The sequence below is a fragment of the Pseudomonas sp. 05N431 genome (assembly GCF_056397005.1).
This window is the reverse complement of the sequence record NZ_JBFTMN010000002.1, coordinates 1-56,563: the sequence shown is the minus strand read 5'-3', so window position 1 is coordinate 56,563 and position 56,563 is coordinate 1. Positions and strand designations below refer to the sequence as shown.

The 56,563-nt window shown below is 58.2% G+C and carries 53 protein-coding genes and 3 pseudogenes (1 of these 56 cut by a window edge); 32 read left to right on the top strand and 24 right to left on the bottom strand.

Translation table 11 applies throughout. The features are described 5' to 3' along the window. From AC1DIG_RS03265 to AC1DIG_RS03240, 6 genes are all read left to right on the top strand, one after another. Positions 1–639 carry the 3' portion of a CbbQ/NirQ/NorQ/GpvN family protein gene (locus AC1DIG_RS03265; RefSeq protein WP_253912233.1) on the top strand. It extends 165 nt beyond the left edge of the window, so 639 of the gene's 804 nt are visible here — the last part of the coding sequence; its start codon lies beyond the left edge, outside the window; it ends in the stop codon at positions 637–639. Further along, entirely contained in the window at positions 623–1,210 is a 588-nt protein-coding gene (locus AC1DIG_RS03260; RefSeq protein ID WP_477766124.1) for a cytochrome c oxidase subunit 3, read from the top strand. Before AC1DIG_RS03265 ends, AC1DIG_RS03260 begins: the two co-directional genes overlap by 17 nt. Positions 1,211–1,221: 11 nt before the next feature. Beyond that, positions 1,222–1,485, top strand: a complete 264-nt coding sequence (locus AC1DIG_RS03255) for a cytochrome C oxidase subunit IV family protein (RefSeq protein WP_019690904.1) — start codon at positions 1,222–1,224, stop codon at positions 1,483–1,485. A 97-nt stretch (positions 1,486–1,582) separates the two neighbouring features. Next, complete coding sequence (locus AC1DIG_RS03250; RefSeq protein WP_216744494.1) at positions 1,583–2,023, top strand: c-type cytochrome; 441 nt, start codon at positions 1,583–1,585, stop codon at positions 2,021–2,023. A 3-nt stretch (positions 2,024–2,026) separates the two neighbouring features. After that, positions 2,027–3,454 (top strand): cbb3-type cytochrome c oxidase subunit I, encoded by a 1,428-nt coding sequence (locus tag AC1DIG_RS03245; protein WP_477766123.1) that lies wholly within the window; start codon positions 2,027–2,029, stop codon positions 3,452–3,454. 78 nt (positions 3,455–3,532) lie between these two features. Beyond that, positions 3,533–5,374 carry a nitric oxide reductase activation protein NorD gene (locus tag AC1DIG_RS03240; RefSeq protein ID WP_477766122.1) on the top strand — a complete coding sequence of 614 codons (1,842 nt, stop codon included), beginning with the start codon at positions 3,533–3,535 and terminating at the stop codon, positions 5,372–5,374. Between the two features lie 23 nt (positions 5,375–5,397). Here the strand turns inward: AC1DIG_RS03240 and AC1DIG_RS03235 are convergent, their stop codons facing one another. Further along, positions 5,398–5,598 (bottom strand): protein DnrP, encoded by a 201-nt coding sequence (locus AC1DIG_RS03235; RefSeq protein WP_477766121.1) that lies wholly within the window; start codon positions 5,596–5,598, stop codon positions 5,398–5,400. Next, entirely contained in the window at positions 5,595–6,278 is a 684-nt protein-coding gene (locus AC1DIG_RS03230; protein ID WP_477766120.1) for a Crp/Fnr family transcriptional regulator, read from the bottom strand. Before AC1DIG_RS03230 ends, AC1DIG_RS03235 begins: the two co-directional genes overlap by 4 nt. Positions 6,279–6,875: 597 nt before the next feature. Between AC1DIG_RS03230 and AC1DIG_RS03225 the strand changes: the two genes are divergently transcribed. Together AC1DIG_RS03225 and AC1DIG_RS03220 are read left to right on the top strand one after the other, a co-directional pair. Then, on the top strand, positions 6,876–8,066 hold the full coding sequence (locus tag AC1DIG_RS03225; RefSeq protein WP_477766119.1) for an NnrS family protein: 1,191 nt from the start codon (positions 6,876–6,878) through the stop codon (positions 8,064–8,066). Positions 8,067–8,094: 28 nt separating this feature from the next. Next, a complete protein-coding gene (locus tag AC1DIG_RS03220) occupies positions 8,095–8,532 on the top strand; it encodes a hypothetical protein (RefSeq protein WP_477766118.1) in 438 nt (145 codons plus the stop codon). A gap of 75 nt (positions 8,533–8,607) precedes the next feature. Here AC1DIG_RS03220 and ytfE read toward each other — a convergent pair whose 3' ends face one another. Then, complete coding sequence (gene ytfE / locus AC1DIG_RS03215; RefSeq protein WP_477766117.1) at positions 8,608–9,282, bottom strand: iron-sulfur cluster repair protein YtfE; 675 nt, start codon at positions 9,280–9,282, stop codon at positions 8,608–8,610. 154 nt (positions 9,283–9,436) lie between these two features. Here ytfE and norR point away from each other — a divergent pair, with 154 nt between their 5' ends. The 7 genes from norR (at position 9,437) to ubiT (ending at position 16,164) form a co-directional block, all read left to right on the top strand. Next, on the top strand, positions 9,437–10,966 hold the full coding sequence (gene norR / locus AC1DIG_RS03210; RefSeq protein WP_477766116.1) for a nitric oxide reductase transcriptional regulator NorR: 1,530 nt from the start codon (positions 9,437–9,439) through the stop codon (positions 10,964–10,966). An 88-nt stretch (positions 10,967–11,054) separates the two neighbouring features. Further along, complete coding sequence (pdxH, locus tag AC1DIG_RS03205; RefSeq protein WP_477766115.1) at positions 11,055–11,702, top strand: pyridoxamine 5'-phosphate oxidase; 648 nt, start codon at positions 11,055–11,057, stop codon at positions 11,700–11,702. Positions 11,703–11,802: 100 nt separating this feature from the next. Further along, a complete protein-coding gene (moaB, locus tag AC1DIG_RS03200) occupies positions 11,803–12,357 on the top strand; it encodes a molybdenum cofactor biosynthesis protein B (RefSeq protein WP_103315272.1) in 555 nt (184 codons plus the stop codon). Beyond that, the gene (locus AC1DIG_RS03195) at positions 12,354–13,589 is read left to right on the top strand and encodes a molybdopterin molybdotransferase MoeA (protein WP_477766114.1); all 1,236 of its coding nucleotides are present in this window, start codon (positions 12,354–12,356) and stop codon (positions 13,587–13,589) included. Before moaB ends, AC1DIG_RS03195 begins: the two co-directional genes overlap by 4 nt. Positions 13,590–13,803: 214 nt before the next feature. Further along, positions 13,804–14,799, top strand: coding sequence for a ubiquinone anaerobic biosynthesis protein UbiU (gene ubiU / locus AC1DIG_RS03190; protein WP_216744484.1), 996 nt, complete (start codon positions 13,804–13,806; stop codon positions 14,797–14,799). Between the two features lie 10 nt (positions 14,800–14,809). Next, positions 14,810–15,700, top strand: a complete 891-nt coding sequence (locus tag AC1DIG_RS03185) for a U32 family peptidase (protein WP_477766113.1) — start codon at positions 14,810–14,812, stop codon at positions 15,698–15,700. Next, positions 15,694–16,164, top strand: a complete 471-nt coding sequence (ubiT, locus tag AC1DIG_RS03180) for a ubiquinone anaerobic biosynthesis accessory factor UbiT (RefSeq protein ID WP_477766112.1) — start codon at positions 15,694–15,696, stop codon at positions 16,162–16,164. The genes AC1DIG_RS03185 and ubiT overlap by 7 nt, the downstream gene beginning before the upstream one ends. Before the next feature lie 259 nt (positions 16,165–16,423). On the opposite strand, the pseudogene AC1DIG_RS03175 reads toward ubiT, so the two are convergent. The 9 genes and pseudogenes from AC1DIG_RS03175 to AC1DIG_RS03135 all read right to left on the bottom strand — a co-directional run. Next, positions 16,424–16,594, bottom strand: a pseudogene (locus tag AC1DIG_RS03175) (hypothetical protein); the annotation flags it as partial. Positions 16,595–16,611: 17 nt separating this feature from the next. Beyond that, positions 16,612–17,787 (bottom strand): spermidine synthase, encoded by a 1,176-nt coding sequence (locus tag AC1DIG_RS03170; protein WP_477766111.1) that lies wholly within the window; start codon positions 17,785–17,787, stop codon positions 16,612–16,614. Positions 17,788–17,835: 48 nt separating this feature from the next. Further along, positions 17,836–19,140, bottom strand: coding sequence for an MFS transporter (locus AC1DIG_RS03165; RefSeq protein WP_477766110.1), 1,305 nt, complete (start codon positions 19,138–19,140; stop codon positions 17,836–17,838). 45 nt (positions 19,141–19,185) lie between these two features. Then, positions 19,186–20,313: a molybdopterin-synthase adenylyltransferase MoeB gene (gene moeB, locus AC1DIG_RS03160; protein WP_477766109.1), complete on the bottom strand. Its 1,128-nt coding sequence runs from the start codon at positions 20,311–20,313 to the stop codon at positions 19,186–19,188. Position 20,314: 1 nt separating this feature from the next. Further along, positions 20,315–20,587, bottom strand: a complete 273-nt coding sequence (locus tag AC1DIG_RS03155) for a MoaD/ThiS family protein (protein ID WP_477766108.1) — start codon at positions 20,585–20,587, stop codon at positions 20,315–20,317. Between the two features lie 3 nt (positions 20,588–20,590). Next, positions 20,591–21,361, bottom strand: a complete 771-nt coding sequence (locus tag AC1DIG_RS03150) for a hypothetical protein (protein WP_427528089.1) — start codon at positions 21,359–21,361, stop codon at positions 20,591–20,593. Continuing rightward, a complete protein-coding gene (locus AC1DIG_RS03145) occupies positions 21,336–22,037 on the bottom strand; it encodes a TfuA-like protein (RefSeq protein ID WP_477766107.1) in 702 nt (233 codons plus the stop codon). The genes AC1DIG_RS03150 and AC1DIG_RS03145 overlap by 26 nt, the downstream gene beginning before the upstream one ends. Continuing rightward, positions 22,018–23,235 carry a YcaO-like family protein gene (locus AC1DIG_RS03140; RefSeq protein WP_477766106.1) on the bottom strand — a complete coding sequence of 406 codons (1,218 nt, stop codon included), beginning with the start codon at positions 23,233–23,235 and terminating at the stop codon, positions 22,018–22,020. Before AC1DIG_RS03140 ends, AC1DIG_RS03145 begins: the two co-directional genes overlap by 20 nt. A gap of 89 nt (positions 23,236–23,324) precedes the next feature. Continuing rightward, positions 23,325–23,501, bottom strand: a complete 177-nt coding sequence (locus AC1DIG_RS03135) for a hypothetical protein (RefSeq protein ID WP_477766105.1) — start codon at positions 23,499–23,501, stop codon at positions 23,325–23,327. A gap of 412 nt (positions 23,502–23,913) precedes the next feature. Between AC1DIG_RS03135 and AC1DIG_RS03130 the strand changes: the two genes are divergently transcribed. Continuing rightward, complete coding sequence (locus tag AC1DIG_RS03130) at positions 23,914–24,129, top strand: hypothetical protein (protein ID WP_477766104.1); 216 nt, start codon at positions 23,914–23,916, stop codon at positions 24,127–24,129. Next, positions 24,081–24,305: pseudogene (locus tag AC1DIG_RS03125) on the top strand (IS4 family transposase); the annotation flags it as partial. The gene AC1DIG_RS03130 and the pseudogene AC1DIG_RS03125, both read left to right, overlap by 49 nt. Before the next feature lie 354 nt (positions 24,306–24,659). Here the strand turns inward: AC1DIG_RS03125 and AC1DIG_RS03120 are convergent. From AC1DIG_RS03120 to AC1DIG_RS03105, 4 genes are all read right to left on the bottom strand, one after another. Beyond that, positions 24,660–25,067, bottom strand: coding sequence for a putative zinc-binding protein (locus AC1DIG_RS03120; protein WP_477766103.1), 408 nt, complete (start codon positions 25,065–25,067; stop codon positions 24,660–24,662). 85 nt (positions 25,068–25,152) lie between these two features. Next, complete coding sequence (locus tag AC1DIG_RS03115; protein ID WP_477766102.1) at positions 25,153–25,830, bottom strand: Crp/Fnr family transcriptional regulator; 678 nt, start codon at positions 25,828–25,830, stop codon at positions 25,153–25,155. A gap of 86 nt (positions 25,831–25,916) precedes the next feature. After that, complete coding sequence (gene narL / locus AC1DIG_RS03110; protein ID WP_477766101.1) at positions 25,917–26,564, bottom strand: two-component system response regulator NarL; 648 nt, start codon at positions 26,562–26,564, stop codon at positions 25,917–25,919. Next, positions 26,561–28,363, bottom strand: coding sequence for a HAMP domain-containing protein (locus AC1DIG_RS03105; RefSeq protein WP_477766100.1), 1,803 nt, complete (start codon positions 28,361–28,363; stop codon positions 26,561–26,563). The genes narL and AC1DIG_RS03105 overlap by 4 nt, the downstream gene beginning before the upstream one ends. A 303-nt stretch (positions 28,364–28,666) precedes the next feature. Between AC1DIG_RS03105 and AC1DIG_RS03100 the strand changes: the two genes are divergently transcribed. The 11 genes from AC1DIG_RS03100 to AC1DIG_RS03050 all read left to right on the top strand — a co-directional run bounded on the left by AC1DIG_RS03100 (position 28,667) and on the right by AC1DIG_RS03050 (position 43,344). Continuing rightward, complete coding sequence (locus tag AC1DIG_RS03100) at positions 28,667–29,971, top strand: MFS transporter (protein ID WP_477766099.1); 1,305 nt, start codon at positions 28,667–28,669, stop codon at positions 29,969–29,971. Beyond that, the gene (locus AC1DIG_RS03095) at positions 29,949–31,346 is read left to right on the top strand and encodes a NarK family nitrate/nitrite MFS transporter (RefSeq protein WP_477766098.1); all 1,398 of its coding nucleotides are present in this window, start codon (positions 29,949–29,951) and stop codon (positions 31,344–31,346) included. Before AC1DIG_RS03100 ends, AC1DIG_RS03095 begins: the two co-directional genes overlap by 23 nt. Positions 31,347–31,414: 68 nt before the next feature. Further along, positions 31,415–35,188 (top strand): nitrate reductase subunit alpha, encoded by a 3,774-nt coding sequence (locus AC1DIG_RS03090; protein ID WP_477766097.1) that lies wholly within the window; start codon positions 31,415–31,417, stop codon positions 35,186–35,188. A 1-nt stretch (position 35,189) separates the two neighbouring features. Beyond that, a complete protein-coding gene (gene narH / locus AC1DIG_RS03085; protein WP_477766096.1) occupies positions 35,190–36,728 on the top strand; it encodes a nitrate reductase subunit beta in 1,539 nt (512 codons plus the stop codon). Between the two features lie 2 nt (positions 36,729–36,730). Beyond that, positions 36,731–37,486 (top strand): nitrate reductase molybdenum cofactor assembly chaperone, encoded by a 756-nt coding sequence (gene narJ / locus AC1DIG_RS03080; RefSeq protein WP_477766095.1) that lies wholly within the window; start codon positions 36,731–36,733, stop codon positions 37,484–37,486. Continuing rightward, positions 37,479–38,159, top strand: a complete 681-nt coding sequence (gene narI, locus AC1DIG_RS03075; RefSeq protein ID WP_216744473.1) for a respiratory nitrate reductase subunit gamma — start codon at positions 37,479–37,481, stop codon at positions 38,157–38,159. The genes narJ and narI overlap by 8 nt, the downstream gene beginning before the upstream one ends. A 10-nt stretch (positions 38,160–38,169) precedes the next feature. Next, positions 38,170–39,129: a peptidylprolyl isomerase gene (locus AC1DIG_RS03070; RefSeq protein ID WP_477766094.1), complete on the top strand. Its 960-nt coding sequence runs from the start codon at positions 38,170–38,172 to the stop codon at positions 39,127–39,129. 25 nt (positions 39,130–39,154) lie between these two features. After that, positions 39,155–40,147 carry a GTP 3',8-cyclase MoaA gene (gene moaA, locus AC1DIG_RS03065; protein ID WP_477766093.1) on the top strand — a complete coding sequence of 331 codons (993 nt, stop codon included), beginning with the start codon at positions 39,155–39,157 and terminating at the stop codon, positions 40,145–40,147. Positions 40,148–40,436: 289 nt separating this feature from the next. After that, positions 40,437–42,452 carry a ribonucleoside triphosphate reductase gene (locus tag AC1DIG_RS03060; RefSeq protein ID WP_477766092.1) on the top strand — a complete coding sequence of 672 codons (2,016 nt, stop codon included), beginning with the start codon at positions 40,437–40,439 and terminating at the stop codon, positions 42,450–42,452. 32 nt (positions 42,453–42,484) lie between these two features. Beyond that, entirely contained in the window at positions 42,485–42,652 is a 168-nt protein-coding gene (gene nrdD, locus AC1DIG_RS03055) for an anaerobic ribonucleoside-triphosphate reductase (protein WP_477766091.1), read from the top strand. Beyond that, a complete protein-coding gene (locus AC1DIG_RS03050; protein WP_477766090.1) occupies positions 42,649–43,344 on the top strand; it encodes an anaerobic ribonucleoside-triphosphate reductase activating protein in 696 nt (231 codons plus the stop codon). The genes nrdD and AC1DIG_RS03050 overlap by 4 nt, the downstream gene beginning before the upstream one ends. A 16-nt stretch (positions 43,345–43,360) precedes the next feature. Here AC1DIG_RS03050 and AC1DIG_RS03045 read toward each other — a convergent pair whose 3' ends face one another. The 4 genes from AC1DIG_RS03045 to AC1DIG_RS03030 are packed head-to-tail and all read right to left on the bottom strand — an operon-like array spanning position 43,361 to position 46,462. Then, positions 43,361–44,740: a 4Fe-4S binding protein gene (locus AC1DIG_RS03045; RefSeq protein ID WP_477766089.1), complete on the bottom strand. Its 1,380-nt coding sequence runs from the start codon at positions 44,738–44,740 to the stop codon at positions 43,361–43,363. After that, on the bottom strand, positions 44,728–45,582 hold the full coding sequence (locus AC1DIG_RS03040) for an FTR1 family iron permease (RefSeq protein WP_477766088.1): 855 nt from the start codon (positions 45,580–45,582) through the stop codon (positions 44,728–44,730). Before AC1DIG_RS03040 ends, AC1DIG_RS03045 begins: the two co-directional genes overlap by 13 nt. A 22-nt stretch (positions 45,583–45,604) precedes the next feature. Next, positions 45,605–45,937 (bottom strand): cupredoxin domain-containing protein, encoded by a 333-nt coding sequence (locus tag AC1DIG_RS03035; protein ID WP_477766087.1) that lies wholly within the window; start codon positions 45,935–45,937, stop codon positions 45,605–45,607. Then, complete coding sequence (locus tag AC1DIG_RS03030) at positions 45,938–46,462, bottom strand: iron transporter (protein WP_054596886.1); 525 nt, start codon at positions 46,460–46,462, stop codon at positions 45,938–45,940. Positions 46,463–46,724: 262 nt separating this feature from the next. Here AC1DIG_RS03030 and AC1DIG_RS03025 point away from each other — a divergent pair, with 262 nt between their 5' ends. Next, on the top strand, positions 46,725–46,937 hold the full coding sequence (locus AC1DIG_RS03025) for a DUF3079 domain-containing protein (RefSeq protein ID WP_477766086.1): 213 nt from the start codon (positions 46,725–46,727) through the stop codon (positions 46,935–46,937). Between the two features lie 31 nt (positions 46,938–46,968). Further along, positions 46,969–47,937: pseudogene (locus AC1DIG_RS03020) on the top strand (tyrosine-type recombinase/integrase); the annotation flags it as partial. A 633-nt stretch (positions 47,938–48,570) separates the two neighbouring features. On the opposite strand, the gene AC1DIG_RS03015 reads toward AC1DIG_RS03020, so the two are convergent. After that, positions 48,571–48,732, bottom strand: a complete 162-nt coding sequence (locus tag AC1DIG_RS03015) for a hypothetical protein (RefSeq protein WP_477766085.1) — start codon at positions 48,730–48,732, stop codon at positions 48,571–48,573. Between the two features lie 596 nt (positions 48,733–49,328). On the opposite strand from AC1DIG_RS03015, the gene AC1DIG_RS03010 reads away from it, so the two are divergent. Together AC1DIG_RS03010 and AC1DIG_RS03005 are read left to right on the top strand one after the other, a co-directional pair. Next, a complete protein-coding gene (locus tag AC1DIG_RS03010; RefSeq protein WP_477766084.1) occupies positions 49,329–49,562 on the top strand; it encodes a hypothetical protein in 234 nt (77 codons plus the stop codon). 70 nt (positions 49,563–49,632) lie between these two features. Beyond that, the gene (locus AC1DIG_RS03005) at positions 49,633–50,103 is read left to right on the top strand and encodes a hypothetical protein (protein WP_477766083.1); all 471 of its coding nucleotides are present in this window, start codon (positions 49,633–49,635) and stop codon (positions 50,101–50,103) included. A 188-nt stretch (positions 50,104–50,291) separates the two neighbouring features. Here AC1DIG_RS03005 and AC1DIG_RS03000 read toward each other — a convergent pair whose 3' ends face one another. The 3 genes from AC1DIG_RS03000 to AC1DIG_RS02990 form a co-directional block, all read right to left on the bottom strand. Then, positions 50,292–50,627 (bottom strand): hypothetical protein, encoded by a 336-nt coding sequence (locus AC1DIG_RS03000; RefSeq protein ID WP_477766082.1) that lies wholly within the window; start codon positions 50,625–50,627, stop codon positions 50,292–50,294. Beyond that, positions 50,624–56,074 (bottom strand): RHS repeat-associated core domain-containing protein, encoded by a 5,451-nt coding sequence (locus AC1DIG_RS02995; RefSeq protein ID WP_477766081.1) that lies wholly within the window; start codon positions 56,072–56,074, stop codon positions 50,624–50,626. The genes AC1DIG_RS03000 and AC1DIG_RS02995 overlap by 4 nt, the downstream gene beginning before the upstream one ends. 11 nt (positions 56,075–56,085) lie before the next feature. Further along, the coding region (locus tag AC1DIG_RS02990; protein ID WP_477766080.1) for a hypothetical protein at positions 56,086–56,563 on the bottom strand (478 nt) is incomplete at its 5' end.

Here is a 56,563-nt window from a genome sequence, read left to right as displayed (position 1 = left end):
TTGAAACTGCCGCTCTACACCGTGGCTTGCCACGACGACCTGAGTGCCGCCGACCTCATCGGCCGGCATCTGATCGGCGCCCAGGGTACGTGGTGGCAGGATGGACCGTTGACCCGTGCGGTGCGAGAAGGGGGTATCTGCTACCTCGACGAAGTGGTCGAGGCCCGTCAGGACACGGTGGTGGTACTGCATCCACTGGCCGATGATCGTCGGGAATTGTTTCTGGAACGCATCGGCGAAGTGTTGAAGGCGCCGCCCTCATTCATGCTGGTGGTGTCGTACAACCCCGGTTATCAGAACCTGCTCAAAGGCATGAAACCCAGCACCCGGCAACGCTTCGTGGCGATGCGTTTCGGCTATCCGCCGGTGGCTGACGAAGAGCGCATTGTCGCCAGGGAAGCGCAGGTGGACTGCGCCCTGGCGGCGCAAGTGGTCAGGCTGGGGCAGGCGCTGCGCCGGCTCGATCAGCATGATCTGGAAGAGGTCGCCTCGACGCGGCTGCTGATTTTCACGGCGCGAATGATCCGCTCCGGCATGAGTCCGCGTGAGGCGTGCATGGCCTGCCTGGCCGAGCCGTTGAGCGATGATCCGCTGACGGTTGCGGCGCTGATGGACGTGGTTGATGTCCACTTCGGCTGAGTCCAGGGGCGTTGCGCATGGTCACCTGCCGGGCGACTTGGCGATGTGGTTTTTCATTCTGGCCGAGCTGTCGGTGTTTGCGATTTTGATCCTGGCGTTTGCCGTGACCCAGGCGCTCAAGCCGCAGCTGTTCGGCGAAAGCCGCCTGTTGCTCAACACCTCTACCGGCCTGGCGATGACCCTGAGCCTGCTCACCGCCGGGCTGTTCGCCGCGCTGGCTCAGGAGCAAGTCAGGCGCTCTCGGTCCCGCCAAGGCGCCGTGCTTTTGCTGGCAGCGTTGCTTGCCGGTAGCGTCTACGTGGTGTTGAAACTTACCGAATACCAGCACTTGCTGGCCTCGGGGCTGGGCATGGAGCACAACACTTTTTTCACCCTTTACTGGATCCTCACCGGTTTTCATTTCCTCCATGTATTGCTCGGCATGGTCATTCTCGGATGTCTGGCCGAGCGGTGTCGTCGTGGCTTGTACAGCGAAGACAACCGCAGCGGGTTTGAATCCGGCGTGCTGTATTGGCACATGGTCGACCTGATCTGGGTCGTGCTGTTTCCGCTGGTCTACGTGCTGAATTGACGGGAGGTTTTATGTCCGCTTCCAGGTTACTGCTGGTCTGCTGGGCCGCGCTGGCCACGTTAAGCGTGTGCACGGTGGTGCTGGCACAGGTGGGCGTGACCTGGCAGCTGTCCATTGCCATCTTGGGGGTAGCGGTCGGCAAGGCCTGCCTGATCACCGATGGTTTCATGGAGCTGCGCCGCGCGCCCAGACTATGGCGCCGCTTGATGTTGAGCTGGGCGCTGGTATTGGCGGCACTTGTGGGGCTGAGTCTGTTGTCAGTCCTCTCTGGATAATACCCGACCAAAACCATCTGATTTTCTTGATCGCCATCAAGCCGGTTTCAACCCTGCGCTTCCTAGAATGGACGGGTCAAGCAAAGAGGAAGCGACCATGTCAGAGACCTTCACCAAAGGCATGGCCAGGAATATCTACTTCGGGGGAAGTGTCTTCTTCTTCCTGATATTCCTGGCCTTGACCTATCACTCGGAACAGACCTTTCCCGCCCGTAGCAATGAAGCGCAGCTAAGCGAATCAGTGGTGCGCGGCAAGTTGGTATGGGAGCAAAACAACTGCGTCGGCTGCCACACATTGCTGGGTGAGGGCGCCTACTTTGCGCCTGAACTGGGCAACGTGTTCCAGCGTCGTGGCGGGGAGGCGGGCTTCAAACCTTTTCTGCATGCTTGGATGAAAATGCAGCCGCTGGGCGTACCGGGTCGGCGAGCGATGCCGCAGTTCAACTTGAGTGACCAGGAGGTGGACGACATCGCCGAGTTCCTCAAGTGGAGCTCGAAAATCAACACCAATGGCTGGCCGCCAAACAAGGAGGGCTGAGAGATGAGCGTGACTAATCCACATCTGAAATTTGCCTCGCAAGCCGTGGCCAAACCGTACTTCGTGTTTGCCCTGATACTGTTTCTCGGTCAGGTGGTGTTCGGTTTGATCATGGGCCTGCAATACGTGGTGGGGGACTTTCTGTTCCCGGCCATTCCCTTCAACGTGTCGCGGATGGTGCACACCAACCTGCTGATCATATGGTTGCTGTTCGGCTTTATGGGCGCTGCTTACTACCTGATTCCGGAAGAGGCCGACCGTGAACTGCACAGTCCGAAGCTGGCACTCATCCTGTTCTGGGTATTCGCCGCCACCGGTGTATTGACGATCCTGGGTTATCTGCTGGTGCCTTATGCGGGCCTGGCCAAGTTGACCCACAATGAGCTGCTACCGACCATGGGCCGCGTTTATCTGGAGCAGCCGACCATCACCAAGATGGGGATTGTGCTGGTGTGCCTGGGCTTTCTCTACAACATCGGCATGACTCTGCTTAAAGGTCGCAAGACCACAGTGAGCGTGGTCATGATGACCGGGCTGATCCTGCTTGCAGTGTTCTTCCTGTTCTCCTTCTATAACCCCGGAAACCTGGTCCGCGACAAGTTCTACTGGTGGTGGGTGGTGCATCTTTGGGTGGAAGGTGTATGGGAGTTGATCATGGGCTCGATGCTGGCTTTCGTGCTGATCAAGATCACCGGGGTAGACCGGGAAGTGGTGGAGAAATGGCTCTATGTAATCATCGCCATGGCGCTGATTACCGGGATCATCGGCACCGGTCACCACTACTTCTGGATCGGTGGGCCAGAGGTCTGGTTATGGGTCGGTTCAATCTTCTCCGCACTGGAGCCGCTGCCCTTCCTGGCGATGGTGATATTCGCCTTCAGTATGGTGAAGAACCGGCGTCGGCAACACCCGAACCGCGCCGCGACGCTATGGGCCAAGGGCACCACGGTGACCGCCTTTTTCGGCGCTGGTGTCTGGGGTTTTCTGCATACCCTGGCACCGGTCAACTACTACACCCATGGCACGCAGTTGACGAACGCTCACGCCCACCTGTCGTTCTATGGGGCTTACGCGATGATCGTGATGACGTTGATCAGCTACGCCATGCCACGCTTGCGCGGGTTGGGTGAGGCCGGCGACGAGCGCTCGCAGACTCTGGAGATCTGGGGATTCTGGTTGATGACCCTGTCGATGGTGATGATCACGCTGCTGCTCACTGCTGCCGGTGTTGTACAGATCTACCTGCAACGCTGGCACGCCGACGGTATTGCCTTGCCGTTCATGGCCACGGTTGATCATTTGCAGGTGCTGTTCTGGGCGCGTCTGGGGGCCGGGGTCGGTTTCCTCGCCGGGCTGCTCTGCTATTTGTTCAGCTTCAAGCAGCGGGGTCGCGCCGCCTTGCGCGCCCCGGCGGCGGTGGTGCCTTCATGAGCCGGATCAACGGCTAGAAAAGGTCGGCCCGGCTGATACAGCGGGCCGTTTTTTTGGTGTCCAAGAAGGGCAAACAGCATGGCCTTTACCGTCGAACTGGAAGAGTGGGTAGGCAGTGCCTGGCACCGCTTCATCACCCGGCGCGCCAGCCCGGATTTCCCCGAAGCACGGGTTGAGCTGATCAACCAGCAACGCCCGCTGGCGCTGTTGTTCCGCGCCACGGGTGGTGCGAATGGCATCGGGCTTGAAGCGGCCAGCGACCGCGATCTGCTGCTGCGGCGCAACGTGCTGCAGCAAATCGCCGGCACCTGCAAGCAAGTGCCCTTGGCGTGGTGTGACGAGAATACCCTGCGGCTGCCGTCGAGCCTCGCGGTGTTCCCTGAAGTCGCACTGAATGAGGAACTCTATCGTTGGCTCGCGTTGCTGGCAGCGCAGGCCGGTCAGATGCGGCATTGGGGGCGGGACAACCAGCGCTGGACGCAATTGCTGTTGCGGCGCTATCCAGCGCTACGCGCGCGCTACCAGCGATTGGTCGAGGCCCACCTGCAATTGCGTCCGGATCCGGCATCGTTGAACAGCAATGAAGCCGCACTGGAACGGGCGTTACGCCAGGCGCTACGCGAGCCGGGTAGTGTCGAGCATTTTCCCCGCAGCGAACGGGCGGCGTGGCCACTGCCGCTTTGGTTGTACCCACCGCAACATCTCGCCAGCCCGCAGGCTGCCGATCTGGGCGATGAATCCGAAGAGTCTTTGACGACGTCTCCCGGCGAGCAGAAAGGCGGGCGCAAACGCGCCAAACGCATTGACGACAGCAGCCGTGACGGCGGGCTATTGGTGGTCCGCCTGGAGAACCTGTTCAGTTGGACCGAACACGTGGACCTGGATCGCTGGTCGGACGACAGCGAAGACCCGGACGCCGCCAGGGTCGCTGATGATCTGGACGAATTGACCCTGTCGCGCACCCGGCTGCGCAAGGGCGGCGGGCTGAAGCTGCACCTGGATTTACCACCGGCCGATGTCGACGATATTCCCTTGGGCGAGGGCATCAAGTTGCCAGAGTGGGACTATCGAAAACAGCAGATGCAGGGCGCCTTCGTCAATCTGCAAATGATGGTGCCCCGTGACTGTGAAGCGCAGCCGCTGCCGCCACGGTTGAAGGTTTCGGCGCAGCGCCTGCGACGCCAATTCGAGCATTTGCGCAATGACCGTCAGTGGTTACGCCAGCAACTTCAGGGCTCGGAACTGGACATGCAGGCCTGGCTGGATTTTCACGTTGAACGCGAGCATGGCCAGTGTGCCGAGCGCGGTCTGTTCATGGAGCAACGCCAGACGCGCCGCGACCTGGCGTGCCTGTTGCTGGCCGATGTGTCGATGTCCACCGATGCGCACCTGAACGATGAGCATCGTGTGATTGATGTCATCCGCGACACGCTGTTGCTGTTTGGCGAAACCCTGTCGGGGCTGGGGGATGATTTCGCCCTGTACGGGTTTTCCTCGCTGCGTCGTCAGCAAGTGCGCATGCAGGAACTCAAGTCCTTCACCCAGCGTTATGACGACAACACCCGCGGTCGTATTCAAGGGCTCAAGCCGGGGTATTACACGCGCATGGGGGCCGCGATTCGCCAGGCCACGCGCCTGCTGGGCAGCAGCAAACGGCGCAGTAAACTGTTGCTGTTGCTGACAGATGGCAAACCGAATGATCTGGATTTGTACGAGGGCCGCTACGGTGTTGAAGACACCCGCGAGGCGGTGCTGGAGGCACGGCGTCAAGGATTGACGCCGTTCTGTATCACCATTGATCGTGAGGCCGGGGATTACCTGCCGTACATGTTTGGCGCCAATGGCTACACCGTGATCCGTCAGCCTGAGCAATTACCGCTGCGCTTGCCGCAGTTGTATCGCCAACTGACTCAGCCTTGAGCCCGGGTCTGACTCAAGCAGCATCAACTGATGCCGCGCGGCAACCAGAAAAACATCGCTATGCAAAAGATTGTCAGGCCGATACAGAACCACCTGAACCGGCGCAGTCGACGTTCCTGAGCACGTTCGGCCATCGCCGGCAGGGGCATGCCGCATTGGAGGCAATCGGATTGTTTTGGCGGGTTAGGGTGTTGGCAATACAGGCAGACGGGCAAGGTGCTCACTCAAACTGCTCCAGGCGCAGACGATCAAGAATGGCGATCTGGCGGCCGTCCTGAGTGATGATGTTTTCATCGATCAGGCGCCGGATGATCCGCGAAAAGGTTTCCGGCTGGATCGACAGATGCCCGGCAATCAGTTGCTTGGCCATCGGCAGCTCGAAATGGCTGTTTACGGTTTGCTGGCGCACCAGTTGCGTCAACAGGTAACGCACGACCCGGTGGGTGGCGTTTTTCAGGGACAAGGTTTCGATTTCATTGACCCGTTGATGCAAGCGAACGCAGAGCTTGCCGAGCAACGCAAAGGTCAACCGGCTGTTGCTCTGGAGCAGGCGCATGTAGGTGCTGTTGAACAGCCGGTAGAGCTGGGTGGGGCAGACCGCCTCGGCCGAGGCTACATAATTGGGTGTGTCCATCAACATCATCGCCTCGGCGAAGGTTTGTCGATCACCGATGACTTCAAACACTTTCTCCTGCCCATCGGGTGTCAACCGGTAGATTTTCACCGCCCCGGCAATTATGAAATAGAACGAATCTGCCGGCTCACCCTGACGGAACAACGGCTCGCCTTTGTCGATGCTCAGCAAGTGGCTGGTACTCATCAACTCATCCAGCTGTTCTTCATTCAACGGCTCGAACAAGTGATGACTGCGCAGAATCTGGTGATGGACGCGATGAAGCACCATGGAAATTCATCCTGAAGATTGAGGAAGGAGCGGTTGTCCCGTCAGACGAGGCCCAGGGAGAGGCTGCTGGCCAAGGCCAGGACTGAGGTCAACACCACAAACCAGGCCAGTGGCTGGATGATTTTTTTCATGACGGCTCCGGGCAATCGAGAGGGATCCAGGATTTCTATGAGGTTGCCCATGCAGAGCAAGACGCGGGCCAGGCTCGGAGGCCCTTGTTTATTGGGGGTGTCAGGAGATTGGGTAAAAAAGACCATGAGGCTAATGGTTTAAATAACCCTTAAATGGTCATTTGTACCCTGAGCCGATCACCCTGTGGTGAGGAAGCTTGCTCCCGCTGGAGTGCGAAGCGCTCCCACACATCGGCCATCGCAAACCTTCAGATACAACGCGTCAGCCGGTCTACGGCTGCTGCGCACCCGAGCGGGAGCAAGCGCCCTCGCCACAAAGGGCACGCGCTCGGCATCGGGGCACGCCCCTTGCACACTTGATCTGCGACAAAGGCAATGGATCGGTAATACCCGATGATGGCCCCAGGATTTACCTCGGCACCTGCGGGTTGGTGCCAGGTCCGCAACAAGGCAGAGGAGTGGCTTTATGCAAGTGCTTGAGCGCCGTAAAGCGTTGGCGATCCCACCGCTGTTACGGCTGGCCTTTCGGCCATTTTTCCTCGCGGGCTGCCTGTTGGCGGTGCTGGTCATACCGCTTTGGCTGGCCGCCTTCAGTGGTGGGATTTCCGGCTGGCAGCCGGCAGGCGGTTGGCTGGGCTGGCATCGGCATGAGCTGTTGTTCGGGTTTGCGCTGGCGATTATCGCGGGCTTTCTGCTGACGGCCGTGCAGACCTGGACCGGTCGCCCCGGCCTCAGCGGCAAACCTTTGGCTGCGCTGGCGCTGCTGTGGTTATTGGCGCGAGTGGCCTGGCTGGCCAACGCACCGTGGCCGTTGCTCGCGGTGTTGGAGCTGGCGTTCCCGTTGGCGGTGGCGGTCCTCATGGGCTTCACCTTGTGGAAGGTGCGGCAGAAACGTAACTACCCGATTGTGCTGGTTTTGCTGTTGTTGGCCGTGGCCGATGGGTTGTCCCTGTATGGCTTGGTCGAGGGGCATGAAGGCTGGCAGCGCCAGGGCGTGCTGACCGGCATCTGGCTGGTGGCGGCGATGATGGGGTTGATCGGCGGGCGGGTGATTCCGTTCTTCACCCAGCGTGGCCTTGGTCGGGTGGAAGGTGTTGCCGCCTGGCCCTGGCTGGATCGACTGCTGTTGGTCGGTTCGCCGTTGGTGGCGTTGTTGTATGCCGCAGGACCCGCGCTCGTTCCCAATGTCTGGGTAGGTCTGCTGTTCGCGGTGCTGGCGGCAGGGCATCTGGTGCGTCTGGTGCGCTGGCATGACCGGGCACTCTGGCGCGTGCCGTTGCTGTGGTCGTTGCACCTGGCCTATGGCTGGCTGGCGGTGGCGTGTCTCGGGATGGCGTTCTGGCATTTTGGTGTGCCGGTCAACCCGAGCCTGGCGGTGCACTGTCTGACCATTGGGGCCATGGGCGGCCTGGTGCTGGCGATGATCGCGCGGGTCAGCCTCGGGCACACCGGCCGTGCACTGGAGCCGCCGTCGGGCATGACCCTGGCGTTCATCGTGCTCAACCTGGCGTGTCTGAGCCGAGTGGTGTTGATCCTGTTTTTCCCATTGCCGGCGTTGTGGCTGGCCGGTCTGTGCTGGACGCTGGCGTTTGCGTTGTACGCCTGGCGTTATGGGCCGATGCTGCTGCGCACCCGAGTTGACGGTCATCCGGGATGAGCCAGCGAACTGAAGGAGACGGACGCTGATGTATCCCTATCTGTTGGTCACACACCTGTTGGCGGCGATTGCCTTTATCGGCACGCTGTTTTTCGAGGTGGTGATCTGGCATCACGCCCGCCAGCATTTGATGGCGGCCGCGCAATTGACCGCGGACCAGACGATTGCAGTGCGTTCGCGCAAGGTGCTGCACGGCGTGGTGTTGCTGTTATATGGCGCCGGCATCGGTTTGGCATGGCAGTACCGGGGCGCATTGAGTCAGCCGCTGGCCAGCAGTTTTGGTACGTTGCTGAGCCTGAAAATCCTGTTGGCCCTGAGCATCATTGGTCATTACTTGCTGCTGGCCTATTGGCTGACCCACGCGCGCCTGACCGCGACCCGCGCAAGCTGGATTCGCCGCAGCATCCTCGGGCACATGCTGTTGATCGTGATCCTGGCCAAGGCCATGTTCTATTGGCATGGCTGATCGCAAGACGTCCTTCACAAACAAAACCCGCGTCAACCGGTGGGATGGCGCGGGTTGGGTGTGGCCGGCAAGCGATCAATGGCGGGGGGTCAGGGCGTTAATGAACAACACGTTGTTTTCCAGGTGGATGTGCTGCATCAAGTCGTCTTTGAACTCCAGCAGTCCGCGATAGAGCGCACACCAGGTGTTGCAGGCATCGGCGGGCGGGATTATGTGGTTGGTCAGGGCGAGCATCTTTTCCAGCGCTTCGCCATGTTGATCATGTTCGAAGCGCAGCACCTGGATCGGCGGAGCCGCTTGAGCACCGATGCCCTTTTGCAGCATCGGGAAGAGCACTTGTTCTTCCTTGAGCATGTGGCCTTCGAGTTCTTGTTGCATGTCGGTCAGGAGATCGGCCAAGCCATTGGGGCAGCTGCTGCGCGCGCCGTGGACGTGCTCGACCCGGCGGGCCAGACGGATCAGTTCCGGCAGTTGCTCGCGGTGGCGGGCGTGATAGCGCGTGAGGAGGTGGGCGATCAACAGTTCCGACGGCTCGTTGCGCCAGTCGTGCTGGGTTTCACCGGCGTCTTGCAGAGTGTGCAGGGCATCGGCAATCAGCATCGGGTCGAGGTTTTTGCCCTGGGCTGCTTCACGGAGGCTTTTATGGCCGCCACAGCAGAAGTCCAGTTTGAAGGTATGAAATATCCGGGTGGCACCGGGTATATCGCAGGCCAGTTGGCCGAGGCTTTGTTCCAGTAGGGTCTGGCTCATCGGGGTTCCTTATTTGGGTTTCAACGGTTCCCCAGGCTCATTGCATCCGGCATGCCATATTTAAACGACTGATTCATATGGATTAATTTTTAGTTGTGGTGATAGATACCCTGACGCTTCAGGGTGAATCCAACCATAGAGGGTAATTACTACCATGCTGCGAGAAAGCCTGGCAGCCGACCTGATTGTCGAGTTGCCCAATGCCGTACGCTTGCAACGACTGGTGCAGACCCTGCGCGAATACTTCAACAGTGGCGCGGTGGGATTACTGCGTCTGGACGACGACAGTCTCAGGCCTGTCGCGACGGTGGGGCTGGTGCATGAGGCATTGGGGCGCCGGTTTGTCATTGCTCAGCATCCTCGGCTGGCAGCGATCATGGCGTCGCGCGAGCCGACCTGGTTCGAGCCGGACAGTCGACTGCCGGACCCCTATGACGGCCTGCTCGACAACCATGTCGGCGAGCCGTTGCCGGTGCATGACTGCATGGGTGTGAGCCTGTATGTGGAGGGTCGCGTCTGGGGCGCGATCACCCTCGATGCGCTGCATGCCGGAACCTTCGACAGCCGTGCGCGGGAGGAGCTCAAGCGTTGCACGTTGCAGATCGAAGCCGCCGTGCGCGTCACCCGGCTTGAACAGGAAAACCGCAGCTTGCGCTTGTCCCGCAGCGATCTTCAAGACCTGCGGATGCCTGCGGATGACGGTGAAATCCTTGGGCAAAGTGAGGTATTGCGCCAGTTGCTCAATGAGCTGGATGTACTGGCCGACGCCGATCTACCGGTATTGCTGTTGGGCGAAACGGGCGTCGGCAAGGAGCTGTTCGCCCGACGGCTGCACCGTCTTTCGCGTCGCAGCCATAAGCCGCTGGTACAGGTCAACTGTGCCGCCTTGCCGGAGTCTTTGGCAGAGAGTGAGTTGTTCGGTCATGTCAAAGGCGCATTTTCCGGCGCCACCAGTGATCGCGCGGGTCGTTTCGATGCGGCCAACGGCGGCACGCTGTTTCTCGATGAAGTGGGTGAATTGCCGTTAAGCGTTCAAGCGAAGTTGTTGCGAACTTTGCAAAACGGCGAGATCCAGCGACTGGGGGCGGACAAGCCGTTGCATGTCGATGTGCGAATCATCGCCGCGACCAACCGGCATCTGCCAGACAGTATCCGCGACGGCCTGTTTCGTGCGGACCTGTATCACCGGCTCTCGGTATACCCGGTGCCGATTCCGTCCCTGCGTGAACGCGGTCACGATGTGTTGATGCTGGCCGGGCACTTTCTGGAACTCAATCGGGCGCGGCTCGGCCTGCGTGGTTTGCGCTTGTCGCCTGCGGCCGAGCGGGCCTTGCTGGCGTATACCTGGCCGGGCAATGTGCGCGAGCTGGAGCATGTGATCAGTCGCGCCGCGTTGAAGCAGCTCAGCCGTGGCACCAGTCGCGCGCTGATCATGACGCTGGAGCCGCAAGTCCTCGATCTCGACAGTACGATGAGCGCTGCAGGGGCGAGCGTCGAACCGCCACGGGAAGTGACGTCTGATGTGCCATTCCAGGCCCTGAGCGACGCTGTGGACGATTGTCAGCGGCAAAAAATTCTCCATGCCCTGAGCCTTTCCGGGGAAAACTGGGCCAGCGCCGCGCGGTTGCTGGAAGTCGATCCCAGCAATCTGCACAAACTGGCCCGGCGTCTTCGCCTTAAGTAAGCCAGGGCGGCGCAGCATGTTGATGGCGGTCAAGGTGGCTTGGCGCAGTGGCTCGCACACTGCGCAAAACCTTCCGGAGATCACCGTCATGCCCCTTTCCCTGGCTCAGATGCGCCGTAACTACACCCTTAATGGCCTGCAGGATGAGGCTGCGCTGGACGATCCCCTGGCCATGTTTCGACAGTGGTTGCAACAGGCACGCGACACCGAGTGCGCGCCTGTCGAGGCCAACAGCATGATGTTGGCGACGGTCGACAGTGACGGGCGACCACATTGCCGGGTTCTGCTGCTCAAAGGCTTGAGCGACGACGGCTTTACGTTTTTCGGCAATTACCAGAGCGACAAGGGCCTGCAACTGGCCGCTAACCCGAATGCCGCCATGACGTTTTTCTGGCCGGGGCTGGAGCGTCAGGTTCGTATTGAAGGGCAGGTGTCCAGGCTCGACCCGCAACTCTCGGACGCGTACTTCGATTCCCGCTCCATGGCCAGTAGGCTGGGTGCCTGGGCTTCACCGCAGAGCCGGCCGCTGGTCAGTCGGGCAGCGCTGGAATCGCTGTTGGCCGACACCATCAAGCGTTTCGTTGGCCAGACCGTGCCGCGACCCGGGCATTGGGGCGGCTACTGCCTGCACCCGGAACGCCTGGAGTTCTGGCAGGGGCGTGCCGACCGCTTGCATGACCGTCTCGATTACCGCCTGCGGGACAGGGTGTGGTATCGCAGCCGCCTGGCGCCTTGAGCCTCTATTTGCCCTGTCGAGGTACCTCCTTGGAGGAATAGGCCGGGCCGCGATTGCGGTTCAGGCTTGGCCAAACCCTCATCTACGGGAAGGCTTGGATATGGCCCATCTGGCGCAACGCACGTTTGAACCCCTGAACATTGCCGTGTTGACCATCAGCGATACGCGCACCTTCGAGACCGACACCTCGGGACAGACCCTGACTGATTTGCTGCAAACGGCCGGGCATGTGCTGGTCGATCGTGATCTGGTCAAGGATGATATTTATCAGATCCGCGCAAAGGTATCCCTCTGGATCGCCGACCCCAAGGTGCAGGTTGTACTGATGACCGGCGGCACCGGCTTCACCGCTCGCGACAACACGCCGCAAGCCGTCTTGCCCTTGCTGGACAAACATGTGGAAGGTTTTGGCGAACTGTTCCGTCAGGTCTCCCTGGCGGAAATCGGCATGTCCAGTTTGCAGTCACGGGCATTGGCCGGGATGAGCAACGGCGTGCTGGTGTGTTGCGTTCCGGGTTCGCCGGGGGCCTGCCGAACAGCCTGGAACATGATCCTGTTGGAACAACTGGACAGTCGCACCGGCCCGTGCAACTTCGCCCCGCATTTGAAGCCGCAAACGCAGCGGGTCATCGACGCCTGCGAGACACGCTCATGAGCGGTCGGGTGTGCGATCTCGGCAACCTGATACCCGTCGACGAGGCCATTGATCGTTTGCTGGATCAGGCACCGCCACCTCCCATGGCGCATATGATCCCTCTGGATCAAGCCATGGGGCGAGTTCTGGCGACGGACCTTCATTCCCAGGTGAACCTGCCGGCCTGGGACAACAGTGCCATGGACGGTTATGCCCTCAGGGCGGCCGACCTGCCATCTGAGGGTGGTTGTCTGCCGATTGGCGGGCGAATTGCGGCGGGGGATCAGGCCTGCTTACCCTTGATCGCACAGCAGGCGGTGCAGATATTTACCGGTGCGCCATTGCCTGCGGGGGCCGATACGGTGGTGCCACAGGAGCGCTGCCGTATCGAGGGCGAGCGTGTCTGGTTCCCGCCTGTGATTGCGGGTGATCACGTGCGTAAGAAAGGCGAAGAGGTTCGTCGAGGCGATCTGTTACTCAAGGCCGGCAAGCGTCTGCGCGCACAAGAACTGGGGTTGCTGGCCGGCGCAGGTGTAGCGCGGGTCGAGGTCTATCGACCGTTGCAGGTGTGCTTGCTCAGCAGCGGCAATGAACTGCGTGAGCCGGGCGATGCATTGGCGCGGGGGCAGATTTACAACAGCAATCGCTATTGCCTGGCTGCGCTGTTGCGCGGTTGGGGCGTCGAGGTTCACGACTATGGCGTCATGGCTGATGAGTTGGCGGCCAGTCGGCATGCCTTGAGCCTGGCTTCTTCGGAATGCGACATGCTGCTGAGTTCCGGCGGCGTGTCGGTAGGCGAGGAGGACCACCTCAAACAGGCAATCGAGGAACTGGGCAGCGTGGATTTCTGGCGGCTGGCCATTCAGCCGGGTAAACCATTGGCTTATGGCGAAGTTGCCGGCAAACCCTGGATCGGCATGCCGGGCAATCCTTCGGCGGCGCTGATTACCGCGTTGGTGGTGGTGCGTCCGTTCCTGCTCAGGGCCCAGGGCGTGACTGAAGTGCTGCCGGTGCCATTAGCCGTCCCGGCCGGATTCGACTGGTTGCAACGCAACAAGCGCCGGCAGTACCTGCGGGCAAGGCTGACGCCTGGTGCTGACGGCCAGTTGAGCGTGGAGCTGCACCCTCAGCAAAGCTCGGCGATGTTGACCGCTGCCTGCTGGGCCGACGGGCTCGCGGTGATCGAGTGCGAGCAGCAAGTGCTCAAGCACGACAACGTGATGTTCCTGTCCTTCGCCGACCTGATGCATTGATGGCAATTGATTGCCGTCAAGGCCGTGCCTGCTGGTCTGGCTAGACTGTGTGGCGAGGGAGCTTGCTCCCGCTGGGTCGCGAAGCGGCCCTGTTATTTAGGCCTGCTGCGCAGTCCAGCGTCGGAACGCCGCCCGGAGCAAGCTCGCTCGCCACAAGCGCATTCCAACCATGACTGATTAGGCCCCGGACTGCGTTTTTTCATGAGGATTACCCATGCAACTGGTCTGCCCGGCAGGGAATCTGCCTGCGCTTAAAGCGGCGGTGCGCCAAGGCGCCGATGCCGTCTATGTCGGCTTTCGCGATGACACCAACGCCCGGCATTTCGCGGGCCTGAACATGGACGACAAGCAGTTCGACGCTGCGGTCGCCCACATCCGTCAGCATCAACGCAAACTCTACGTCGCCGTCAACACTTACCCGCAACCCAAGGGCTGGGAGCGCTGGCAGCGGGCGGTCGATCGAGCCGCCGATTTCGGCGTGGATGCGCTGATCGCCGCCGACCCCGGGGTGCTCAACTATGCCAGTCAGCGACATCCGCAATTGGCCTTGCACCTGTCGGTCCAGGGCTCGGCAACCCATGCCGCGGCGCTGGAGTTTTATGCCCAGCGCTACGGTATTCGACGCGCCGTGTTGCCGCGGGTGTTGTCGTTGGCGCAAGTACGCCAGGTTGCCGCCAGCAGCCCGGTACCCATCGAGGTGTTTGGCTTCGGCAGCTTGTGCATCATGGCTGAAGGGCGTTGCCACCTGTCCTCCTACATTACCGGCGAGTCGCCGAACCTGTGCGGTGTCTGTTCGCCGGCCAAGGCGGTGCGCTGGAGCGAGGACGCTCAAGGCTTGAGCGCACGACTCAGCGAAGTGCTGATCGACCGCTATACCCCTGATGAACCGGCCGGTTACCCGACCTTGTGCAAGGGTCGCTTCCTGGTCGACGGCAAACGCTTTCATGCGCTGGAGGAACCCACCAGCCTCGACACCCTCGACTTGCTCCCGGAGCTGACGGCCATCGGTGTCGAAGCGGTAAAAATCGAGGGCCGTCAACGCAGTCCGGCCTATGTCGAACAAGTCACTCGCGTCTGGCGGGCGGCACTGGATGCCCATCGTGGTTCACCGGGCAGTTTTCGGGTCAAGGAGGAATGGCGTCAGGTGCTGGCCGGCTTGTCCGAAGGTAGCCAGACCACTCTGGGTGCTTATCATCGATCATGGCAATGAGGGACGGAACATGAAGCTCAGCTTGGGACCGGTCCTGTTTTATTGGGACAAAGCGCAACTCAGCAACTTTTACGCCGAGATGTCGGCCTTGCCTCTGGATGTGATTTATCTGGGAGAAACCGTGTGTTCGAAACGCCGGGCCTTTTCACTGGATCAGTGGCTCGGGTTGGGGCGCGAGTTACAGGCCTGCAGCCAGGCGCAGCTGGTGATCTCCAGCCTGACACTGATCGAAGCCGCGTCCGAACTCTCCAGCCTGCGCCGGCTCTGCGACAACGGCCAATTGCTGGTGGAGGCCAACGACATGGGCGCGGTGCAGTTCCTGGCCGAGCGCAAATTGCCGTTCGTGGGTGGTCCGGCGCTCAATTTGTACAATGGGCACGCGCTGACGCAATTGCTGGACTGCGGAATGACCCGTTGGGTGCCGCCAGTAGAATGTTCGGCAGCGTTGATTGGCGATGTGATCGAGCAGGTCCGCGGACTTGGCCGCAAAGTACCGGAAGTGGAAATCTTCGCCTATGGGCATTTGCCGTTGGCCTATTCCGCACGGTGTTTTACGGCCCGTGCGGAAAACCGGCCCAAGGACGACTGCCAGTTTTGCTGTATCAACTACCCCGATGGTCTCGCGCTGACCAGCCAGGAAGGGCAGCCGTTGTTCACCCTCAATGGCATTCAAACGATGTCGGCGCAGGTGACTAATCTACTGGCCGATTATTCCGGGCTGGTGGCCTGCGGCGCCGATCTGCTGCGTCTGAGCCCGCGTGCTCAGGGCATGGCCGAGGTGATCGACGCCTATCAACGGGTTCGTCTGGGCGAGACACCGCCGCTGTTCGTCGAAGGCTGCAATGGTTACTGGCATGGCCAGGCCGGCATGTTGCGCGTCGAGGAGGTTGGCCTGTGTTGAGCCGAAAAAAGTGGCTGTTGAAAGGGGCCGACCGCTTACTGCCGCTGGTGCGTCGGGTGCCTTTTGCCGTGCAGCGCCTGGCGTTGCAACAGGCACTGAATCGCTGCCTCGCCGAGCCATTGCGCGAGGGTGAGTTCGAAGTATTGCGCGGGCGTTGGCTGTGCCTGCGGATTCCGGATCTGGGCTTGTCCTGGTACCTGACCCTGGGCCGCGAGGGCTTGCAAATTGCCAGGCAGGCCACGGCTCACGTGACCATCAGCGGCAATTGGCGAGAGTTTCTGCTCCTGGCCAGTCGTCAGGAAGATCCGGACACGCTGTTTTTTCGCCGGCGTCTGGTCATCGAAGGTGATACCGAGCTGGGGCTGGCGCTGAAGAACCTGATCGACAGTCTTGATCCCGATGTTTTGCCTGTTTGGTTGTGGCGCAATCTGGAGCGGGCGGGGAAGGGGTTGGTGGCGGTGTGAGAATCCTGCGAAGGCGGCCTGACAGCCTGCCTGTCTCCTGCGGATGTACACAGATATCCTGTGGAGCTGCCGCAGGCTGCGATCTTTTGATCTTGCTCTTCGGCATCTCCGAAACCGCCAAAAGATCACAGGCTGCGCCAGCTCACCGACCGCGTATCCCGCAATAACCTTGTAAACGCGAAGCCCTTTGGAGGAGGTATGCGCTCCACGAACGCCACCTACCGAACGATGCAATTCCCGTTTTCCGTGACATCTCTGGCTCAGCGGTATCGATCAACGTTATGCCCAGTTCGATGTCTTGGCGCAGGGCCGCGACTTCCCGCTTGTTGGCCGAGCGACCTTCGCCCATGCGCCAGGTGCCCTGGCCAATGACCGGGACGGTGACGCCCGCCAGTTCGCGGGTACGCCTGAAAGCCTGAAGGTGATCTATGGTTTACGTGTGGCAGCCTAAGCGCCTGTGGGTTCATTATCGCTGGGCGTGAGGGAAACACTCGGTGACAACCGGGCTAGCGCCCGTCGAAAACCTTCCACTTTGGACACATCTCCCCGGGTTCTGTGGGTAATGACGCCATAGGCGTAAGGGAGTAAACCCTCCAGCCAGTCTCGTGGGTGGATCTCGACGCTGTTCTCCAGTGTCGCGACGACCCAGTCGGGGAACCATGACATATCGCGGTCCGAGAAGTTGACTTCGCCTGCGATCAGCAACGCCAAGGTGGTACGCAGCGACGACTTGTCCTTCAATAATCGCTCTTGCAGCGCTTGGCAAGCGTCCGGGTCATCCAGTAACACACGAAGATCGTTGGGCTTGCTCAGCTTCAGCGAGGCCGGAAGCAGCGCAGACAAGGCCGGTAACGAGTCCATCCAGCGTTTTTGCACCTCCAGATCAATCCCGACGAAGTCCAGCGCCGGGGGCACAAGCGGCGCGTGAAGGATAACCGTGGGTGTCAGGTAGCGCAGGCGAAGGCTCATGATGTCCATAAAGAGCCGGTCACTGGCGCATAAACATTCCACGGCAGGTGCGGTGCCCAGTATGGTTGATGGCGGTGGGCCGATAATGAAGGTCGCATTGCGTCGGTGGGGCAGGTAATGAATGTCGCCCCAGCTGTCGTTCAGGCAGTGGGCGAGCCAAGCCTGGGGCGTAGGGCCGTTGAACGGGTCTAGGTTCATGGGAACGCCAAAACCGTTGAACACCACGTGACCGAGGGGATTGAGGCGGCTCTTCAATAGTTGGTGGAATCCGTGATCAAACACGATCGGGGCATAAGCGCTCTGGGTGTAGAGGTCGACAATAATGACGTCGTACCGGTCGGGAGTGACGACCAGGAAGTGCGCGGCATCGGCGACCATGCTGTCAAAGTCGATATGCGCTGCAAGTCGGTTCCGGTTGTCGAGGCTGCGCACGAGTGCGGTCTCGTCCAGATCAACGGCCAACAGACTGGCCACTCTGGTGCTGGCTGCGATCGGCGCCAGCGCCACACCGTCCGAAAGCCCCAACATCAGGACCGAGATTCGATCCTTGGACGGATCCCCCAGGAAACCGGTACAACCCATGTCGTCATAATATTGGCCGCAGAAGATCTGTTCATGTCGAGCAGATTCAGGTCGATCCTTGAAGTCCGGCATAGTGAAAGGCAACTCCGTTTGTAAGAGGCGGGGGTACGGCGAGGCAGGTCAGTGCGCAAACGCTTCAGGGTATTTGTCCAGATAGGCATCATTGAGCTGCGTATCCTGGGAACGCATGAAAGTTTTGAAGTCGGGTACCAGAAAGACCAGCAGAGACAACAGCAGCACCATGACGCCCAGCAGCGTGATTGTCAGTGCGACTCCCAGATAGGCGATCAGGGTGTTCATCGCGAAACTGCCCAAGGGGCTGGCCGCCGCAGACAGAAATGAAACCGTGGCAAAAATCCGGTTGCGATGGAGTTTTGGCGTTGCCAGCAACCTCACAGCGGAGGTGGGGATGTTGATCAACATCAGGCCGACGCCGCCGCAGAAAAAGGCCGCGGGCACGATGAACGACGATGAAACGGTTCCGACCACCACCAGGTTGCATCCCAGTAATGCAAAACCTGCGGACACACACATGTCACGGGGGACCCGGTCGGATAACCAGCCGATGATCTTGTAACTGCCCGCCAGAATGCCCAGCCCGAAGCACGAATCCAGAAGACCGATGTAAGTGACCGGGTACTGGATGATGTCCTTTACGTACAGTGGGATCAGGATGGTGAAGAACGGAAACAGGGCAAAGTTGATCAGCATTGCAATGATGGCCAGGTAAAATTCGACTTTCACTCCGTAAACCACTTTGAAGCCGGAATAGATCATGCTGAAGCCGCTGGCACCCGGGGCTTTTTCGCCTTGGCCAGTGGCACCGATGTGGCTCGGGATGGTCGCGATCAACGCCCCGGCGATGAGAATCGCAAAAAAATCGGCGGCAAAGGCGAATGTGATACCGAACCCGTAAATCAACCCGCTGGCCAGTACTGGCCCCAGCAGAATGGAAAAGGACGACATCACGCTTTTGGTCCGAAAGGCCAGGGAGACTTTATCGTCGTCTGCAAACAAAGGAATGATCGACGCCTGGAGAGGGTCGCGTACGCCGACGATCGCACTGCTGATCATCATCAGCGCGCCCACCGTCCAGGGGTTGAACGACCCCGTGGCGGACAGCACCACCATCAACAGTGCTGTCAGCAGGCTGATCCATGAGGCCAGCTTGATGATCAGGATTTTGTTGTACTTGTCCCCCAGCCATCCCAGCAGAGGTTTGGCTAACACTTCCGCCGCGATGGAACAGGCAATCATGTTGGCGAAATAGAGCGCAGAGCCTGTTTCCTGCAAGGCCCACCAGGCCACCGCCAGTTGATTGCACCGTCCCCCCAGAACCATCAGTAAAAAGCTGAATTGCACTTTCAGCAGACGTCGGTCGATGCCGGGAAAGCCCCACGTAATGCCTGAAAAATTTGCACTCATTGACGTACCTTTGATCCGAATAGGGTGACTGCACAATCAGGGGGTTCAAGAAACGACGGGGTGACGCTCATCAGGGTAAATCGCCAGATATCGCTCGATGCCACCCTCAAGGCTATAGAGTTCCGCTTCCTGGTTGACGCTGCGAACTGCCAGCAGGGCCGCCTTGCTCCTGACGCCGGATTTGCAATAGAAAACGATACGGCGGGTGGTATCGAGTTCTTCCTGGCGCTTGATGATGTCTTTGAGCGGAATCAGTTTGCCGCCCAGCGAGCCTTGCTGATGCTCGCTGACGTCGCGCACATCGACCAATTGAAATGGCGCTTGTGTCGCTATCCAGTCATGCAGTGTGTTAGGTGACAGCCAGTCGCTGTCGCGCCACGCAGACGTGGTCGTAGCGCCAAGCGTTTTCGCAGGGGGCCGGTCCCGTGTTTTTTTGTTGATGTTCAACAGGTGGAAAGTGTTGTCCAGGCAATCAATAGACAACAAATGCCCGCTCAAGGGCTCCCCGGCACGGAGGATGAGCTTGAGTACTTCATTGGCCTGAAAGCAACCAAGCAAGCCAGGTATGACGCCAAGAACGCCCGCTTCCGAGCAGTTTTGTGTCAAGTGCGGTGGCGGCGGTGTTTCGAACAGATCCCGGAAGCACGGCCCCCGTTGTTGGGTATGCCGATTGTAATAATTAAATACCGACACCTGTCCCTCGAACTGACTGATCGAGGCATAGACCATCGGTTTTTCACACTCGATACAGGCGTCACTGATGAGGTATTTGGCGTCGAAGTTATCAGTGGCGTCGACGATGATGTCGTATTCCGCCAGCAGCGACAGGACGTTGTCCGGGTTCAGCGTCGTGGCAACGGTGTGGACGACGATGTCGGGGTTCAACTGATTGATGCGACGCTTGGCTGCCAACACTTTCAGGTCGCCTACATCGGCAATCGCATAGAGAATTTGTCGGTGCAGATTGCTCACGTCGACGATGTCGTTATCAACGATGCCGATCGTCCCGACGCCAGCACCTGCCAGGTACAGGAGTACCGGGCAGCCCAGCCCCCCGGCGCCGACCACCAGCACCTTGCTGTCGTTGAGGCGCTGCTGCCCCTGAGCGCCGACCTCGCTGAGGATGATTTGGCGGGCGTAACGGGAGGTGTCCGTTTTCAGGTTGCATTGCATGTCAGCCACCTGCCACTGCGTTGATCAGAATCAATTGCGCATTACTGTCCAGGGGACAACGGCGGTCATGCTCACTGGTCACGGGCATGCCGTCGACGAACAACCCCACGAACGGCTGCGGGTACAGGTCCTCAGAGAAGACCGGGCCAATCAGGTCGGGAAACCGTGCGGTCAGATTGTTCAGTACATCGCTGACACACAAGCCCTCAATGGCGTGTGTTTTATGCTGATCGGTGTAGGACATGAACTGCCGGGGAAAATGTACGACTGCCATGGGTCATCCTTGAACGGTGTCAGTTGTCAGGTTGCTGGAAAACGCATCCAGCCTGGAGGTGATCAGTTTTCCGATTTCGGACAGTTCGGCCGAAGCCTGGAGAGTGGCCAGACTTTTGAGGAAGTACTGGTGCAAGTAGTCGAGTCGTTCGGGACGAGCTCGCACGGAACCGCTGGCCAGCAACCGCTGGTGGTAGTTCACGGCGCTGACCGCAAACAGGCAAGCCAGCAAGACACCCCTAGGGTTCTTGCCGCCGGTTCCTGATGGCAGTATGTAGTCGTTCGAACTGTCCTTGAGCTGGAAGTCGTAAACCTCAGCGATCAAACTGGACCAGATATGGGACAGTTCATGCACCAGTAACTCTTCAAGGTCCGTCATGCTGGTAAACGCGGTTTCGCCCAGAAACATTTGTTGCGGCAGTACGGGATTGGTCAGGCTGACTTGTTGAGTCAGCAACTTATGTATATTAACCGGCAGGTCCAATAATCTGGTCCATTCCGGCAGCAAGGCTTTGAGGTTGCTCTTCGCTTCGGCCAACATGATCTGCTCGGCGTTACCGAGCGCTTGATGGGGCGGAAATGCGGGCGCACCTTCGACGTGCCGGTTATACAGGGTAGTGGCAAAGTCTGGTTGCAAATAGGTGGTTAAAGGTAACTCGCCTCCCTCGATATTTTTACGTACAACGGCGACGAGCGTTAAAAGTTTTTTGCTATTGAACATGGGGTTCACAAAGGGCAAGCCATTTATTTCACACAGTATCTCTGATGGCGACATTCTGTTTTACCGTCCTCGTCCATGGTTGCAGTTTGAGAAAGTCGATCAAGTCCAGGCTCTTTATTCTGTAGGCAGAAAAGTTGGCCAGGACGTTGTCTATTTGTTTCTCCGCGACAGGGAGTGCCAGCAAGGCTTCTTTCAAACAATTTAGTGTTCGATGTCCGTACCACATGTTTTTCAGGTAGTGAAGTAGGTGTTGTTCTTGTGCTGACGTAATGATCTGTTCAGTCGTCCACTGTCTTAAAAACTGCCTGATATGAATAAGTGGTTCGCTGAGTGAAAGAAAGGGCTCTTGTGCTTGATGTATCAGGGTCACTTCGTCGTCGGACATGTCCGGATCGCTGGCGAATTGTCGATACACTTCACCAAAGCCTGTCATTCCCAGCGTATCCATTTCACAAGCGCGAATGGCACCCATGGACGACAATCCCCAAATACGCCAACCCGCGCCCAGGGCGTCGAGTATCTCGGCATGGCCGACGGCAGGGTGTGCATGGAACACGCCATCGACAATGGCGAGGTTCGAAGGGGGCGATTGCGCCACCAGGCGTTCGATATCGCCGCGTTTGACGGGCGGGCGTAACACCAGGCCACCACCGCACAGTAATTGACTGTCTATTCCTTGCAGGGAGGGGCCCGCAAACAGCGTGCATGCCTCAAGCGCTTTGTTTGACATACGTAAGTAACCTCGGACCGACCCTTTTCAAACCGGGTTCAAAGGCTTCAAGCCCCGGAATAATGATTCTGACCACGGTGATGTCGTCCGTCGCTTTACTGAGCAAAACCCTTAGCACGGTACTGAGCCCGACGCGCTGCAACCGCTCAATGAGCAACTCCCAGGCCGATTCGATCGTGGGGATCGCGGCTTCCTGGCAGTCGATGGAGGAGTAATCGATCATCTGGTCCTGGGAGGTGGCCACGGTACGCAAGCGTGAGATGGCCTGAAGTTCGGCCGAACGGCCCTTCTTCTCGAAGTATTTGACGCGCTCGATGATGTCGTCCCGGCCTCCGTGGATGTGGCTTAAACGGCTTTGGGCCGCCTCGCAGATGGCCCGAATCAAGGCGATTTCCTTGATGGGATGCAACCCTGAACCGGTGGCCACAGAGATGGGCGCCTGGGAGGACTCTTCCATGATAAAAGCCTGAAAGTAGGCCAGGCCAAAACAGTTTTCGGTGTAACGAACCGACAGGCTCAACCCCGCGTCATTGATTTTATTGATCAGGGCGTCAGTTTCTGCGCTGTAGCGGTCCAGATTGACGAGGCAGGAGCGGTCATGCAGGTGATTAAAGGCTTGAACATCGCGCTCCATGAGTTCGCAAACAGCGTGTACCGAGGCTTCCACCAAGTCATTGCCTGAAGCCAGGCCACTGGAGCTTTCCCCGAAGAGTCGTTGCCCAGGGTTTTCGGGGTAGGGAATGAACACCAGTTCGGCGGGTGCAAGCACCTTTTGCTTGCGCAATACATCTTCAACTTCGATGGCCATGATGGGCGAGTCGGCGTCGGCAGAGAAGCCGTACAACATGCAGAACTGATTGAACGCTATTCGTCCTTCGTGGCTTTCAATGAGTTGTCTCGGCGTGGTCTTTAACAGTTTCAGTTGCGCGGTGTTGTATTGCGCAAGGCTGAACTCGATGGCTTCCATGTACGCGCCTATCTTGGCTTCTGCTGATCTGAGACCTTTGCCAGCGTTTACGCACAGCGAACCCTTCAATGCATCAGGTCGTATGCTGGCAAACACAGGAATGCCTATGCGGTCCAGCCAGGTTGTGTCGGCCACCCGGGTAATACCCAATCGCGGGGCTATATCGTTGACGATAATCTTTAATGTTTCTTCGGCACTGCGGCGACGAAGGCTCGAACTAAGCCTTTTCATAAGGGTTACCTTTGACTGATGAAAGGTATAAGCAAGCATCATGTTCGACACAATAGAAAACGGGAGGGAATTACTTCCCTCCCGTTTTTTCAGGCTGCGATTTTTACGTCTTCAGCCAGAGCCAGCGTCAACACGTTGTTGTTCGACTGATGCGCCACAAAACCGGCGTGCATCAGGCTTTCATCGTTCAAAATGACGGAGAACTTCTCCGCGGTTTCTGCGTCCAGTTCCAGCTCAAAGGTTACATCATTAACTAGAAAGTCCATTTTATTTATCCTGCCAATAGTATTGCGTTTGAGAAAGTTTGTTGCGCAACGCCTATAAGGTTTTGCAGATGGTGGAGCTCACGTCAAATCAATACTAGTTTCAAAATGTTGCGATTTTATATCTCCGCGAAGTGCTGGAAAGTTGCTTGAAACATTAGTCGCAATGGTTGTAGGAATAGGCTTACAGATTCTTTGGATAAGTATCTTGCTGTCCTAGGGTCGATCTTCGAAATTTCCGTAAGTAATTTCTGAAATTTTTTAAGTTCTTGACGCATTGTCTAAGCCAAGACTAGGTTTGCAGTGTCGGTTGAGCTGGCTTCAAAAAAATCCGAATGAAGAATGGCAGTCCCTTCGGTCATTTATAAAGCGGTATGCATTCAGAAAAGTTTCCGAAGGGGCGCGAACATGGGGAATGATCAATTCAGGCCGAAATGGCAAAGTATATGGGCCAAAAATAATGTTTTTGTCGAAGCTGGTTTATTACGTTGCCGCCACCATGGATGGCTACATCGCCACTCAACAGCACAAGCTGGACTGGTTAGAAAGTTTCACGCTGGGTGATGACGCCACACCGATTGTCAACGCCAATACCCGCGTGAGCTTTTGTTTTCGACCATCGTTGAGCTGATGTCCCTTGTCTCATTGGGCTTATGGCCTTCACTGCATGCCGTCGCGTGGCAGATGGATGACCTTCCGGTCAGTCTGACAGCGCTCTATGACAAGGTCAGCCGGACCGAACCTGCTTTGCTTCGAGCGTTAGTCACTGGCAGTGCAGAGCGCCTGGCCCCGACCATAAAAGCGCTGGAGCAAGCGACAAGCGAAGCGTTGCGCGTCGTAGAGAGTGGGTGATCAGCCGCTACCTTCTGGGAGCGTGGCTTGCCCGCGATCGGGTCGGGCTGCGTTCGGACGAAGCAGTCGTAAAACCGGCTGATGCGTTCTAACTGACATACCGCGGGTACAGGTCTTAGGACCGCTTCGCGGTCCAGCGGGAGCAAGCTCTTATGGAGCAAAAAATAACTTATTGATTTATATATTATTTTTAAGGGCTGGCTCGCCGGCCCTGGCCCATGTTCCTTGCGCGACAGCGCGGCGTCGAAGACGGGGCGGCGACTCCCTCGCCACAGGTTCGGTGTTCGACACTAGAACCTGCTCGCCTTCTCAAGCCGTCTCGGTGGCTTCGATCAGGCGATTCTCTTCCTGAAGATCGCCGTCGCCAATCAACTGCTTGATCTCTTCAAACAACTCATCACTCTGCTCCTCAGTGCAGTCTTCGCCATAACGCTTGCGCAATCCATGTTGGCTCAGAATTAGGTGCACATCGGCGTGCAGGCCATGCTGTTTCAGGCAGTTTTCGACGCATTGCAACGGGCAGCCGTCCAGCGCCAGGATCCGCCGTCCCGAGCGCGCTTTGTTGACCAGTGTAGCGACATGCCCGCCGACACCGACGATGCAGGACATTTCGGCCAGGCCTGTGCGATCCAGGCGCAAGGCCAGGCTGTTGGCCAGTTGGGCGACATTGGAACAACCGGAGCAGGAATAGACCAAAGGCAGGGTTGAATCGGGCATGAGGGTTCTCCACTGATGGACTCTGCCAGTGTGCAAGGCTGGCAGTATTGCGCCTTGACCATGGTCAAATCCGAGACTGGCCCAGCTACTGTTGGTACGTGGCCAGATCCTCTTCAGCGAGGATGCGGATATGGCGCCGTTCCATTGCAATCAGGCCGCACTCGACCAACCGATGCAAAATCCGCGAAAAGGTTTCCGGCTGAATCCCCAGTTTCGATGCCACCAGGCGTTTGGATACTTGCAAGACGATCTGGCCAGTGACGGGATGGCGTTCCTGGAGCAGGAAATTGATGACCCGACGGCTCGCGCTCGCCAGCGTCAACGTGTCTATGTCCCGCAAACGCAGGTGCAAGTGAACGCTCATGCTGGCCAGAATCGCCAGGCAAACCTTCGGCTGGTCCTCCAGGGCGTTGCGGTAATGGTTGCCCTCGATACTGACCAGCACGCTGTCTTTCAGCGCGGTGGCGCTCACTGGATAGAGTCGGGCCTGGCTGAACAGCAAGGCTTCGGCAAAAGTCTGGCCGGGCTGGATGATCTCTACGAGGTTTTCCTGACCTTCGCCGGTGAGCCGGTACAACTTGATCTGACCGCTGACCAGCAGGAAAAAACGCTTGGCCGGGTCCCCCTGGTGCATGAGTGTGCAGTGACAACTCAGGTGCTTGAGCATGGCCAGGCCGCAGATTTCCTCGAAGACTTTCTCCGGCAATTGGCTGAACAGGTGATGACGGCGCAACGTTAAAATGATGGAAGGGTGGGTCAGCATGGCGTACCTCCGCTGACGGTCATAGTAGAGGGCGCGGCCCGGATGACCTATGCCTCTGCAGGCCTACCTCCAAAGAGGAATACTTGTCAGCCGGCGTTGCGCAGATGCTCCATGGCCCACACCGCCGCCTCGACCCGCGAACGCAAGCCGAGTTTATGCAGCAGGTTCTTGACGTGAACCTTGACCGTCCCTTCGGTGATGCCGAGCTTGTGCCCGATGACTTTGTTGCTGAAGCCGCTGGCGATGATTTTCAGCACCTGCCGCTCACGTTCGGTCAGTTCCACCACCGCCTGACGCGCAGGAGCACGCAGCGCCTGGGCCATGACTTGGGTCAGCCCCGGGCTGACCACCAACGCGCCGTTCAGTGCATCACGGATGTACTGAATCAACAGTTCGGGCTCCATGTCCTTGAGCAGATAGCCGTCGGCATCCAGGCGCAGTGCATCGCGAATATCGTCTTCAGCATCCGAGACAGTGAACAGCAGCACCTTGCCGGTGTAATGCATCGCACGTAATCGGCGCAGGGTTTGAATGCCATTCATCTGCGGCATGTTGTTATCGAGCAAAACCAGATCCGGTTGCAGCGGCTCAATGAGGCTGAGTGCTTCTTCGCCGTTGCCGGCTTCGCCGACGATCTTGAAATCATCTTCGAGTTCGAGCATCTGGCGGATGCCGTGACGCATCATCGGATGATCGTCTACCAGCAGGATGGTGTGTTGTTGTGACGGGCTCATGTGACGCTACCTTCTGTTTGCTGCCCGAGAAACTCCGGCTGGAATTCCAGTTGGACACGGGTGCCTTGCGGCTCCCTGGAAAATATCTGCAATTGGCCGTGCAAGCTGCGAGCTCGTTCGTCCATGATGTTCAGACCGTGGTGTTCACGCTGGTCGACGTTGTCGCTGAAGCCGCGCCCGTCGTCTTCGACGATGAGCCTGACGGTTTCGCCGTCCTGGCGCAGTTGTAACCAGGCGTTTTGCGCGTGGGCGTGGCGCAGGCAGTTGGAGAGTGCCTCGCGGGTGATCTGCAAAATGTGGATTTGCTCGCTGGCGGAGAGCTGAAAGGCCAGCGCATCGACGTGCAGGTGCACCTGAAATTCTCCGCGACGGGAGAACTCCTCGGCGGTGTCCTTGAGCTCTTGCACCAGTCCCGCATCGTGAATCTGCAAGCGAAAGGTGGTCAGCAGTTCGCGTAACTGGCGGTAGGCATTGTTCAGCCCCTCGCGCAATTCGGCGGTGACGGTTTCCAGGGTTTCGACTGGTTCGCCACGGCGCATCAGGGTCTGCATGCGGCTGACTTGCAGTTTCATGTAGGACAAGGCCTGGGCCAGTGAATCGTGCAGTTCGCGGGCGATGATCGTGCGCTCTTCGAGCAACAGCAGGCGATGATCCTGTTCCCGTTGGCGTTTGAGTGAAAGCGAGGTGCCAATCAGGTTGGCCAGGGCCTGGATCAACTGGGTTTCCCAGGCTTGCGCCGGATGCCCGTCGACAAAATGCGCCTTGAGCTCCCCCAGTTCGCTGCCCTGGTTGCTGATGCTGAAAGTCTGCGGGTTGGTTTTTTGGTGCTTCTGGCACGTGGCGCAATCGCTGCTGGCGCAAACATCCCGACTGTTTGCCCCATGCAGGGCGATTAATTGCTGGGCGGGTGCCTGCAAGTGTCCTTGTAGACACAGCGACAGACGCAAGCCGGGCAGGCGTTGCTGGAAGCGCCGGATCAACTCATCCAGGCCTTCGGCGTTGGCCAGGCGTGTGGCCAGGTTTCGACTGCTTTGGTACAGCAGCTCCAGGGCTGCATTGGCTTGTTGCAAGTTCAGGGTTTTTTGCTGGACCTGGCTCTCAAGCGTGCGATGCGATTCTTCGATCGTTTCCGCCATGGCGTTGAAACTCGTGGCCAACTGGCCCAGTTCGTCCTGGGACTGATGGTTGACCCGCACCTTGAAATCGCCGCGACGAAAGCGCTGGGTGGCGTCCACCAATTCTTTCAAGGGCGTGACAACGCCGTACTGCAGTTCATATAGCCCAACCAGCAGGACGATCATGGTGCTGAATAAGGCCAGGCCCTGGATCGCCTGTTGCCAGCCTTGCTTTTGTTCGCTTTCGCGCTGCAGCAGGCTGACAAACTGGTTCAGTTGTTCAACGAAAGGCTGGGTCAGAGCCTGAAAAGAGGCCACATCGCCACGTTCGAGTGTCGGGCGTAAATCCTCGTTCCAGTGTTGCTGGATTTGCCCATAGCTGATTTGCAGAGCCGTGGTCGGACCATCTTCCAGTACCGCTTTGAGTGACTGGCTGTTGAGGCGAGTTTGCAGGCTGTCGGTGATGCTGGCGATTTCTTCGCCGGTTGCGCCAGCGGCCAGTTTCCAGCTCAGGTGGTAAGTCTCCATGCGCACCGAGCCCGCGGTGTTGATCGCTGCGGCATCGCCCTGACTGAACCAGGCGATCAATCCGGCGCTCAATGAACTGGCAAGGGCGAGTATGGCGATGAGGATCACCGCCAACCCGGCGCGAGCGGGCAGGGAGCTGCGCAACCAGCGCATCATCAGCACTGATCCTGGGGAAAGACACGAAAACTGAGCATATGGCGTCCCGGAGTGGGTTTTGCAGCCAGTCCCGGGTGCGCTACCTCTAAAGAGTTGCCGACGTCTCCCTGTCGGCAATGGTGTTGCTGGAAAACCTTAAGAAGCTGATAAATAAAGGGTTTCAAGGTTTTCTTGAACTACCTCCTTGGAGGTAGGCCGGGCAAGGATAGCCCCTTGCCCTCATGGGCTTCGTTGATGTGGATCAAGTTTTTGCGGGGTTGGCCTCTCTAGTCTGCCGCCATGGCTAACTGACTGGAGAGCATTGTGATCCAACCGCGTATACGACAAGGCTTGGTGCTGGGCATGAGTACGCTGGCCTTCACCGTCTGTTTCATGGTCTGGATGATGTTTGCGGTGCTCGGGGTGCCGATCAAGGAACTGCTCCAGCTCAACGAAACCCAGTTCGGCCTCTTGGCCGCAACCCCGGTGCTGACCGGCTCGCTGGTGCGTTTACCGCTGGGCCTGCTGACTGACCGCTTTGGTGGTCGCAGCGTGTTCTTCCTGCTGATGCTGTCCTGCGTCGCACCGCTGTACCTGATCAGTCACGCCACCGCCTACTGGCAATTCCTGGTACTGGGCTTGTTCGTCGGCCTGGCCGGTGGCTCGTTTTCAGTGGGCATTGCCTACGTCGCCAAATGGTTCGACAAGGAAAACCAGGGCTTCGCCATGGGCATCTTTGGTGCTGGCAATGCGGGAGCCGCAGTGACCAAGTTTCTCGCCCCGGCACTGATCGCTGTCGGCAGTTGGCAATTGGTGCCAAAGGTCTTCAGCGCGATCCTGTTCATTACTGCGCTGTTGTTCTGGTTCGTCAGCTCCGAAAACAAGGACCACCGTAGTGCCGCCGGCGCCAGCTTGCGTGAACAGTTGCGTTCGCTGAAAGATCCGGCGGTGTGGCGCTACTGCCAGTACTACTCGATCGTCTTCGGCGGCTACGTCGCCCTGGCCTTGTGGATGACCAAGTACTACGTGCAGGAATACGGTTTCAGCCTGCAAAGCGCAGCGCTGCTGGCGGCCTGTTTTTCCCTGCCCGGCGGGGTCCTGCGTGCCGTCGGCGGCTGGATGTCGGATCGCTGGGGCGCGCAAAGCGTGACCTGGTGGGTGTTGTGGGTCAGCTGGATCTGCCTGTTCCTGCTCTCGTACCCACAGACCCAACTGCAAGTGCAGACCCTCAACGGTCCGATGGATTTTCACATCGGCCTGAATCCCGCGCTGTTTACCGTGCTGCTATTCGTCATGGGCATCGCCTTCGCGTTCGGCAAAGCCTCGGTTTTCAAATACATCGCCAATGACTACCCGAAAAACATGGGGGCTGTGTCCGGCATCGTTGGCCTGGCAGGCGGCCTGGGCGGTTTCGTGTTGCCGATTCTGTTCGGCGCCCTGGTGGACCTCACCGGGGTGCGCTCTTCCTGCTTCATGTTGATGTACGGCGTGGTCTGGGTCTCCCTCACCTGGATGTACTTCAGCGAAATACGCAAGACCCCGGTGTTCGGTAAAGAGCTGCCGGTGACCACTTTCCCGTATTCCAGCATTGCCCAAGGAGAAGAACATGTCCGTTCTGCAAAAGCCTGACAAAGGCCCGGTGATTCATGACTGGCGCCCCGAGGACCCCGCATTCTGGGGGAGTAGCGGCAAACAGACCGCCACCCGCAACCTGTGGATTTCCATTCCTGCACTGCTGCTGGCCTTTGCGGTGTGGATGGTCTGGAGCACGGTAATTGTGCGTTTGAACGCCATCGGCTTCAGCTTCACCACCGACCAGTTGTTTTGGCTGGCGGCGTTGCCGGGATTGTCAGGTGCGACCTTGCGTGTCTTCTACTCGTTCATGGTGCCGATTTTCGGTGGCCGGCGCTGGACCGCCCTGAGTACCGCATCGCTGTTGTTGCCCTCGATCTGGATGGGTTTCGCCGTGCAGAACCCGAGCACCTCTTACAGCGTGTTCGTATTGATCGCCTTGCTCTGCGGTTTTGGTGGCGGCAACTTTGCCTCGAGCATGTCCAACATCAGCTTCTTCTATCCCAAGTCTCAGCAGGGTACAGCCCTTGGCCTCAACGCCGGGTTGGGCAACCTGGGCGTTTCGGTGATGCAGTTCTGTGTGCCGCTGGTGATTACCTTCGGTGTGTTCGGCTTTATGGGCGGCTCGTCGCAAGCGTTGCCGGACGGCGGTCAGTTGTGGCTGCAGAACGCCGGGTTCATCTGGGTGCCGTTCATTGTGTTGGTGACGGTGCTGGCCTGGTTCGGCATGAATGATCTGTCCAGTGCACGCGCTTCGTTCAGCGACCAGGCCGTGATCTTCAAACGCAAGCACAACTGGCTGATGTGCTGGTTGTACCTGGCGACTTTCGGTTCGTTCATCGGTTTTTCCGCGGCGTTTCCGTTGCTGATCAAAACTTCCTTTCCGGACGTCATTGCCTTGAAATTCGCCTTCCTCGGCCCGTTGGTCGGCGCGCTGGTACGCCCGCTGGGTGGCTGGTTGGCGGACAAGCTCGGTGGCGCGAAAGTGACCTTGTGGAACTTCATGCTGATGATCGTGATGGTCTTCGGCGTATTGCACTTCCTCCCCCAGAACGGTTCGGGCGGCAACTTCTACGGCTTCCTTGGCCTGTTCATGCTGCTGTTCATCACCACCGGTGTCGGCAATGGCTCCACCTTTCGGATGATCCCGGTGATCTTCCGCACCCTGCATGAAAAAGCCTCTGCCGGAAAACCGTCCGCCGTGCGCGAACAAGCGCTCAAGGATGCCGGCAAAGAGTCGGCCGCCGTCCTCGGTTTCAGCTCGGCCATCGGCGCCTTCGGTGCGTTCTTCATTCCCAAATCCTTCGGCACTTCGATGGCCCAGACCGGCGGCCCGGAGATGGCTTTCTACATGTTCGTCGGCTTTTACCTGAGCTGCATTGTGGTGACCTGGTGGTGGTACGCGCGCAAAGGCGCCGCAACCCCCTGCTAAGCCGACCCGAATCCAACCATTGCGTGGGCGGGGCACAGAACTCCGCAGCAAGCCTGAGAGGACACACCGTGAGTCATTTACTGGATCAACTGCGGTTTTTCAATCGCAAGCAAAACGAGTTTTCCGACGGTCACGGCGAGACCCGCAAAGAGTCTCGCGACTGGGAGAACGTCTACCGTTCGCGCTGGCAGTACGACAAGATCGTGCGTTCCACCCACGGGGTGAACTGCACCGGGTCTTGTTCGTGGAAAATCTACGTCAAGAACGGCTTGATCACTTGGGAAACCCAGCAGACCGACTACCCGCGTACCCGCAACGATCTGCCTAACCATGAACCCCGTGGTTGCCCGCGTGGCGCCAGCTATAGCTGGTACATCTACAGCGCCAACCGGCTCAAGTACCCGAAAATCCGCAAGCCATTGCTCAAACTCTGGCGTGATGCGCGGCAGACCCTGGCGCCAGTGGAAGCCTGGGCCAGCATCGTCGAGGACAAGGTCAAGGCCGACTCCTATAAAAGCAAGCGCGGCATGGGGGGCTTCATTCGTTCCAACTGGGAGGAAGTCAACGAGATCATTGCCGCGTCCAATGTCTACACCATCAAACAATATGGCCCCGACCGCATCGTCGGCTTTTCGCCGATCCCGGCCATGTCGATGGTCAGCTATGCGGCCGGTTCGCGTTACCTGTCGCTGATCGGCGGCGCTTGCCTGAGTTTCTACGACTGGTACTGCGACCTGCCACCGGCTTCGCCGATGGTCTGGGGCGAGCAGACCGACGTGCCGGAATCGGCCGACTGGTACAACTCCAACTACATCATCGCCTGGGGCTCCAACGTCCCGCAGACGCGCACCCCGGACGCGCACTTCTTCACCGAAGTCCGTTACAAGGGCACCAAGACTGTCGCCATCACCCCCGACTATTCGGAAGTGGCCAAGCTCACCGACCTGTGGCTGAACCCTAAACAAGGCACTGACGCAGCGCTGGCCCAGGCGTTCAATCATGTGATCTTCAAAGAATTCCACCTGGACAAACCGAGCGCTTATTTCACTGACTACGCCAAGCGCTTCACCGATTTGCCGGTGCTGGTGCTGCTCAAGCAAATGCCTGACAAGGCACCGGGTGCCGGTTACCAGCCGGACCGTTTCTTGCGCGCCAGTGACCTGACCGACAACCTTGGTCAGGAAAACAACCCTGAATGGAAAACCATCGCCCTGGATGTCAACGGTGAACTGGTATCCCCTCAAGGTTCCATCGGCTATCGCTGGGGCGAGAAGGGCAAGTGGAACATCCTCCCTCGTGAAGGCGGCGAAGGCCGCGAGATTGATCTCAAGCTGAGCCTGATTGGCGATGACGTCGCCGAAGTGGCGTTCCCGTATTTTGCCGGCGAATCCCACGAGCACTTCCAGCACGTTGCTGGCGATGCCGTGCAATACCGCCGTGTGCCGGTGCATAACGTGGTGCTGGCAGACGGTAGCGTCGCTAAAGTTGCCACCGTGTTCGACCTGTCGGCAGCCAACCTGGCTATCGACCGCGGTCTCGGTGGCGCTAACGTCGCCAAGGATTACAACGACGCTTCGGTGCCGGGAACTCCAGCCTGGCAGGAGCAGATCACTGGCGTCAGCCGTGAGAAAGCGATCCAGATCGCCCGTGAGTTCGCCGACAACGCCGACAAGACCAAGGGCCGCTCGATGATCATCGTCGGCGCGGCAATGAACCACTGGTACCACATGGACATGAACTACCGCGGGCTGATCAACATGCTCATGCTCTGCGGGTGTGTCGGTCAGACCGGTGGCGGTTGGGCGCACTACGTTGGCCAGGAAAAGCTCCGTCCGCAATGCGGCTGGCTGCCCCTGGCGTTCGGCCTGGACTGGAATCGCCCACCCCGTCAAATGAACGGCACCAGCTTCTTCTACGCCCACAGTTCGCAATGGCGCCACGAGAAAATGAGCATGCACGACGTGCTCTCGCCGCTGGCCGATAAATCGCAATTTCCCGAGCATGCGCTGGACTACAACATCCGCGCCGAACGTGCCGGCTGGTTGCCCAGCGCACCGCAACTCAATACCAACCCGCTGCACATTTGCCGCGATGCCGCCGCAGCCGGCATGGACCCGAAAGACTACGTGGTCAAGTCGCTGCAGGATGGTTCGCTGCGCTTCTCCTGCGAGCAGCCGGACAGCCCGGTGAACTTCCCGCGCAACATGTTTATCTGGCGTTCGAACTTGCTGGGCTCCTCGGGCAAGGGCCACGAGTACATGCTCAAGTACCTGCTCGGCACCAAAAACGGAGTGATGAACGAAGACATCGGCCAGGTCGGCGATTGCAAACCTGAAGAAGCCGAATGGGTGGACGAGGGTGCCATCGGCAAACTTGACCTGGTCACGACGCTGGACTTCCGCATGTCCTCGACCTGCGTCTACTCCGACATCGTCTTGCCGACCGCAACCTGGTACGAAAAAGACGACATGAACACCTCGGACATGCACCCGTTCATTCACCCGTTGTCGGCGGCTATCGACCCTGCGTGGGAATCGCGTTCCGATTGGGAAATCTACAAAGGTATTGCCAAGGCCTTTTCCAGCATGGCCGAAGGGCATCTGGGCGTTGAGAAGGACCTGGTGACCATTCCGCTGATGCACGACAGCGTCGGCGAACTGGCCCAGCCGTTTGGCGGCACCGACTGGAAAAGCGCCGGCGTCGCACCGATACCGGGCAAGAACGCGCCGAACCTGCACGTGGTCGAGCGTGACTACCCGAACATCTACAAACAGTTCTCCTCGCTGGGTCCATTGCTGGAAAAGCACGGCAACGGCGGCAAGGGCATCAGCTGGAACACCGATGACGAAGTGAAGTTCCTCGGTGAACTCAATCACCACGAAGGGGCTGCCGGGATCAGTCATGGTCGGCCGAAAATCGACACGGCGATCGATGCTGCGGAAGTGATTCTGTCCCTGGCGCCGGAAACCAACGGCCATGTCGCCGTAAAGGCGTGGGCCGCGTTGTCGGAATTCACCGGCATCGATCACAGTCACCTGGCGTTGTCCAAGGCCCATGAGGCGATTCGTTTCCGCGACATTCAGGCGCAGCCGCGCAAGATCATCTCCAGCCCGACCTGGTCGGGGCTCGAAGACGATCACGTCAGCTACAACGCCGGCTACACCAATGTTCACGAGGCGATCCCATGGCGCACCATCACCGGCCGTCAGCAGTTCTATCAGGATCACCCGTGGATGCAGGCGTTCGGCGAGCAACTGATGAGCTATCGGCCGCCGGTCAACACCCGGACCATCGAAGGTGTGAAAGGCAAGCGCAGCAACGGCGAGACCGAGATCGTCCTGAACTGGATCACTCCGCACCAGAAATGGGGCATTCACAGTACCTACAGCGACAATCTGCTGATGCTGACCCTCAGCCGTGGCGGGCCGATTGTCTGGCTCTCGGAAGTCGACGCGAAACGCGCCGGCATCGAGGACAACGACTGGATCGAGTGCTTCAACGCCAACGGCGCACTGACCGCCCGGGCGGTGGTCAGCCAGCGGGTCAAGGAAGGCATGGTGATGATGTACCACGCCCAGGAACGGATCGTGAACGTGCCAGGTTCAGAAACCACCAAGACCCGTGGCGGCCACCACAACTCAGTCACCCGGGTGGTGCTCAAGCCGACCCACATGATCGGCGGCTATGCCCAGCAGGCCTACGGTTTCAACTATTACGGCACGGTCGGCTGCAACCGCGATGAATTCGTCGTGGTGCGCAAGATGGCCAAAGTCGACTGGCTCGATGGTTCAAGTGGCGATGACCTGCCACGTCCCCTGCCGACCGATATCGAGGAGAACTGAGATGAAGATTCGCTCACAAATCGGCATGGTTCTGAACCTGGACAAATGCATCGGTTGCCACACTTGCTCGATTACCTGCAAAAACGTCTGGACCAGCCGCGAAGGTATGGAATACGCCTGGTTCAACAACGTTGAATCGAAACCGGGGATTGGCTATCCGAAAGAATGGGAGAACCAGGACAAGTGGAAGGGCGGCTGGATTCGCAACGCCAACGGCACGATCAACCCGCACATCGGCGGGAAATTCCGGGTGTTGGCGAACATTTTCGCCAACCCTGACCTGCCGAGCCTCGACGACTACTACGAACCCTTCGACTTCGATTACCAGCACCTGCACACCGCGCCGCTGGGCGAGCACCAGCCAACAGCGCGGCCGCGTTCGCTGATCTCCGGCAAGCGCATGGAGAAAATCGAGTGGGGCCCGAACTGGGAGGAGATTCTCGGTACCGAGTTCGCCAAGCGCCGCAAGGACAAGAACTTCGACAAGATCCAGGCGGACATTTACGGCGAATACGAAAACACCTTCATGATGTATCTGCCGCGCCTGTGCGAGCACTGCCTCAACCCGACCTGCGCGGCGTCATGCCCGAGCGGGGCGATCTACAAGCGCGAAGAGGATGGCATCGTCCTGATCGACCAGGAAAAATGCCGTGGCTGGCGGATGTGCATCAGCGGTTGCCCGTACAAGAAGATCTATTTCAACTGGAAAAGCGGCAAGTCCGAGAAATGCATCTTCTGCTACCCGCGTATCGAAGCCGGGATGCCGACCGTTTGCGCCGAAACCTGTGTCGGCCGTATCCGCTACCTCGGCGTGCTGCTGTATGACGCTGATCGCATCAGCGAAGTGGCGAGCACCGCCAATGAGCAGGATCTGTACGAGAAACAACTGGAGATCTTCCTCGACCCGAATGACCCGGGGGTGATCCGTCAGGCCTTGGCCGATGGTGTGCCGCAGTCGGTGATCGACTCTGCGCAACGTTCGCCGGTCTACAAAATGGCCGTGGACTGGAAGCTGGCGCTGCCGCTGCACCCGGAGTACCGCACCTTGCCGATGGTCTGGTACGTACCGCCGCTGTCACCGATCCAGAATGCGGCGACCGCCGGCACCGTGGGCATGAACGGGGTGATCCCGGATGTCGACAGCCTGCGTATTCCACTGAAGTACCTGGCGAACCTGCTGACAGCGGGCGATGAAAAACCGGTCAAGCGTGCACTTAAACGCTTGCTGGCGATGCGCGCCTACAAACGCTCCGAGCAAGTCGATGGCGTCCAGGACCTGCAAGTGCTGAAGGATGTCGGCTTGAGCGTGGCCCAGGTCGAAGAGATGTATCGCTACCTGGCGATCGCCAACTATGAAGACCGTTTTGTGGTGCCCAGCGCCCACCGTGAAGACGCCATGAGCGATGCTTTCGCCGAGCGCTCCGGTTGCGGCTTCAGTTTCGGCAGCGGCTGTAGCGGCAGCTCCGACACCAACATGTTCGGTGCCAAGAAAGCTAACCGCCGCGACATCCTGAAAACCGTCCAGTTGTGGGAGGAATGAGCATGCAAATTCTCAAAGTGATTTCGCTGCTACTCGACTACCCGACCGAGGCATTGATTGGCGGTCGCGACGAGCTGGAGCAGGCGATCATTGAGTCCAGGGAAATCAGCCCCAAGCAGCGCGGCGCGTTGTTCGAGTTGCTGGAGCTGATCTGCGCCAATGACCTGATGGACGGACAGGAGCACTACGGTGCGCTGTTCGGCAGGGGGCGTTCGCTGTCGCTGCTGTTGTTCGAGCATGTGCACGGTGAGTCCCGTGACCGTGGTCAGGCGATGGTCGACATGATGGCGCAATACGAAGCCGCCGGTTTTGCCATCGGCGTCAAAGAGCTTCCGGACTATATCCCGCTGTATCTGGAGTTCCTTTCTACTCGCGAAGACATCGAGGCCCGCGAGGGCCTGGCGGATGTTGCGCACCTGCTGGCCTTGCTCGCGGCGCGTCTGGATGAGCGTGAAAGCGCGTACGCCAGTTGCTTCCGCGCGCTGCTGCAAATTGCCGGTTCCGAGCCGCATCAGGCAGTGGCCGACCTGCGGGCGCAGGTGGCTGCCGAACCGCGTGACGACTCGCTCGAAGCCCTCGACAAGATCTGGGAAGAGGAGGCCGTGGACTTTCTCCAGGCCGAACAGCAGGACCATTGCAGTTCGCTGCCAAGCGCACCGGGCAAGGTCCGGGAAGAAAGCGCAGTGCCGTTGCACTGGGTGGATTTTCAGCATGAAGGGTTGGCCGCCGTGCCGGCCAAGGAGGTAGGCAATGTCTAAATGGAACCTGTTGTTGTTCGGGATCTATCCCTACATCGCCCTGGCTATTTGCCTGATTGGCAGTTGGGCCCGCTTCGATCTGTCGCAGTACACCTGGAAGGCAGGCTCCAGTCAGATGCTCAACCAGCGCGGCATGCGTGTGGCGAGCAACTTTTTCCACATCGGGGTGTTGTTCATACTGGCCGGGCACTTCGTCGGCCTGTTGACCCCGGCGTCGGTTTACCACCATGTGATCAGCACTGAGAACAAGCAGCTGCTGGCAATGGTCTCAGGCGGGCTTTTCGGTCTGTTGTGCCTGGTTGGCCTACTGATGCTGGTCAATCGGCGGCTGAGCGATCCACGGGTACGCGCTACTTCCAGCACTTCGGACATTCTGGTGTTGCTGGTGCTGCTGGCGCAGTTGCTGCTCGGTCTGCTGACGATTGTGGCGTCCACTGAACACATGGACGGCTCGGTGATGGTGATGCTCGCCGATTGGGCGCAGAACACCGTGCTGTTGCGGCCGATGGAAGCGGCGGCGTCCATCGCGCCGGTCGGCTTGACCTACAAGCTGCATGTGTTTCTCGGTTTGACCCTGTTCGTGCTGTTCCCCTTCACCCGTCTCGTACACATGATCAGTGCACCGGTCTGGTACTTGGGGCGTCGTTATCAAATCGTTCGTCAGAAGTTCTGAGGAGACAATCATGTCAGGTGGATGTGGATGTGGTGGCGGTAACGGGGGCAGCGGTGGCTGCGGTTCTTCCAAGCAAGCGGAGCCCGATGTTGTGGATGTCGCGCCGACCGGGGCGGTGCAGTTTGACGCACTCCCGGTTGCGCCGGCGGCCCATGACGCCCCGGCGCAGTTGATCGCCAGCAGTGAGCAGGAGTGGCCGATCATCAGCGTCAACGCGGTGTCGATCACCCCGGAAGCGATGGCTCAGGAACTGCAATATCACCCGGCGGAAAGCCGTGAGGAGGCGGTCTACCTGGCCGCCAGGGCGCTGGTGATCCGCGAGTTGTTGCAGCAACGCATTGCCGAACTCGGCGTGTCGCTGGAAATCGGCTCCGGTGAGAACGAAGAAGAAGCGGCCACGCGCTTGTTGCTTGAGCGTGAGGTGCAGGTGCCTCAGTGCGATGAGGAAACCAGCCTTCGTTACTACGAAAACAATCGCGGGCGCTTTCACAGCGCGCCGTTGCTGGCGGTGCGGCACATCCTGCTCGAATGTGCGCCGGACGATGCCGAGGCCCGCGCGCTTGCGCATGTTCAAGCTGAAATTCTGTTGCAGCGGCTGGAGAATTTTCCCGGCAGTTTCGCTGAGATGGCCGTGAAATATTCGGCCTGCCCGTCGAAAGCTCAAGGCGGTTCTTTGGGGCAGATCAGCAAGGGTCAGACCGTACCTGAACTGGAGCGTCAGCTGTTCACCCTGGCGCCGGGGCTGGCGAGTAAACCGCTGGAAAGCCGTTACGGTTGGCATGTGGTCAGTGTCGACCAGCGGATCGAAGGCATGCCGTTGCCCTATGAAGTGGTGTCGACGGCGATCCGCACGCAGTTGCAGCAAGGTGTCTGGCAAAAAGCCCTGGTGCAATACCTGCAAACCCTGATCGGTGCGGCGGATATTCGCGGCATTCACTTGCAGGGCGCCGACTCACCGCTAGTGCAGTGAGCCTTGGGGTAAACGGGGAGATGTGATGAACGCTGTCATGCAGGATGGTTTTGGACGGCAGATCGACTATCTGCGGATGTCGGTGACGGACCGTTGTGATTTTCGCTGTGTGTATTGCATGGCGAAAAACATGACGTTTCTGCCGCGTCAGCAGGTCCTGACGCTGGAGGAGCTGCAGCGTCTGGCGGCGCTGTTCGTCGGCCAAGGTGTTCGCAAAATCCGCCTCACCGGCGGCGAACCGCTGATCCGTCCCGGTATTGTCGGGCTGTGCCGCAACATCGCCGCTTTACCCGGTTTGCGCGAACTGGTGATGACCAGCAACGGCTCGCAACTGGGCCGTTTGGCCCGGCCGTTGGCGGAGGCAGGGGTCAAGCGGATGAACATCAGCCTCGATAGCCTGGACGGGCAGAAGTTTCGCGCGATCACCCGCAACGGCGATCTCGATCAGGTGCTGGGTGGCATTGAAGCAGCGCGGGGCGCGGGGTTCGAGCGGATCAAACTGAACTGCGTAGTGATGAAGGGGCGCAACTTCGATGAAGTCCCGGCGTTGGTGCAATACGCCATCGATCAACGCATCGATATCAGTTTTATCGAAGAAATGCCCTTGGGTGATGTTGGCCGCGCGCGTGGCGAGTCGTTTTGCTCCAGTGACGAAGTGCGGACATTGATCGCCAGTCGTCATCGGTTGCTCGACAGCACCGAAAACAGTGGCGGGCCGGCACGCTACGTTCGCCTGGAACGCCATGACGATACCCGGATCGGTTTCATTTCACCCAACAGCCACAACTTCTGTGGCAGCTGCAACCGGGTGCGGATGACCGTTGAGGGGAAGCTGTTGCTCTGTCTGGGGCAGGACGATGCCCTGGATTTACGTGGATTACTGCGGCGTTACCCGCTGGATGACCAGCCCCTGATCAATGCGGTGCAGAAGGCCTTGCGCGGCAAGCCGCTGCGCCACGACTTCGGCCCCGAAGGGGAGGTGCAGATTGTGCGGTTCATGAACATGAGCGGCGGTTGAAATGTTCTGCACGGTTCGCAAGAACACAGATGATCCAATGTGGGAGCGGGCTTGCTCGCGAAAGCGGTCTATCAGTCAACAATGATGTTGAATGTGATGGCCTCTTCGCGAGCAAGCCCGCTCCCACATTGGGTCCTCGCTTGCCACTGGATCTATGTCGTCATCGGGTGTTTTTTTCACCGGCAAATCTTGACGTTGGTCAATTGCAGAACAGCGCTTTGTCCGTAGTCTTCACTGCATGTTGTGTTTGTTTGTCTGCAAACATCTATATGTAGTATCTGGAGGCCAAATGCAGAGCACGCTGATCTCAGTTGGATGTAACCGCTTGCACAAGCGCGATGGCAGTCTGGTTGCCTTCGATGCCGACAAGATCCGTCAGGCATTGATCGCTGCCGGCAAGGCAACCGGGGAGTACACCGACGTTGAAGCCGAAGGCTTGCTCGAAGCGGTACTCGCCCGATTGGAAAGGCAGCCAAGGCTGCATGTCGAGCAGATCCAGGATCGTGTTGAGCGGGTGCTGATGGACGCCGGTTTTTTCCTCGCCATGCGTGCTTACATCGTTTATCGCGAACAGCACGGGCGTTTGCGTCGCGACCGCCGGACCCTGGTCGAAGTGGCGACGTCGATGAACGAGTACCTGGACCGTGAAGACTGGCGAGTCCAGGCCAACGCCAATCAGGGCTACTCACTGGGCGGGCTGGTGTTGAACGTGTCGGGCAAGGTCACCGCCAACTACTGGCTGGACGAGGTGTACAGCGAGGCGATCGGCCACGCTCATCGAGAGGCGGATTTGCATGTACATGACCTGGACATGCTGGCCGGTTACTGCGCTGGCTGGTCGCTGCGCACCTTGTTGCACGAGGGCCTTAATGGTGTGCCCGGACGTGTTGAAGCCGGGCCGCCGAAGCACTTGAGCAGTGCCCTGGGGCAAATGGTGAATTTCCTCGGCACCCTGCAAAACGAATGGGCCGGCGCCCAGGCCTTCAGCTCGTTCGATACCTACCTGGCGCCGTATGTGCGCAAGGACCAACTGAGCTATCCGGAGGTCCGCCAGGCGATCCAGGAGTTCATCTACAACCTCAATGTGCCGTCACGCTGGGGCACCCAGACGCCTTTCACCAACCTGACCTTCGACTGGGTGTGCCCGCAGGATCTGCGCGAGCAGATACCCGTCATCGGCGGGGAGGAAATGCCGTTTGCCTACGGCGACCTGCAAGTCGAAATGGATGTGCTCAACCGCGCCTACATCGAGGTGATGCAGGCTGGCGATGCGAAAGGGCGAGTGTTTACCTTTCCGATTCCGACCTACAACATCACCCATGACTTTCCATGGGACAGTGAAAACGCCGACCGTCTGTTCGAGATGACGGCGCGTTACGGTTTGCCTTACTTCCAGAACTTCCTCAATTCGGATCTGCAGCCCAATCAGGTGCGTTCGATGTGCTGCCGGTTGCAGTTGGATGTGCGCGAGTTACTCAAGCGCGGCGGTGGCTTGTTTGGCTCGGCGGAACAGACCGGATCGCTCGGCGTAGTGACCATTAACTGTGCGCGTCTGGGCTATGTGTTCAAGGGTGATACCAGTGGTTTGCTGAAACGGCTGGACACGCTGATGGAGCTGGCGATGGAGAGCCTGGAGGTCAAGCGCAAGGTCATTCAGCATCACATGGATGCCGGTTTGTACCCTTACACCAAGCGCTACCTGGGCACCTTGCGCAACCATTTTTCCACCATCGGTCTCAACGGCCTGCATGAAATGCTGCGCAATTTCACCGGTGATAAGGAGGGCATGCACACCGAGCAGGGCCGCCAGTTTGCCTTGAAACTGCTGGACCATGTGCGCGCTACCTTGCTGCGTTTTCAGGAAGAAACCGGTCATCTCTACAACCTGGAAGCGACACCGGCCGAAGGCACTACCTATCGCTTCGCCAAGGAAGACCTCAAGCGCTACCCCGACATTCTCCAGGCCGGCACGACGCAAGCGCCGTATTACACCAACTCTTCGCAACTGCCGGTGGGCTACACCGACGATCCCTTCGAAGCCCTGGAACTGCAAGACGAACTGCAATGCAAATACACCGGTGGCACGGTCTTGCATCTGTACATGGCCGAGCGGATTTCCTCGACCCAAGCCTGCAAGCAACTGGTGCGCAAAGCCCTTGGGCGTTTCCGCCTGCCGTACCTGACCGTGACCCCGACGTTCTCCATCTGCCCGGTGCACGGCTACCTCGATGGCGAGCATGAGTTCTGCCCCAAGTGCGACGAGGCACTGTTGCTACAAGAACAGAAAACCGGCGTTGTTCACTGATTTTTATCCACTCAATTGCAAGGAAATTCACCATGACTGCATCGCAACCACTGCCTCAGGCTCAACGTCAACGCTGCGAAGTCTGGACCCGCGTGATGGGCTATCACCGTCCTATGTCAGCGTTCAATCCGGGTAAACAGTCGGAGCACCGCGAGCGGGTGCACTTTACTGAAAGCGCGGCGCTGGTTGGGCGCCAATGAGTCGAACGCTTTGGGTTGGGGGCATGGTGCCCCTGACCACTATCGACTATCCGGGACAGCTCGCCTGTGTGTTGTTTTGCCAGGGTTGCGCCTGGCGTTGTCGTTATTGTCATAACCCGCAGCTGATTCCCCCTCGTGGCAGTGAGGAAGTGGATTGGCGGCGGGTGTTGGCGTTTCTGCAACGTCGTCAGGACCTGCTCGATGCCGTGGTGTTCAGCGGCGGTGAGCCGACTCTGCAGGACGGCTTGCTCGGTGCCATGGATGAAGTGCAGGAAATGGGATTTCGCATTGGCTTGCACAGCGCTGGCATCAAGCCTGCCGCCTTCGCCAAGGCACTGACCGGTGCTGATTGGGTCGGCTTCGATATCAAGGCATTGCCCGAGGATTGCCAGGCCATCACCCGGGTCGAGGGCAGTGGAACGGCAAACTGGCGCAGCCTTGAGTATCTGTTGGCCAGTGGTGTGGACTACGAATGTCGCACCACCGTGCATTGGCATCTGTTCGAGCCGGCGCGTCTGCTGATCCTGGCCAAACGCTTGAATGCACTTGGCGTCAAACGCTTCGCCGTACAACTGGTTCGCACCGAGCGGATGTTCGATCCGCTGTTGCCGAGCGTTTCGGCACAAGCCTTGCTGCCAGAGTTGTGGGGGGCCATGCGCGAGTTGTTCCCAGTCTTCGTGCTACGGGGGTAACGGGGTTTGGGGGAACTCAAGCCCAGCCCCAGAACTGCAACCACCAGCCAAACCCGATCAGGCCGTTGGCGAGTAACAGGCAAACGCCCCCCGACCCGCGCCGAACCAGGGAAATATCTTCGTGCTTCAGCCGTTTCCAACCCAGCAGCAGGCTCCACCCCATGGCGGCCAATAACAGACAGGCCCTGGCGGGTTGTACCCACTCCAGCAGCAGACCTTCATAACGCAGTAATTTGACGGTGGTGGCCGACAGACCGAGAAACAGTCCGGCACCCCCCAGAGGCGTGAGTGTCAGCGCCAGAGGCCAATACAGTGCGCGATCTCGCGCCAGTCGGGCCGTCAGTCGCAGAAGCAGCATCAACGCTGCGCCGAGCATGATCGAACTCAAACTCAAGTAAGCGACGATGCTGAAGCCGTCGAGCCAACTGAAGCTGTCGTTGAGTTGCGGGTAATGGGTGAGCAACCACCAGGGGGCATTGTCCTGCAGGGCCCAGAGCTGGTTGTGTTCGACCAGCCACTGGGCCAGGTGTTGTTTGAGGGCGATAAACCACGGGCTGACCGTCCACTGAAACGCGCCCATGGCCAAGCCGATCACGCCGAACAGCAGCAAGCGTGTATCCCAAGGGGACAGCGTCTGCGCGGTTGCGTGAAGAATCTCCTGATTGCTGGAGCGGGCGATCAGTTGAACGGCACCGCGTTGCCCGCTGCAGCGTCCGCAGGCGTGGCAATCACTGGCGCCTTGCAGGCGGCGGATATCGAGCAGGGGAGCGCAGTTGGGCGGCGGCAGGCGTGGTGCAGCATTCTCTATCCAGCGTTGTTCATCGACCTGAAAATGCATAGGGGCCAGCCGGGCGAGCAGGGCGAAGACGCCGCTGACCGGGCACAGGTAACGGCACCAGACCCGTTTGCCCCGGGCGAACAACAACCCAACGATGACCGCAGCGACGGTCGAGCCACCCAGAATCAACAGCGCGGCCTGGGCGTAGTCATAAACGCTGATCAACTGGCCGTAGAGGGTTGTCAGGCAGAACGCCAATGTGGGCCAGCCGCCCCAGCGCACCCAACGCGGCACACCCAGGCCTTTTCCGTAATGGCTGGCCCACTCGCTGAGCGAGCCTTCCGGGCACAGAACGCCACACCAAAGTCGACCGAAGAACACCATCGACAGCAACACGAACGGCCACCAGATCCCCCAGAATAGAAACTGCGCGAGCAAGGTCAGGTGGTCGAGTATCCGCGCCTGGCTGTCCGGTAGCGGCAATAGCGCCGGGGTCACCAACAGCACTGCGTAAACCAGTACGACAGCCCACTGCACGGCCCGAATGACGGACGCATGGCGACGCATCCCGTCACCCAGGCGCTGGAGCCATTGATTGTGGCGGCTCAGGTCGGGCATGGCAGGTTGTCCGCAGTCTGTTGCCGTAGCCAGCCGCCGACGACCAGCCAGTAACCGACCCACACCAACAAGGTCAGGCCACTGGGGGTTGCCCGATAACCAGCAAAACTGGCCAGAAAGCCACCCAATCCATGGCTGTCGTTCAACAGTGTGCTGCTGTCCCAAAGCGCCTCGCCAACGATGCTGTACACCTGCTCTGGAAAATCGAGGACGAGCAGTTGGCCGCCGATTCGCTCGGTGCTGCTGACCAGCAACGCCGCGCCGAGCATGAGCAGGACGACTTCGCTGATGGCAAAGAATCGCTGCCATGAAATGAACCGGCGACTGCTGTGTAGCAGGGCAAGGGTGAGTGCCGATAGCACCAGCCCCATGACGCCACCGACCGCAAACAAACCGAGTTGCGGGCCTCGCAAGCGGGCGCCAACACCATAGAGAAATACTACGGTTTCGCTGCCTTCGCGGCCGACGGCGAGCATGGCCAGCAGCAACAGCCCCAAGCCGCCTCGCCGGGCCAGATGGCTATCGGCATGTCGTTGCAAGTCAAATTTCAGCGTGCGCCCGTTGCGATGCATCCAACCAACCATTTGCACCATCAACAGGCTGGCAATCAACGCCAGTGCTACCTGGAACCATTCACTGGCTGAACCGCTCATGGCCTCACCGGCAAACAGAATCAGCACCGCCAGCAGGCCCGAGAGCATCAATCCCAGCATCACACCGGCCCACAGATATTTGACCAGGCGATTGCCTGGACCTTGTTGGCTGGTCCAGGCCTGGAGAATGCCGATCACCAGCAGCGCCTCGACGCTTTCGCGCCAGACGATGAACATTGATTGATTCATGGAAACTCCGTGCAGGTGCGGGTTATTTCGCGAGAATGCCGCCCTCGGGCAATTGCGGATTGAACTCGTCGAAAAAGGGGTAGTGGCCGGGCCTGAGCGGGTGAATCACGACGAAGGTCGTCACGCCCGGCGACAGTACTTTTTCAACCCGCAACGGCGTGCTCTCGAACTCGGCCGGCCCCTGACCGCTATTTTTCAGGACGATCTTGAAGCGCTGTCCGGCCGGAACCTCGAGTAATGCAGGGGAGAAGTGGCCATCGCGCAGGATCAGTTCGTAGCTCGGCAAATCGGCATGGACGGTCAACGGCGCAATGGCTCCGGCCACCATCAGCCAGGCAAGCGGCAGGCGCTTCATTCAATAGCCACCTTTTTTACCGATGCCGGCGTAGATGAACTCGTAGTGCAGTTCGCAGCGTTCGAACCAGGGCGCTACACCGGTTTCCTTATCGGTATGACGCCCGAGGGAGCCGTGACCGGTGGGGGGGAGCACGGTGAAGGTCAGCCGATATTTGCCCGGTCCCAGCAGCTTCACATTGTCGCCATAGTGCGGGCCGTCATTGGCGACCATGGCATGGAAGTCGCCCTTGATTTCGTCCGGGTTACCCGCTCGGCTCAAGTTGAACGAGACATTGAGGTAAGGCACGAAACTACCTTCCTGAAAGCCCTGTCGATTGTCCGCGGTGGCCCGAATGTCGGCTTCCAGGTGAACATCGGAATCGACAGTCGCCCGCATCATGCCCGCCGGGGCCATCTCGATGGGTTGCAGATACACCGCCCCGACTTCCAGTCCCTGACACAGCTGGGGTACCCCGATCGGGTACTCCTTCGCGTGAGCCAGCGGTACGAGCAACAGCAGGGCGAGTGAGAGGTGGGTACGCATAAGGTCTTCCTGGGCACTAACGAGTAGGAACCCGAGTCTAGGAAGCTTTTCTGCAAATAATAATGATTACTATCAAGTTTCGAGCACTTAAACCGATCGCTTGTCACGCTGGCGAAAGCGCTGGGCGCGCTCGACGCTGTGGGTCATCTGTGCCGCCGCATGAACGGACAGTCGCTCGATGTTGATTCTTGATATCGATCAAGGGTGGTTTTGCACAAAGGCTGTAGGTTGCAAAAACGTCTCTCAATGATTGGAGATCGACATGGCCAAGAACTTCCCCGTCAACCCCAAGCACCCCGAGCGGATCTGTTGGGGATGCGACCGGTATTGTCCAGCCAAGTCCCTGGCGTGCGGCAATGGCTCCGACCGTACGATGCATCCAGCTGAGCTGTTCGGGGAAGATTGGCATCTGCCTGGCGACTGGGGTATCGAGTCCCTCATCGTCACAGACAAGACAGGGAATGAAGGCATCTAGCGCAAGCCCGGAATGGTCGTGCATAACAGCAGTCTTCCTCGCATGGCGAACCTTCAAGGCAGTCACACTGAAGCTGGGACGCCAAACCTCGCTTTCTCAGATTGATCGCATCTTTGCTAAAGACGTTTTGCCTTTGCTGGGTCCTCTACCCATCGCCGAGATTTCTCGTCAGCACTTGATCGAGTTGCTACGCAGAATTGAGAGTCGTCAGGCGTTCACTACGGCAGAGAAATGCCGGACCTGGTTCAACCAATTGTTCCGCTATGCGATGGTTGAAAAAGGGCTGATGACCAACCCCTCGGCAGACCTTGATATTGTCGCGATTCCCAAACCGCCGGTGACGAACAATCCCTATTTGCTCATGGAGGAGATACCTCTCTTCCTGCAAAAGTTACGTACCTACGGAGGCAGCACCACAACGATTTTGGGTTTACGCTTGCTGTTCCTCACGGGTGTGCGGACCGGCGAGTTGCGCTTGGCTGTACCTGAGCAGTTCGACTTGGTACGAGGAATTTGGACAATACCCGCTGTGATCGTTAAGCAACTGCAGGTACGGTTAAGAAAGGAGGGCAGTAAGATCCCGCCTTATGTAGTTCCGCTCTCGCGTCAGGCGATCGCGATCGTTCATGAATTGTTAAAACTTAGACGTCCAGCTCAGCGCTACTTGCTCTCTCATCGCAGTGATCTATCAAAGCGGATCAGCGAGAACACCCTTAATACGGCGATCAAGCGTATGGGCTACGAAAGGCAGCTCACAGGTCACGGAATTCGCGCAACGCTCTCTACCGCGCTCAACGAGCTTGGTTATGAGGACAAATGGATTGATGCGCAGTTGTCTCATGCGGAGCCCAACAAAATCCGAGCCACTTACAACCATGCGCTGTATGTCGAACAGCGTCAGCGGATGATGCAGGATTGGGCTGACCAGCTTGATCGATGGGAGCGTGGGGAGAAGGGTATCGTCGCTGCACCTGCGCCGAATCTATCGGGTGAGTTGGACATGATTGCGGAATACTTGAAGAGGCTGTCTGCTGGTGGAAGTCCTCCGCTTGGTGGTGCCATGGGGCGTGAGCGTGCGGCGTTGTCACGGAGGCTTTAACATGCCAATTACCTTGGACTGATTGGGGTAATCGCTGCCATCGATTAGTGGGGGTGGTTGCCTCGCGGTGCAGGAAGTTTGCAACTGTCCCAGCGCCGCGTTGGTGATTGATTGTGCGCTTACAGACGTGACATCGGTATATTGAGAATCCAACTACAAACACAAAGGAGTTTGCTCAATGGCCGTAATCGACTACCGCCCAACTGGAGTTTTAGGCCATGGCCCAGTTGACTTAACCTTTAGTTATCTCGGGCCAGCGGGGGGTTAGCGTTGATGCTAATTTCCCTCAGACAAGGGTATTGATCCAGCGGATGCATCGATGCTATTCGAATCTCGCACAGGGCTTGAAACCTGGCCTGCTCTTGTCACTTCAGGTTACGCATGCTCGACTCTCATTACCGAACGGCGAAGTAGTGTCAGGTGCTGTAAGAGAAGCTAAATCGGGAGATGGTGGTGAGTATTTCGAATTAGTTATACCTGGCATGCAGTAATCATCGAAAAGGATCCCCCACCGGGTCCGGTGGGGGATCAAGGTCACCAGTGATGAATGACGTTGGCCACGGTGAACCCACCGACGACGATGGCCACCAGTAAACTGAGAAACGGAATCAGGGGACTGTAGGGTTTCACTTGGTCGGCCCAGCCGAGGGTGAGAATTTGGAGGGACAGGAAGAGGAACGAGAGATAGTCGAACATGGACGGTTTTTCGATTGGTCCCTGTATTTATCGTCCTCGACGTCGGCCTGACCAATTTTCTGTGCCGGAACTGAAAAAAACTTGAAAACCGAAAAAGATCGGTGCCGGCTAAAGCTGCGGCACGAATCCACGAAAGCAGCCCGACAACAACGTTATTTACACGCAGAGTTAACGGAATCGGGGGGGAAGCTGTGGAAGAGGCAGAAGATACGCGGCGTGCCTGGAGTTACAACGCCTCAGTAGAAGCGGGCTTGGAACCCTGGTCGTATGCTTATACCGATATTCCGGAAGGTACGTGGCAGCTCGTCTCGACTTTAAAGTTTGGTCAAATAAGACAGCCGCCGGCCACCTTGTGTGTTGCTTCACATCGCTCGTTGATGGTTGCCGTTATCGACTATCGGTATTCCCCGGCCGGTGCTACACGCCGAAAGATGGCGGCATTGATTTTCCACAACCAGGGCTAGATGGGCAGACGTTTCTGGTGGAAGTTGGCAGAACCGCGAAAGGAGAAGTCTCATGGCTCGGGGCGGAATTCGATGAGCAGTCCTGAGGCACGGAGTGACTTGATGTCGCCAACAATAAGGAAAAGATTGAACATGAGTACCGAGAACAAATTCTGTGAGTGGTTTGGTCACCGTGACGAGAGTACCGGGTCCGATAGAAGTAACGACTTTCCATCCGAAGGGTTTGTTTGCGTTCGTTGTGACCACACCCACAACGTGAACGAGTGGGGCGGCCCGCCCCCGGCACCGAAGATCCGCACGGTTGGTCTATTCTTCCTGGCTGTGCTCGGCGCGGCGGCGCTGTATTTCCTGACGACGCACAATTGAGAGGAAAGACCGCTGGCCTACAGCCCGCCACTGTTGCGGGCTTTTGTAGTACCAGGATTGGGTCGGAAAAATGGAAGCCGAGGCTATCCGCGGGTCTCGGCAAAATGGTGTGAAACGAATAGGGGAGCCGGCCATGGTAGATGGATACGAAAAAATTGAAGAGGGCGATATCGTTGATCACAAGCTATTTGGCTTGGGCAAAGTTCAGGCGGTTGACGGCCCGGTTTACGGTCTTGGCGAAACAGGTACCGGAAGTGGTTATCGAGTAACTGTTGCATGGAATGATCCGGAGCGTCGGGAAAGCTCAGTAATGAGCTGGGCCTTGAAGAGAATTTCGTCTCCAGACACTCGACCATTTATCTATTGGGACAAGAAATGGCAGCCGTTGCGGGTGGAATGGTTGAGATCCTGTCGTGAAGTCGAACAGTTATGCGCAACCTTCGATCCTGCCCCGGACGGAGAAAAGCTAGCTGAAGCCATGAAGGCCGAAGCTGTGGCATGGGAAAGGATGAGCACATTTTTCGTCAATCCATATGTATAGGAAAAGGATCCTGAACAACCAGCCCCATTCTTCGTAGTGCCGCCATAGACATATGGGATGTTGGAGCTTGACCAGTCGTGGGCTGCTAGCTTCACAGCTGCCAGCTGTGCTGGGGTAAGTCATAATCCAATTGGATCAATGAAATTTGTCGGGTTTTCCGATACATAGGTACATATAGTCCAACGAATTTATTTGCCGCGACTCCTCCAGCTACCAAATAGCCGTGAGATAATAAGGCCGCCTATGAACCCAATCCAAAACAATTTTTTTCGATCTGCCCATTCGGGATAATTGTTTGCCCAATGCACTGCCAGCAAAATCATCCCAGTAAAATAACAGCCTGACAACAATGTAGCTATGCTATAGCCAACTAAGTGTTTGAAGCTTATGGCGCTAGGGTTAACCTCATTCCTATTTAGGGTTTGGGCAATTAAAGCAAAGCAAGTATATGAAACAAATGTTTGAGAAATGGCGCCAAAAATTCCAGCGACACATAAAAGAATTGAAAATAATTGTTCGCTCATTTGTTGCACCCGCAGTCAGAACTTCCAGGGGATACACTCGCTATTGCTGCCCCGGCTCCAGCACGGCCCAGTACAAGTGCGTTTGCATTCGCGGCAGTCAATGCTGGGTCGGATAGCCATGGACTCAGATCTTTTGCAAACCAAAATGGGTTGCTCATTTTCCCTGCTACACCGCCACCTATTGCACCTGCAACTCCGCTAACAGCTACGCCGGTTAAATCAATTGAATTACCGTTAACTTCCTGAGTGGCAGCGTAACCACCGATATTCGTAATCGCTCCTGTCACCATTGCGCCGATGGTCGTTGTTCCAGTGATTGGCAACATAGCACCTGCAACTGCTCCTGATATCCCAGCGATTATTGCGTCCCTCCAATGCACACAGCCAAAATTCCCGCCGTTGTCAAACAACTGATAGCCTGCGTTGCCGAAAAAACCTGCGATTCCACTAACTGCACCTGTAACCAAGAAAATCGGGAAATTTCCTGACGGGTCGGTGAAGCTGACCGGGTTCCCGTTTACATAGGTATACGTATTTATCCCTCCCGTAAGGCCAATCGGATCTCCCGAGATAAAACGCCCAAAGCCCGGAGAGTAATACCGTGCCCGATAATAATAGAGGCCCGTGCCATCATTCTCCCGCCCGGTGTACTGCTGGCTATTAGCACTGGCGGAGCCGCTGCTGCTGGTCTGGCCATAAGGGTTGTAGGTGTATTGCGTTGTGGATGCTCCAGTGCTGTCGGCGAGCGCATGGGTTGAACCCAGCGCATCAGCCAAATAGCTGTAGGTGCTGCCACTGGCTTCGGTGCGGCTGAATACTTCATCCAAACCGCCCGTGAGGAGGTTGGCCTGAACCGTGGGGGTGACGGCACCGGTCAGCTCTTGCACCAGGTTTACACCGTCGAAGACATAGCCGGTGGTTTGGCCTGCAATCGTCTTCTGGCTTCGTCTGTTGGCCGCGTCATAACTGAAGCTGCCGGACGTGGTGCCCGTGAGCGTGCTCAGGCGCTGGCGCGAATCCCAAGTGTAGGTGTTGCTGCCGTCGCTGGTCATATTGCCGTTGGCGTCATACAGCAAGGTGGCACCGCTCCATGCGGTCAGCTGGTTAGCGGCGTTGTAGCTGGTAGCGCTCACGGCACTGGGGAGGGTGGTGCGAGCCAAGCTACCGCCAAGCTGTACTCGTTGACCGGCGTTGTCATAGCCGTAGCTCAAATTGCCCAGGTTGGTGCCGCCCTTGGTGTAATTGAGGTTAATAAGTTGGCCGGCGTTATCGTAACCGTAACTGACGGTCACCCCATTGGGCAGGGTCAAGGTGGCACGACGGCTGTCTGCATCATAGGTGAAGGCCGCACTCTGGCTGCCGTTGCCGAGATTGGTCAGGCGATTGCTGACGTCGTAGGTGTAATTCACTGCGGGCTGGCCCGTCACCGTCATACTGGTGCGACGATCAGCGGCATCGTAGGCGTAGGAGACGGTACCTTGGGACGTTGTCTCGCTGAGCAGATGATCCAGATTGTCATAGCTGCGAGTGATCGTGCCGCCTTGAGTATCCGCGATCTGTGTCAGACGGTTGCCACCATCGAAGGTGTAGCCCACGGTGGCATCCGGTGCGGTCAACGAGGGGCCACTGCCAATCAAGGTTTGCCCGAATGCTGATTGCGTGCGCCGATTCAAGGCGTCATAGGTGTAGGTGGCGATGACGCCGTTGCGGGCGGTCCACTGTGTCACATTACTCAAGCCGTCAAGGGCATAGCTTTGCGTCGCGTTCAACGGATCGGTGTAAGACACGCGGCGATCGCGAGCATCGTAGCTATACGCATGAACTCCGCTCTTGGCGTCGGTGACGCTCAGGAGGTTGCTGTTCGTGTCGTAAGCAAAGCTGGTAACGCTTCCTAGCGGGTCCGTAACCTTGGTTTTACGGTCCAGTGGATCATAATCCATCAGGGTACGGCGCCCCACTGCATCAGCGATTGCCATGACACGACCCACGTTATCGGTGAAGTAGCTGGTGGTTCGCCCCAATGGGTCGCTTACGCTGGCGAGATCTCCAAGAGAATAGCTGAGAGCAGTATTTGCTCCAGTAGGATCGGTTATCTGGGTCACCCGCCCTTGGCCATCCGAGGTGAATTTCACGGCGTTGCCCAAGGGATCAGTAATCTGCGTCAGACGTCCCAGACTGTCATAGCTGTAGTTGGTGGTATGGCTCAGGCCATCGGTGTGACTGGTCAGTTGATTGAAGGTGGAGTTGTAGGTGTAGCTGTCCGTCACGGCCTGTGATGTTCCTTGCAGTCGGGTCACGCTGGTGAGGTTGCCGGCACCGTCGTGTGCGTATCCGGTCACTCGTCCCAGGGCATCGGTGACGGAGGTCACCATGTTGGTGGTGGTGTCGCGTTGGAGGCTATAGCTTTGCTGCTCGGGCAGACCTAGACCGTAGGTGTTTGTCGTGACGTAGCCGGCCCCATTAAATGCCAAGCGTTCGATATTACCGCGAGGGTCTGTCACGTCTGTCTGGGTTACTTGGCTGCCACTGAGTGTGTAGGCAAATTGGTAGGTACCTGCAACAGGACTTCCAGGGCCAAGGATTTGCTGGGAGACCCGGCCATTCGCATCATAGCTGTTGCTGAGGAGAACATTGCCGTTGGGCCGGGTGATGGTCAGCATCTGGTGGGAGCTGTCGTACGTATACGTTTCCACGCCGCCATTGGCGTCGGTTACGGTCGAAAGATTCCCGTTGCTGTCATAGGTGTAGCTGACCGTACGACCCATATTGTCAGTGGCCTGCGTAATACGGTTGCTCGAGTCATAGGTGAAGCTTATCCAGCGCCCATTGGGTGATGTCACCTGTTGCAAGTTACCGTTGGTGGCTCGCATCAGTGTGATCGTGTTACCAAGGCGATCCATGGCTTGGGTCATCGCTGCTTTTGCCAGCGTGGGGTTGTTTTCTGCATCCGGGAACCACATTTGCGATCCATCTTTTATCTTCAGCAGCCACGGCCAAGTGCCGCCGACCCACGAGATGGTTGCCCCCTGATACCGATCGAACGGGGAGCTATTGTGTTGGTACACCGCACCTACGTAACTCGTGCCCGACGAGATCCGGTTGAAGTGGATACGCTGGCCATCCGAGAGAATCAGATCCTGGTAGGTCCAGGGACTGGTATCGCCGACCATGAAAATGTCATACACGTGGTTGGTGCCAATGCCGAAGGCGCGCGACCGCGTATCCTCGGAGAGGTAGGTGCGAGTCAAGGTCAGCGGGAGAGTATCGGCGACCATCAGATCGGTGTGCGGATAGGTAAACAATCCCGTAGACGTATCCACGGGCTCGGCTTTGTCGCTCGAAGCAACCCCCGGCGATTGGTTACCGCCTCCGGCGGTGGGGTTTTTGGCTGGCGCCAGGGACGGCAAACTGACCATGGCTCCCGTGAACTCGTAAATACCAACCCCATCACCTGGAATAACCTGTTTGCCGGTCGCGGAAACTAGCCCCTCACCATAAACGTACCAGCCTTTGTAAACGGGATCGTAAGTCCAGAAGTCCATCTTCGAGCCAGACGGGAGGCCGTTGTAATTGGGATAGATGATCCGTGCCGCCTGAAAGCTCTTGGGGTCAATGGCTTGTAGATTCGCGCTGCCTGGTTGGATGGTGAAGTACACCGGGATATCGTGTGTAGGGAGCGGAAATGGTGTCCGATCAACAGGAATCGGGGTGATACTGACAGAGGTGACAACCTTACCGTCGATATCGCGAATGACCGTTCCTTTGGGGATGTGCAACTCCAAACCTGGAATAAGAGGTGTGGTGACAGTCACTTCATTGGTTGTCGGCGACGACAGACTCACGGCATGTTGCGTATCGGTACGAGGCAACCAAATGGTGTATTGCAGGGACTGTGTTTTGCCATCCTGAGAAATAACGACCAAGTCATCAAAAAAGCCATAATGACGGCCCGGCTTGTCGGCGCCCGAGCCATCGATTCTCAGCGTTTGATTTCCGGTGTTGATACCACTCAACAGAAAGCGGCCGGTCGCGTCTGTGGTAGCGATTTGTGCGCCCACTTTCAATTTCACACCTACAGCCGCTTTGCCGTTCATCAACAGTACCTGACCTGCCAGTGCAGTAACCCCCGAGGGTGCCTGCAAAGGTGGTAGATCCTGCAAGGAGGAGGGTGGGCGTTTGGCGCGCCAGTCCCCCGTGAAATGTTCCGGGCCCGGGATCCAGTCTTCAGGTCCGTTGTTAGCCATGTCGGGACTAGGAGGAGTAGCCGGCGGTTTGGTTTGGGCATCGAGGGCGTCAGAGGAGTGGGTGCCGATTGATGCGGTATTGGCGGTCAGGGCCTGCGTGGTAAAGCTATACCCAGTGAGTGGGAGTTGAGTGCCGCTCGCATCCGAGGAACCGCTGATGAAGACGCTGTAGTGTGTGTCCGGCAATAGTTCCTGCGTTGGTACAAAGAACACAACTCGCCCGCCCTCCACGGGAGTGACCGTGCCGGTAATTTGACCGGTCGGGCCGATCACCGTCACGGTGTTGCTGGTCAGTGACGTCACCGCCATTGGCTTGGAAAAGCGCAGGCTGATCCAACTGCTGACAGCAACGGCGTTGGCATTGTCAGCAGGCAGACTGGCTTGTACTTGCGGCGGGCTTTGCAGGGATTGCGGCGTCGGTAACAAGCTGGACCGGTGATCCTCCAGCGAAGAGAATTTCTGCTGGGCCGGGTCATAAAGCTCGCTCCCCGTCACCGGCTGACCACTTTGATCTTTGCCACCCTGGATCAGGATGGAATCCGCAGGCAAGGTTTGCGCAGTATGCCCATAGCGAGCACTCAATAAGCCGGTGGGCAGTTGATCCACCGTTCCCGTACGGGGATCCCACACTTCGGCGCTGGACAGCACCATATGTTGCGCCGACAGGCCACCCACCAACAGCACGCGACCATCCAGCAACAGGGTGGCCGTATGCTGCGAGCGCGCTGTAAAACCAGCACCGGTAATAAGCTGGGTTTGCTGTTTTTGAATGTTAATGCGCTCAGCTTGGCTAAGGATGCTGTTGTCCACTCCTACGCCGCCAACAATGAGTACTGTGCCATCGGGCAATAAGGTAGCCGTATGGCCTCGGCGCGGCACCTTCATGCTGTTCGCAAAACGGGTGTGGGTGTTAGTCACTGGATCGACCAAGGTGAGTGTCGCCAGTGTTACGCCATTATCTGCGCCGCCGCTAAGCAGCCAACGACCATCAGCCAACAACGTGGCGGCTTCCTCGCTATAAAGCGTAGGCACACTGTTGGATGGTGCGATCGTACCGGGGCCAATTGCCGGCGCAGCGATCGTCTGGGAGGTTGCCATGATCAGCGCAAACCAAGCGATCAGCAGTAACAAGCAATGCTTTACTCGCCGTAACCAGATCTCAGAATTTGAGGATGCATCGCAACCGAAATAATTCCTTTCCATGGTGCTTTACCTCAAGGATTGGTCACGCTGACATTAATGGATCCCACGTTGGCAGCCGATGGATCGATATAGATCGTATAGGTGCCGGTAGTGGGGAGAGTCTGGGACGCTAAGTTAAAGCTGGCACTGCTGGACGAATTCGACGTCAAGGTCGTGTTGTCGGGCTTTTTCAAGGTAACTAACACGGAGCCGATGCTGTTGTTCGCCAAATGAACCGTTGCCGTCTGGCCCGAGGTTCCACTGAAAGTCACGCTCGCATTTTGCCCCTCAGCTGTTGTGGTGACGGTCAAGGTGGAGCCATTGATCGTGACAGAACCTGTCACATCCGCCGGAACGCTGGTCAGGTGGAACGTCATGCTGCCGGTGTCGCTGCTGGTCGGGTTGAGGTAGATGGTGTAGGTGCCCGTGGCCGGCAGCGTCAGGGTGTCCGTGTAGGATCCTGTCGACCACAGGTTGGAATAAATGTTGCCATTACTGGTGCTGGCGTTA

Bases quoted from the DNA above. Each gene is read 5' to 3' on its own strand.
- moeB (WP_477766109.1), bottom strand. From the start codon at position 20,313: ATGCAATGCAACCTGAAAACGGACACCTCCCGTTACGCCCGCCAAATC.
- AC1DIG_RS03135 (WP_477766105.1), bottom strand. From the start codon at position 23,501: ATGGACTTTCTAGTTAATGATGTAACCTTTGAGCTGGAACTGGACGCA.
- AC1DIG_RS03035 (WP_477766087.1), bottom strand. From the start codon at position 45,937: ATGAAGCGCCTGCCGCTTGCCTGGCTGATGGTGGCCGGAGCCATTGCG.
- AC1DIG_RS03150 (WP_427528089.1), bottom strand. From the start codon at position 21,361: ATGTCGCCATCAGAGATACTGTGTGAAATAAATGGCTTGCCCTTTGTG.
- narH (WP_477766096.1), top strand. From the start codon at position 35,190: ATGAAGATTCGCTCACAAATCGGCATGGTTCTGAACCTGGACAAATGC.
- AC1DIG_RS03095 (WP_477766098.1), top strand. From the start codon at position 29,949: ATGTCCGTTCTGCAAAAGCCTGACAAAGGCCCGGTGATTCATGACTGG.
- pdxH (WP_477766115.1), top strand. From the start codon at position 11,055: ATGCCCCTTTCCCTGGCTCAGATGCGCCGTAACTACACCCTTAATGGC.
- narJ (WP_477766095.1), top strand. From the start codon at position 36,731: ATGCAAATTCTCAAAGTGATTTCGCTGCTACTCGACTACCCGACCGAG.
- ubiU (WP_216744484.1), top strand. From the start codon at position 13,804: ATGCAACTGGTCTGCCCGGCAGGGAATCTGCCTGCGCTTAAAGCGGCG.
- AC1DIG_RS03240 (WP_477766122.1), top strand. From the start codon at position 3,533: ATGGCCTTTACCGTCGAACTGGAAGAGTGGGTAGGCAGTGCCTGGCAC.
- AC1DIG_RS03070 (WP_477766094.1), top strand. From the start codon at position 38,170: ATGTCAGGTGGATGTGGATGTGGTGGCGGTAACGGGGGCAGCGGTGGC.
- AC1DIG_RS03140 (WP_477766106.1), bottom strand. From the start codon at position 23,235: ATGAAAAGGCTTAGTTCGAGCCTTCGTCGCCGCAGTGCCGAAGAAACA.
- nrdD (WP_477766091.1), top strand. From the start codon at position 42,485: ATGACTGCATCGCAACCACTGCCTCAGGCTCAACGTCAACGCTGCGAA.
- AC1DIG_RS03225 (WP_477766119.1), top strand. From the start codon at position 6,876: ATGCAAGTGCTTGAGCGCCGTAAAGCGTTGGCGATCCCACCGCTGTTA.
- narL (WP_477766101.1), bottom strand. From the start codon at position 26,564: ATGAGCCCGTCACAACAACACACCATCCTGCTGGTAGACGATCATCCG.
- AC1DIG_RS03015 (WP_477766085.1), bottom strand. From the start codon at position 48,732: ATGTTCGACTATCTCTCGTTCCTCTTCCTGTCCCTCCAAATTCTCACC.
- moaB (WP_103315272.1), top strand. From the start codon at position 11,803: ATGGCCCATCTGGCGCAACGCACGTTTGAACCCCTGAACATTGCCGTG.
- AC1DIG_RS03040 (WP_477766088.1), bottom strand. From the start codon at position 45,582: ATGAATCAATCAATGTTCATCGTCTGGCGCGAAAGCGTCGAGGCGCTG.
- AC1DIG_RS03130 (WP_477766104.1), top strand. From the start codon at position 23,914: ATGATCAATTCAGGCCGAAATGGCAAAGTATATGGGCCAAAAATAATG.
- moaA (WP_477766093.1), top strand. From the start codon at position 39,155: ATGAACGCTGTCATGCAGGATGGTTTTGGACGGCAGATCGACTATCTG.
- AC1DIG_RS03030 (WP_054596886.1), bottom strand. From the start codon at position 46,462: ATGCGTACCCACCTCTCACTCGCCCTGCTGTTGCTCGTACCGCTGGCT.
- AC1DIG_RS03105 (WP_477766100.1), bottom strand. From the start codon at position 28,363: ATGATGCGCTGGTTGCGCAGCTCCCTGCCCGCTCGCGCCGGGTTGGCG.
- AC1DIG_RS03000 (WP_477766082.1), bottom strand. From the start codon at position 50,627: ATGAGCGAACAATTATTTTCAATTCTTTTATGTGTCGCTGGAATTTTT.
- AC1DIG_RS03010 (WP_477766084.1), top strand. From the start codon at position 49,329: ATGAGTACCGAGAACAAATTCTGTGAGTGGTTTGGTCACCGTGACGAG.
- ytfE (WP_477766117.1), bottom strand. From the start codon at position 9,282: ATGAGCCAGACCCTACTGGAACAAAGCCTCGGCCAACTGGCCTGCGAT.
- AC1DIG_RS03245 (WP_477766123.1), top strand. From the start codon at position 2,027: ATGAGCGTGACTAATCCACATCTGAAATTTGCCTCGCAAGCCGTGGCC.
- AC1DIG_RS03005 (WP_477766083.1), top strand. From the start codon at position 49,633: ATGGAAGCCGAGGCTATCCGCGGGTCTCGGCAAAATGGTGTGAAACGA.
- AC1DIG_RS03230 (WP_477766120.1), bottom strand. From the start codon at position 6,278: ATGGTGCTTCATCGCGTCCATCACCAGATTCTGCGCAGTCATCACTTG.
- AC1DIG_RS03155 (WP_477766108.1), bottom strand. From the start codon at position 20,587: ATGGCAGTCGTACATTTTCCCCGGCAGTTCATGTCCTACACCGATCAG.
- AC1DIG_RS03025 (WP_477766086.1), top strand. From the start codon at position 46,725: ATGGCCAAGAACTTCCCCGTCAACCCCAAGCACCCCGAGCGGATCTGT.
- AC1DIG_RS02995 (WP_477766081.1), bottom strand. From the start codon at position 56,074: ATGGAAAGGAATTATTTCGGTTGCGATGCATCCTCAAATTCTGAGATC.
- AC1DIG_RS03255 (WP_019690904.1), top strand. From the start codon at position 1,222: ATGTCCGCTTCCAGGTTACTGCTGGTCTGCTGGGCCGCGCTGGCCACG.
- AC1DIG_RS03045 (WP_477766089.1), bottom strand. From the start codon at position 44,740: ATGCCCGACCTGAGCCGCCACAATCAATGGCTCCAGCGCCTGGGTGAC.
- AC1DIG_RS03050 (WP_477766090.1), top strand. From the start codon at position 42,649: ATGAGTCGAACGCTTTGGGTTGGGGGCATGGTGCCCCTGACCACTATC.
- norR (WP_477766116.1), top strand. From the start codon at position 9,437: ATGCTGCGAGAAAGCCTGGCAGCCGACCTGATTGTCGAGTTGCCCAAT.
- AC1DIG_RS03260 (WP_477766124.1), top strand. From the start codon at position 623: ATGTCCACTTCGGCTGAGTCCAGGGGCGTTGCGCATGGTCACCTGCCG.
- AC1DIG_RS03165 (WP_477766110.1), bottom strand. From the start codon at position 19,140: ATGAGTGCAAATTTTTCAGGCATTACGTGGGGCTTTCCCGGCATCGAC.
- AC1DIG_RS03060 (WP_477766092.1), top strand. From the start codon at position 40,437: ATGCAGAGCACGCTGATCTCAGTTGGATGTAACCGCTTGCACAAGCGC.
- AC1DIG_RS03145 (WP_477766107.1), bottom strand. From the start codon at position 22,037: ATGTCAAACAAAGCGCTTGAGGCATGCACGCTGTTTGCGGGCCCCTCC.
- AC1DIG_RS03120 (WP_477766103.1), bottom strand. From the start codon at position 25,067: ATGCCCGATTCAACCCTGCCTTTGGTCTATTCCTGCTCCGGTTGTTCC.
- AC1DIG_RS03220 (WP_477766118.1), top strand. From the start codon at position 8,095: ATGTATCCCTATCTGTTGGTCACACACCTGTTGGCGGCGATTGCCTTT.
- AC1DIG_RS03250 (WP_216744494.1), top strand. From the start codon at position 1,583: ATGTCAGAGACCTTCACCAAAGGCATGGCCAGGAATATCTACTTCGGG.
- AC1DIG_RS03185 (WP_477766113.1), top strand. From the start codon at position 14,810: ATGAAGCTCAGCTTGGGACCGGTCCTGTTTTATTGGGACAAAGCGCAA.
- AC1DIG_RS03170 (WP_477766111.1), bottom strand. From the start codon at position 17,787: ATGCCGGACTTCAAGGATCGACCTGAATCTGCTCGACATGAACAGATC.
- AC1DIG_RS03115 (WP_477766102.1), bottom strand. From the start codon at position 25,830: ATGCTGACCCACCCTTCCATCATTTTAACGTTGCGCCGTCATCACCTG.
- narI (WP_216744473.1), top strand. From the start codon at position 37,479: ATGTCTAAATGGAACCTGTTGTTGTTCGGGATCTATCCCTACATCGCC.
- AC1DIG_RS03195 (WP_477766114.1), top strand. From the start codon at position 12,354: ATGAGCGGTCGGGTGTGCGATCTCGGCAACCTGATACCCGTCGACGAG.